Raw genomic sequence first — 56,732 nt, forward strand, 5'->3', positions numbered from 1 at the left:
TATGAGCGACGAAAGCTTGCAGCTAACAGGAAAACTGCTGATCGCAATGCCGGGACTGGGGGACACCCCGTTTGCGCATAGCGTCATCTACATGTGCGCGCATGATGAAGGCGGGGGCATGGGCCTGATTGTCAATAAGCCCCAGCAAGACGTCAAGTTTGCGCAGCTTCTTGATCAGCTTGATATCCCTCGCGCCCCGCATACCCGTGATATCCGTGTCCATTATGGCGGGCCTGTCGATCTGGGGCGCGGCTTTGTTCTGCATTCGCGCGATTACGTATCGCAGGCGGGCACATTGCAGGTCGATGACAGTATCGGCATGACAGCAACCTTGGATGTGCTTGAGGATATGGCGCAAGGGCGCGGACCCAACAGCTCGATGCTGGCACTAGGCTACGCGGGCTGGGGACCCGGTCAACTCGAGCGTGAGATTGGCCGCAATGGATGGCTGACCTGCGAGGCCAGTACAGACATCATTTTCGGCAGCGCCAATGATCAGAAATGGACTGGCGCGCTAAAAATGATGGGGATTGACCCGTTGCTTCTTTCTGAGACGGCAGGGCGGGCTTAAAGGCCAAATATACGCGGTTGCGGCGACAGATTTTAGCTAAAATCTGTCACGACGGTGTGCCGGTCAATGTCTGCAAAATCGCGACTGCGTTCTCACTCGACCAATCAGCGTCTCCTTGCATCCGGGCCACTTCATTCCCAGCAGGATCTAGAATAATCGTGACAGGCAACCCGAGCACGCCAAGGCTGCGCGCCAGTGACTGCCGCGCATCCGTGTGCAGCGGCAGGTTATCGACGCCAATCTCATTGAAAAAGCGTTCCATCCCGGGCCGAGGGTTACGCCCAGTGGCTATCGTAACCACCTCAAGATCGTCACCGCCCAGCATCGTCTGCAATTGCGACAATTGCGGCATTTCGTGGCGACAGGGCGCACACCACGTCGCCCAGAAATTCAAAACGATGTATTTGCCTTGATAATCCGCCAGGGTCATCTCTGCGCCATCTTCACCCAGAAACGCCACGTCCGAGCTGGCCATAGGCGCGCTGTGAAAGATCAATTTGCGCATGTCCCCTTCACGCAGCGCCTCAGCGGCGTTGTTATCGGCAACAGCGAGATTTGCAACAGCTGCGAGGGCCGTATAAAGCAAGGCTAATCGTAACTTCCGCATAGGCGTTTTCCTTCATGACACAATCTGCAAACTCGATGTGGGGCGGCCGCTTTGCCGCCGGCCCAGACGCGATCATGGAGGCAATCAACGCCTCGATCGGGTATGACCAGCGTCTTGCACCACAAGACATCGCAGGTTCGCGCGCCCATGCCGCCATGCTGGCTGCCACAGGCATTATTACGGATAACGATGCTGACGCGATCCGGGAAGGCCTGCTCACCGTTTTGTCAGAGATTGAAACCGGAAGTTTCCCGTTTTCGACCGCGCTGGAAGATATCCACATGAATGTGGAGGCCCGGCTGAAAGAACTGATCGGTGAACCTGCGGGCCGTCTGCATACGGCCCGGTCGCGCAATGATCAGGTTGCGGTCGATTTTCGCCTTTGGGTGCGCGATCAATGTGATCAGGCCGATGAAGCGCTCGCTGCCCTGCAAAAGGCCTTGTTGGGTCAGGCGGAAGCCGGGGCCGATTGGGTTATGCCCGGATTTACCCATCTGCAAACAGCGCAACCCGTCACCTGGGGCCATCACATGATGGCCTATGTGGAAATGTTTGCCCGGGACCGTTCGCGTTTTGCCGATGCGCGCGCGCGAATGAACACGTCGCCCCTTGGGGCGGCAGCTCTTGCCGGGACGACTTTTCCAATTGACCGCGCCATGACCGCCGAAGCGCTGGGGTTTGACCGTCCCATGGCCAATTCTTTGGATGCTGTAGCTGACCGCGATTTCGCGCTCGAATTCCTGGCCAGCGCCAGCATTTGCGCCATGCACCTGTCGCGGCTCGCCGAAGAGCTGGTCATCTGGTCCTCGGCCCAGTTCCGCTTTGTCAAAATGTCCGACAAATGGTCGACAGGCTCGTCCATCATGCCCCAAAAACGCAATCCGGACGCAGCCGAGCTGATCCGCGCCAAGATCGGTCGCATTTTTGGGGCCAATGTCGCGTTGATGACAGTTATGAAAGGTCTGCCACTGACCTATTCCAAGGATATGCAAGAAGACAAAGAGCAAACCTTTGATGCGGCCGACAACCTGATGCTGGCCGTGGCCGCTATGTCGGGCATGGTCGCAGATATGACTGCCAACAAAGACAACCTAAAGACCGCCGCCGCAAGCGGATTTTCGACAGCGACCGATCTTGCCGATTGGCTGGTGCGTGAACTTGGGCTACCCTTTCGCGAGGCGCATCATGTAACCGGCGCCCTTGTGGCCCTGGCCGAAGACAAAGGGTGCGATTTGCCCGACTTGACGCTTGAGGACATGCAGGCCGAACATGCAGGCATTCGGGCGGATGTTTTTGATGTGCTCGGCGTCGATAACTCGGTGGCCTCCCGCACCAGCTTTGGGGGTACGGCACCCGATCAGGTCCGTGCACAGATTGCGCATTGGGCCAAGCTATTAGACTTGTGAGGTGTGAATATGAAAAAGTTCTTTTTGATCATTGCTTTGGGCGCGTTAGCGGCTTGCGGCGCTGACGGTGACCCGCTGCAACCAAATGCGAATGTCGGGCTTAGCATTGGTGCCGGCGGCATCTCCCCAAATGCAAGTGTTGGGGCGAGCAATGGGAATGTCTCGCTCGGCCTGAACTTGTGATGCGCAGCATTTATTTGCTTTTGGCCATCTGGGGCACCCTACACCCGATGTATTATTTCGTGACCTGGTTTCGCGCCGAAGGCTGGGACATCATGAAGATGGTCGATGCATGGCACGCAAACAACGCAACAAGTGGTTTGGTCTGGGATCTGACCATCGCCGCGGTTGCATTAACCTTGTGGATCATTGTCGAGGTTTTCAAAACACGCAATTGGCTGAACCTCATCGCAATCCCTGCCACATTTTGCATCGGCGTCAGCTGCGGGCTACCGCTTTATCTTTACCTACGTGAGCGCGTTGTCATTTATCGCGATCCACACAGAGTACGCGTCTAAAGCGTCGCGCCCAAACCGGGCATTCAAGGGTTGGTCTTCGCCTGTGATCTGATATGTCCAGGGCAATACTTTCACAAGGATCACGGGCTTGGATCATTTTCTTTATCGTAACGGTGTTTTGCATGCTGAGGATGTTCCCATTGCAGATATTGCAGCGACGGTGGGGACGCCGTTTTATGTCTATTCCACGGCCACACTGACCCGTCATTTCACGCTGTTTGATGAGGCATTGAATTTTGCCGATCATCTGGTGTGTTTTGCCATGAAATCCGCATCAAATCAGGCCATCCTAAAGGTACTTGCGAATGCGGGCGCCGGTATGGATGTCGTATCGGGTGGAGAATATTTGCGCGCGAAGGCCGCTGGCGTGCGGGGCGACAAAATCGTTTTCTCGGGCGTTGGCAAAACCGCTGATGAAATGCGTCTGGCCCTTGAAGGTGGGATTCGGCAATTCAATGTCGAAAGCGAGCCTGAGATGATCGTGCTTGATCAGGTGGCCCAATCATTGGGTGTCATCGCCCCGATCACGGTGCGCGTGAACCCCGATGTGGATGCAAAAACCCATGCCAAGATCGCGACCGGCAAATCTGAAAACAAATTTGGCATTCCGATCAGCCGCGCGCGCGAAGTATATGCCATGGCAGCCAGCTTACCCGGGCTGAAGGTCATCGGCATTGATGTCCATATTGGATCGCAATTGACCGATCTTGCCCCGTTTGAGGCAGCCTATCGCAAAGTTGCTGAACTGACCGAGCAGCTGCGCGCAGATGGCCACGAGATCAAACGCCTAGATCTGGGGGGCGGTCTCGGCATTCCTTATGCTCGCTCGAACGAAGCACCGCCGCTGCCGACCGATTATGGCGCATTGATTGAGCGAACCGTCGGCCATTTGGGCTGCGAGATCGAAATTGAACCTGGCCGCTTGATTTCCGGCAATGCCGGGTTGATGGTATCCAAGGTGATCTATGTCAAATCCGGCGAAGATCGCGATTTTCTGATTCTCGATGGCGCTATGAACGACCTGATCAGACCAGCAATGTACGAAGCTTGGCACGACATCGTGCCAGTGGTTGAGCCCGCGCCCGGCGCAGAGCCCGCAAAATATGACATTGTTGGCCCTATTTGTGAGAGCGGTGATACATTTGCTAAGGGTCGCGAAATGCCTGCGGTTGGCCCGGATGATCTGGTCGCATTCCGCTCTGCCGGGGCTTATGGTGCGGTGATGTCATCGGAATATAACTCGCGCCCACTTATCCCCGAGGTGCTTGTGGATGGTGATCAATTTGCAGTTATCCGCCCACGCCCTACCTATGAAGAAATGATTGCGCGCGATACGGTGCCAAAGTGGTTAGACTAATCACACCCACGGGAGAAAGCCGCTGAAAAATCAGCCGGACGAAATGCAACACCTGAAACTGCCTGTTGCGCTGACGCATGCAGGGATGGTGGCTGAGCGCGTCGTTCGGGCTTTCTGGCCGCTTTGGACGGTCATCTTCCTGATTCTCGCCCCGGTGCTGATGGGCTGGCACGATTTGATGCCGCTTGAGCTTTTCTGGGGTGCGGTTGTTGCCTCATTCATTGCGGTTTTGGCCAGCCTGGTCTGGGGCGTTCGCCGTTTTGAAATGCCGCAACGATCTGAGGCCGTCAGCCGCGTTGATGCCGCGCTTCCGGGCAGGCCGATTGCAGCGATTGCAGATAGTCAGGCGATCGGCAGCGGCGATGCCGCCTCTGAGCAGGTCTGGCGTACCCATGTCCAGCGTATGGCCGAGCGCACGAAAGAGGCACGCGCAATCGAGCCCGATTTGCGCATTTCGGACCGTGACCCGTACGGGCTGCGATTCATCGCGCTTCTATTCTTTGTGACTGCCCTACTGTTCGGATCGCTTTTGCGCGTCGGCTCGGTGCCCGACATCACAATGAACGGCGGCCAAAACTTGGCCACCGGTCCTGTTTGGGAAGGTTGGGTTGAACCGCCTGCCTATACTGGCAAACCATCGATCTATCTCAACGATGTGCCCGCCGGTGATCTCAGCGTGCCGATTGGCAGCCAGGTAACTCTGCGACTTTACGGCGAGGTTGGGGCGCTCACCGTCGCTGAAACCGTTTCGGGTCGAACCGCCGAACTTGGTGCTGCATCGGATTCGCAGCAACAATTTGATATCACTCAATCGGGCGAATTGACCGTTGAGGGTAGCAATGGAATGAGCTGGTCCATCACCGCTGTTGCCGATAGTGCGCCCGAGGTTGAGCTGACCGGCGAGATCGAAAGCGACGCGATGGGCGAGATGTCGCAACCCTTCAGCGCTTTTGATGACTACGGCATTGAATTCGGCACAGCAACGATCAGCCTTGATCTGACAGCGGTCGAGCGCCGCCATGGCCTGGTGATTGATCCAGATCCGATCCCACCCTTGGTGCTGGATTTACCGATGCCCTTCACCGGAGATCGCACCGATTTTGAAGAGTTCCTGATCGAGAATCTCAGCGAACACCCGTTGGCAAATCTGCCCGTCACCCTGCAGCTGACGGTCACAGATGCCGCCGGGCAGACCGGCCAGACCCCGCCCGAACCGATGATCCTACCCGGTCGCCGCTTTTTTCAACCCTTTGCCCGCGCAGTGATCGAACAGCGCCGCGATCTGATGTGGTCAAAAGCCAATAGCCGCCGCATCAGCCAGATTTTGCGCGCCGTTTCTCATCGCCCCGAAGGTCTGTTTTCCAACCAATCCACATATTTGCGCCTGCGCACGATCATCCGGCGTCTAGACGATACAGCCGATACCGGCATGAGCGATGAGGTACAGACAGAACTGGTCGAGGCGCTGTGGGATTTGGCGATCCAGTTGGAAGATGGCCGCTTGGCCGACGCCCGCGAACGGTTGCGCCGCGCACAGGAGCGGCTGGAAGAGGCCATGCGTAATGGCGCCTCAGACGAAGAAATTGCCGAATTGATGCGCGAATTGCGCGAGGCGACGAATGACTACATGCGTATGCTTGCCGAAGAAGCCGAACCCAATGATGGGACAGATCAGGCGGATAACAGCGGCAACGCGCAGACCATGACGATGGATGAATTGCAGGCGCTGATGGATCGCATCGAAGAGCTGATGCAAGAAGGTCGCATGGCCGAGGCCCAAGAACTGATGGAACAGCTTAACCAGCTGATGGAAAATATGCGCGTCACCCAAGGCGACGGCAGTGGCGATGGCCCGCAAACGCCCGGTCAGCAATCTATGCAAGACTTGGCTGATACACTCCGCGATCAGGAACAGCTATCGGATGAGGCTTTTCGCGATCTTCAAGAACAGTTCAACCCTGGCCAACAAGGCCAACAGCCACAGGGTCAACAACCTGGGCAGCAGGGACAACAACAAGGTCAGCAGGGCCAGCAAGGTCAAGACGGACAACAGCCCGGTCAGGAAGGGCAGCAACAAGGTCAAGGACAAGATCCTGGGTCAGATGGCCGACCTGGGGGGCAGTCAGATGATGGAAGCGGCGGCCAAGGCAGCCAGCAAAGCCTTGCAGATCGCCAACAGGCCTTGCGCCGCGAATTGGAACGTCAACGCGACGGCCTACCAAACCTTGATGGCGATGCAGGTGAAATTGCGCGCCGCTCGCTGGAACGGGCCGAAGGTGCCATGGAGGGCGCTGAAGATGCCCTGCGCAATGGCGATTTGGCCGAAGCAATTGACCAGCAAGCCGAAGCCATGGATGCCCTGCGCAATGGCATGCGTGAACTGGGCCAGGCCCTGGCCCAAAACCAACAGGATGGCGAACAAGGCGAAGGCACCCAGCAAGGCGACGCGTCCAACCGCCCCGTGCCCGGTCAGCGTGACCCACTTGGACGCGAGATGGGCAATACCGGGCAGCTTGGCACAGATCAGCAGCTTTTGGGGCGCGAAGAAATCAACCGCCGAGCAGAAGAGCTTCTGGATGAAATCCGCCGCCGTTCTGCCGAGCAGGATCGCCCCGAAGTCGAACGGGATTACCTACGCAGATTGCTTGATCAGTTTTAGGGTCTGAAAGAAAAACCGATGCGCCTTTTTTGGCGTATGACAAATCAACCGAGACCTCACATAACTCTGCATGATTTTATGGCTAGATAAAGAGCGCCCTAAACAGACGGACCATCATCCCGAACCGTTTTTAGTATGCATTTCGATGTCGAAGTGGTTGCCTTGAAAACCAACCGCGTTCCACCGCACCACGTCTTGTTGAAGAGATAACACCTGGCACCCCTCCATAAAGGGGTTTGTTGCTGCAGTTACTATGAAATCTGCCGCGTCAATCTGGCAGACCGCGTATAGCCCGTCGAATAGCTCTTTCGCTTCTGTCGGAACCTCGCCGTTGCTAGTGGACGCAAATGCCCATTTGTCAGCCATGTGGTGCAAAAATCGCAGCAGAGCATTCAGATCCCGCAGCGGCGCAATCAAATGGGTGATCCGCATAGAGAACCGGAACAATTGGTCGACATTGGGGGCATGACAAATGTCAACATCCAAGCCAAGAAACTCTTACCGCTCCACCACGTTCCGGCGAAAGATAACCCCACTGAGAACCGGCTTGCAAATTCTCTCAGGATATTTCCTCTGAATACCCTGCCGGTATGGGAATACGACGCTTGCTCTTGGACACAGGCAAAAGTGTTTCGGATGCCTCATTCAGCCAGAAAAATCAGACATATTGACTGCCTATTTTCGGGTCGTGAAACACGCCGAAACACGAAAATGAATAAACCCCGACCTTAGGCCGCCTCGTCCCCCGCCATAAAGCCCTCAATCAAGGTCCGAAGCCGTTGAACCTGCTCGTTCAACATCACACGCATCTGGTCGACGATTTCAACATAGCTTGCCATATAGGGGCGTAGCTGTGGCAGGTTCTCGTTGATCAAATCCTGGAAGAAATAGGGTGTGATCAAAATGGCGATCAAGATCAGCACAAAGAAGAAGCCTCGCCGAAAGCCGCGGCGTTTGATGGCGTCCTGCTTTTCCGCCTCGGTCAGGCCGGATTTGTCACTCGCCTCGGCCCGTGCGCGCAAAGCCGAATTTATTTCGTCAATGCTGGGGACCGTGCGTACATTTGTATCGCTTTCGACAGCGCCCGTAGATGCGGCCGCGACCGATGCTGCTGCAGATGCGGGCGTGCCACCTTCAACCCGGGTAAGCTGCGAAATACGGCGGCGGGTTTCATCCGCATCTACGCGCGGGGGCGGTGCATTTTCCTGCGTTGCGGGCGGTGCGTCAGAATCGGTCGCCCGCGCCCGTCTTTCATGGGCCAGTTCTTCGCGCAATATCGCGCTAATCGACGTATCCAGCGTTTTGCGTTCGGGCGCAGGTACGGGCGGCGGTGTCGGCGTATCCGATGCTGGCGCATTATCTGTCTCAACCGCAGCCAAAGTCTCGCCTGGCGCGCGTCCTTCGACGATCGGTTTGTCGGTTTGAAACCAGGTATGCGCACAGCTTGAACACTGTACGTCGCGCCCCCCTTCAGGGATCGCATCATTTGAGATGTCGTACTGCGCACCGCAGTTTGGGCAAATCAGCCTCATGTCATCTTTTTCCTTCTGCCCGGCGGCACCATGTTTTATTGTTCTTGCCGCGCGTAATTTAGCAAGGCAGACCGCAAACGCAAAGGTTTTGGTGACCAAACCCTGTGCAGATCATTGAAACCTGTTGCAGATTTGGGCAGAACGGCGCTGTCGCGCAAAGGAAGTCAAAGTGATTGAACTCGACCAAGTGTCTTATGGCTATGGCGGCGCAACGCTTTTTTCGCAGCTTTCTTTGTCGTTGCAGCCTGGCTCATTTCACTTTCTGACGGGGCCTTCGGGGGCGGGGAAAACAACGCTGCTTCGGCTTTGCTATGCTGATTTGCGCGCGATGGCGGGCCGCGTGCGTCTTTTTGGCCAAAATGCAGCCCAGCTGGATCGCGACGCGGTTGCCATGGCGCGTCGCCGGATTGGGGTAGTTCATCAGGATTGCCAGTTTTTGGATCATCTATCAGTGGCCGAGAATATCGCACTGCCCTTGACCGTGGCAGATCGCGCCCATGAGGCAGATGGAAACCTGCAGGAATTATTGTCCTGGGTTGGTCTTGGCCAACAGGCCGGGCAATTGCCGCCCGAGCTATCAGGCGGGGAACGGCAACGCGCGGCCCTGGCCCGCGCTGTGATCATGTCACCTGATGTGATCATTGCGGATGAACCGACGGGCAATGTCGACGCCGAGATGTCGCAGCGGCTGCTAACCCTGCTGATCGAGCTGAATAAAATGGGCAAAGCGATCCTGATCGCGACGCATGATCTGGGTATGATCCGATCGATGAAATCAGACGTGAACGCACGGGTACTGCGCCTGAAAGACGGTGCACTGACCCAGGCGGGCGCCGAGCTATGAAAGGCATGCTCGAATTGATTGTGGGCGATCCGCAGGCCGACCGGGCTGTCCCGCCCACCGGGATCACCGCACGTCTGACCGTCTTTGCCGCCGCAGTCATGGCATTTCTCGCCGTGATCGCCATCGCCCTATCTGGCAGTGCTGGGCGTGTGGCCGATCGCTGGGCGGATGAATTGGCGCAGGCGGCGACCTTACGTTTGCCTGCGGACCCAGCAGAGGCAGATGCGCTGCTTCTCACCGCGCTGGAAGTGCTGCAAACCACGCCCGGCATTGCAACCGTCCGCGCCCTCACCCCAGATGAGCAACAAGCCTTGCTTGAGCCGTGGTTTGGCCCGGATCTGCCGCTTGAAAGCCTGCCAATCCCCCAATTGATTGAGGTGGTTGCCGATGATGACGGCTATGATGCCGAAGGGCTGCGGGCGCGGCTCAGCGCTGAAATACCGGGCGCGGTTCTGGATGATCACACCCGTTGGCGGGCACCCTTGCTGGCCGCCGCATCCCGTATTCGGTTGATCGGCTGGTTTGTGATCATCCTGATCGTTGCGGTCGTGGCTGCCGTCATTACGCTGGCCGCGCAGGCTGCACTCGCCGCGAATGCGCAGGTCATCAGGGTACTGCGCCTTGTGGGTGCACGCGATGTTTATATCGCCCGGGCCTTTGTACGCCGCTTTACGCTGCGCGCCGGAATTGGGGCTGCGGGCGGGGTGATCGCCGGGCTGCTGATGCTGCAATTAATGCCGCAAAGCGAGGGAGTTGGTGGGCTGCTGACGAATGTCGGGTTTTCGGGGGCTGGTTGGCTCTGGCCATTGTTGATCCCGCCCCTGTCTGCCATCGTTGCATTCTGGGCGACCCGTTCAGCGGCCTTTGCAAGACTAAAGGAACAAACATGAGTTACGCGATCCAGTGGGTACGCTCGCTTATCTTTAATGCGCAGATGTATGTGGCGATGCCGGTCATTGGGCTGATCTATCTGATCCCGGCCATTATATCGCCCAAGGGCGCGATTGCCGCCTGTCACGCCTATTGCGTTTGGGTGCGTTGGACCGCGTCTTGGATGATCGGATTGCAGGTTGAAATCCGCGGCACCCCCCCAACAGATGAGGTGATGGTCGCCCCGAAACACCAGTCTTTCCTTGACGTACTGATGATTTACGGGGCCATGCCGCGCGGCAAGTTCATTTTCAAAAGCATACTGAAATACGCCCCGGTTATCGGCCAATTTGGGCTGCGGATCGGCTGTATCCCAGTTGATCGGGGCAAGCGCGGGCAGGCCATCAAAAAGATGGTTGCAGATGTGAAAGCCGGACACGCCCTGCCCGGACAATTGATCATATACCCACAAGGGACCCGGATCGCACCTGGGGTGAAGGCCCCTTACAAGATCGGGACCGGCGCACTTTACAAAGAATTGGATCAGCCGGTGGTGCCTGTTGCCACAAATGTTGGGGTCTTTTGGCCAAAACGGGGCGTTTTGCGTAAACCAGGCACAGCCGTTTTTGAATTTCTGCCCCGCATAGAACCGGGGCTAGAGGTCGATGTCTTCATGAAACAACTTGAAGATACGATTGAGACCGCATCCACAAAACTCAACAAAGAGGCAGGGTTCGATGGGTAGTCACATTGTCAAAGATATCGCGGAACTTGAGGCGCTTTATGGCACGCCCGGCAAAGCATCCTTGATCAAGGTCGCCGATCACCTGACCCCGCTTTACACCAAATGGATCATGGCGTCACGCCTTTGTATCGTCTCTACCGTGGGGCCTGAGGGGACAGATGGCAGCCCGCGCGGCGATGATGGCCCCGTGGTACAGATGCAAGATAACAAGACCCTGCTAATGCCCGACTGGCGGGGCAATAACCGTATGGATACCTTGCGCAACATCGTTGCTGACGGTCGGATCAGCCTGATGTTCATAGTCCCCGGCTCCAACAACGTCATCCGCGTGAATGGCACCGCCGAAGTGTCGCTGGATCCCGATCTGCTGGCCCGGTTTGAACAGAAAAACCGGGTACCCCGCAGTGTGGCAGTGATCCATGTGGCCGAGATATATAGCCAATGCGCCCGTGCACTGATGCGTGCCAAAACCTGGACGGCAGGCGATGAAAGCGCAGGCCTGCCAAGCGTGGGTGAATTGCTGGCCGAACAGGAAAAAGGCTTTGATGGCAGTGCTTATGATGCCGATTGGCACGAACGCGCTGCGGCAACAATGTGGACTGCTTAGCGATAACAGTGACATGTCGCTATTATTCAATACGGGCGGTCATTTTGCGTCCATGTTTGGCCGCGTAACTGACAAAAGGCCCAAAAGACATGATCTTTCGCTATACTATTCTTTATGTTGATGACGTACCCGCCACGCTGGATTTCTACGAACAGGCCTTTGGGTTTGCACGCGGCTTCCTGCATGAAGGCAAAGACTATGGCGAGTTGATCACCGGCGAAACGAAGCTGGCATTTTCGTCAACCGCACTGATGCGGCAATTGGATAAAAACCCGGCGGCCCCGGTTGCAGATGCCCCGACCTTTGAAATCGCCTTTGAAACCGATGATGTGTGCGCCGCGCTTGCCAAAGTGATCGATGCCGGGGCAACATGGTTCAGGACGCCCGTGAGGAACCATGGGGCCAGACGACTTCCTATGTCAGTGATCCAAATGGGTACCTGATTGAGATCTGCTCGCCCGTGCAGGCGCCTGCGTAAGTTATCAATTAGATCAGCCCGTGCCCGGTCGCCAATTTCCCAACCCAGGCTGGCTGACTTGTGCGATCAATCCATGATCTCGCCGCAGACGCGCAGGTGATTGCCCAAACCAACGTAGAAAGTCGCGCGTCATGTGGGCCTGATCGCTATAGCCACTGTCATGGGCAATCTCGGCCAATGGTGCCCCGGCAGGCAAAGCCTGCACCGCCCGCCGGGCCCGCCCCAAAAGGCGCCAGTATTCGGGGTTTGGTAAAGATAACTGGCGAAAACGACGTTGTAACGTACGGACAGTCACACCGCCTTGCTTGGCCACTTGCGCTACTGTTGCCTGAGCTTGGGTTAAAGCATCAATCACCTCTGCCATGCCGTAATCATCTGCGGCGCTGTTGATCATATCGCCCAAAATGCCCGGATCTACGGTTGCATCGGCCCAATGCGCACTATCCAGTACCACGCCTGGGCATAGACGATATCCGACCAAGGTCGTGCCTGCCTTCAGACGCTTTTGGCGTGGCTGGTCATCCCACTGGGTCAACCTGATTTGCGTTTGTAAGCCACCCTCAGCAGCCCAGATGATATCCCGGCATCCGCCCGGCAGGATCGTCACCACCTCGTCCGACGCTACGATGTATTCCCACCGACGGTAGATCACGTGGCCATAATCCTTTCGCCTATTGCTGTCTAAAATCCAGATTGCTTGATCGGCCGAGCCCGTAACGCAGGCACCAGCCGATGACGATCACGCTTAACACCAACCACAGCCCGCCCCATAGCGTGGTCGTGCCGCCAAATTCTTCCGCCAACATGCGCGCATCAGACCGCAATTCGGACCGGGCTATCGTATCGCTGAAGATATCGTAGGGAACATAGATCATGCTCGCCAGCCCCATCACACGCAAAGCCATGTCATTGGGCGCATGTCCGAAAAAGCGAGCCATCAAAAGCATCGCCGCACCGGTGCCAACCGTAAAGCCAAGCGCAAAAACATCCCTGATGTAAAACGCTGCAATGGCCAGTGTGATCACACCGCATCCAGCCATAATCGCGCGATCCGCCCGGGTCCGCGTGGCTGCGACCAGTAGACCGACACCGATCAAAAGTGATCCCAAATAACCGGCGGTTAAAGTGATGAAACGGCTGCCACCCCGGCTCCAGACCATACCGCCTTGGTCAGCGGAAACGCTAACGCTGATCACCTCACCGCCAGTCAGAAGGGTCGCGATAGCATGGGATGCTTCGTGAAAGAACACGATCAGGATTTTCAAAGGCACGACGACCGGGGTCTGCCAAAGGGCGAAGACCAGCACAGTCAGCAGCAAAAGCTGCCAATGCCCTTTCAGATGGGCCACCTAGGCAGCAAGTCCCTTTGCGCCAAGCGCCAGATACTTGCTACGGCGATCACTGCGCAGCTTTTCACCCGACAGCTCGCGCAACTCGTTCAGCATCGACACAAGCGCCGCGCCGACTGCGGCAATGGCCGCATCACGATCACGATGCGCGCCGCCCATCGGCTCATCAATGATCCGGTCGCAGACGCCAATTTCGTTCAGGTCTTTGGGTGTCAGACGCAAGGCCTCGGCCGCCTCGCGCATCTTATCAGCATCCTTCCACAAGATAGAAGCACAGCCTTCGGGACTGATCACCGAATAGATGGAATTTTCCAGCATCGCGACGCGGTTCGCCGTGGCAAAGGCCACCGCCCCGCCAGAACCGCCTTCGCCAATCACAACGCTGATCAGCGGTACTTTCAGCTCTAGGCACTTCTCTGTTGAACGGGCAATCGCTTCGGATTGGCCGCGCTCTTCGGCACCTTTGCCAGGATAGGCACCAGGGGTGTCGACCAGCGTGATCACGGGCAGATTGAACCGATTGGCCAGGTCCATCAAACGGATTGCCTTACGATAGCCTTCGGGCCGGGCCATACCGAAATTCCGTTCAATCCGCGACTTGGTATCATTGCCTTTCTCGTGGCCAATCACCATGACAGGCACACCTTCCAGGCGGGCCATACCCCCCATGACGGCGTGATCATCCGCAAAGTTCCGATCCCCAGCAAGCGGCGTATATTCGGTGAACAGCGCGTCGATATAGTCTTGGCAATGCGGACGGTCAGGATGGCGGGCCACCTGGCATTTACGCCAGGGGCTCAGATCTGCATAGAGCGATTTGAGCAAATCCTTGGCCTTTTTGTCCAAGGCTTTCGATTCCTTTTCGATATCCATTTCAGGATTATCGCGGGCCATGGCTCGCAGCTCTTCAGCCTTGCCTTCAATCTCAGCGAGGGGTTTTTCAAAGTCGAGATATTGCGTCATCGGTCAGCTGGCCCTTTACACGAACTATGCGAATATATGGCCCAAGGCAGGTCCGATGGCAACGGCTTGCCGATGTTACATTATTACTTGTTTGCAATGGGTGAGAAAGTAAGAGACACGGGCTTACACTACGTAACGCATGAATAGGAACACAAAATGCGAATTCTCAGCCTTGTCAGTGCTGCAGCACTGTTTGCGGCACAACCGGTTTTAGCGCAATCCATCGATTTTGGCGATGACAGCAGCAGCTGGGCGAATGACGGTGAATGTGATGATCCTCGTTTCGAGGGATCAGCGATGGCGAGCCCGCCCCTGCTAAACGATGACATCCGCGCCGACGCAACCGATTGCAGAAAAGGCTTTGAGGCTGGCCAATTGACATTGCGCGCCGAGGCTGGCGCGCAAGAAATCAACTATGGTGATGACAGCAGCGAATGGGCCAATGACGGCGAATGCGACGACCGCCGCTTCATTGGTAGCACTATGCACTCCATTCTGAACAACGAAGACGTCGGTCGCGATGCGTCTGATTGCCGTGACGGTGTTGAAAGCGGCGCGCTGATTGCATGGTCGATGCAAGACTCTTTGGCAGCAACTCAGTGCTCTGCCATCGATTTCGGCGACGACTCGGGCGACTACGCCAATGATGACGAATGCGATGATGCGCGTTTCGAAGGCCTCGGCATGGCCTCAAGCGTGAGCCCCGATTACATCGGCGCAGACGCATCTGACTGCAGCCGCTTCTGTGACGCGGGCATCGTGTCGCTGCGGGACTACTAAAGCCTTAGCGCCGCTTGTGCGGCGCAAGATGCATCGGGGCCGCGCAGTGGCCCCGATGCAAAATCTCGAATATCGAACCTAGTACGGTCTATTCGGGAATATGTCGCGCTTCGCGTGCGATTGACCATTCAATCAGCTGTCGCCATAGCAGTTCGGCCAGCGCCGGATCTAATCCGGCCGCACTGGCCTCATCTCGGACATTGGCGATCACCTCTTCCACCCGGCTTTCAATGCGGGCGGGCAGGTTTTCTTGTTCCTTCAGCGTGATCGCGCGGTCGATATACCCAGCGCGTTCGGCTAGCCCTGCAATCAGTTCCGCGTCAAGCGCATCAATTTGCACCCGCAGAGATGCCATTGAATTGCACTGCTCAGGCAGAAGGCGCGGCACCCGGTTAGATGCCCGCGCTGACGATAGCTTTTGCAAGAATAGGCACCGTTTCGGCATTCAGACCGGCGATGTTCATCCGGCTGTCACCTACCATGTAAATGCCGTGATCTTCGCGCAGTTTCTCAACCAATTCTGGGGTTGTCCCGAGGCGGCTGAACATGCCCCGATGATCGGCCAGAAAATCAAACCGATCTGAATTTGTCAGCCGCTTCAGCTCGTCAGCCAGTTGCTGGCGCAGAACCAACATGGTCTTGCGCGTTTCTTCCAGTTCGTCCTCCCAATCGGCCCGCAGATCGGGGTCGGTCAGGATAGTTGTTACAACGCGCGCGCCATGGTCGGGCGGAAAAGAATAGTTCTGCCGGTTCAGGAATGCCAGTGTTTGCTGGGTCAGCGCCTGCTGGTCCGGATCTTTAGCAACGGCCATCAGAATGCCAGTCCGTTCTCGGTAGACACCAAAATTCTTTGAGCAGCTTGCCGCAATCAAACAGTTTTCAAAGCTGCGGGCGATCAGACGGGTGATCTGGGCGTCTTTCTCGAGCCCGTCACCAAAGCCTTGATAAGCAATATCGACCAGCGGCACTGCACCTTTTTTCTGCATGATCCCAATAACTTGCGACATCTGATCATAGGTCAGGTTTGCCCCGGTCGGGTTGTGGCAACAGCCATGAAGCAACACCACGTCCCCGGCCGCCACTGTTTCCAGATCGGTCAGCATCCCTGCGAAATCAACGCCCCGCGTGACCTGATCGAAATAGCGATATTCGGCCATCGGCATCCCAAGGTATTTCACGATTGACGGATGATTGGGCCATGTCGGGTTAGACAGCCAGATGGTTGCTTTGGGGGCTGCAAGCTTGATCAGCTCAAGCGCCTGCCGGATCGCCCCGGTGCCGCCAGGGGTCGCAACAGCCGCGACGCGTTCGGTCGGAACACTGTCGGCCAGCACCAGATCGCGCATCGCCGCCCCGAAGGCCGGATCCCCCGCCAGGCCAGTATAGGCCTTGGTCGATTGATCCGCCAGAATGCGTCTTTCGGCCTCTTTCACGGCCCGCATCACCGGCGTGGTCCCACTTGCATCCTTATAGACACCAACGCCCAGATCAATCTTGTCGCTGCGTGGGTCGGTCTTGAATTTTGCCATCAAGGCAAGGATTTTGTCAGCAGGTTGGGCGGTGAGATTTTCCAGCATCAGGTGGCTCCGGTCGCGATAGGTAGGTCGGCATACATGCCCCACTCGGACCATGAGCCGTCATAGAGCGCATGATCGGTTTTTCCGATCCTTTCAAGGGCTAATGACAGGATTGCCGCCGTCACACCGGACCCGCAGGTTGTGATGGCCGGTTTGCTCAGATCAACGCCCGCCTCCTTGAAGATGGTGCGCAACACAGTTGTCGCCTTCATCGTGCCGTCCGCGTTCAGAAGGGTTTGGTAAAAGACGTTTTTGGAACCCGGGATATGACCCGCGCGCAGCCCTTCGCGCGGCTCGTCCGTTTCGCCTTTGAAACGCGCGGGTGCGCGGGCATCGATGATGCTGTGGTCGCCCAGTTTCGCAGCCCGCGCGACCTGCGTGACATCACGCACTCGGAAAGGCTCGGGCTGCGGGGTCATATGCTTGTCACGGATCAGCGCCGGATTGGTTTTGGTCTTATGCCCATCCGCGACCCATTTGGGCAGCCCGCCATCCAGCACCGCGACACTGTGATGGCCCATCAGTTTGAACAACCACCAAACACGTGCTGCCGAAAACAGCCCAGACCCGTCATAGACAATCACCTGATGCCCGTCGCCAACGCCCATGGCCCGCATCCGTGACGCAAATTTTTCGGGCGGGGGGGCCATATGCGGAAGGTCGGACCGGCCGTCGCTAATTTCATCAATATCAAAGAAACGGGCGCCGGGGATGTGGCTTTGTTCGAATTCGGATTTTGCATCACGATCGGTGCCTGGCAGATACCATGACGCGTCCAAAATGCGCAGATCTGCATCATTCAGATGGCTTGCAAGCCATGCGGTGCTGACCAGTGTGTGCGGGTCATCCGTATTGGGAGGTGTCATCACGCGCCCCTTTTTCAAAATCGCTATAGAGCTAACTTGTGTGCCGTTTCCAGACAAGGGAAGAGGTGGCGCTGAGTGGGCCAACCGCAAATTTAGCTAAATTTGCGCCCACCGTTGCGTCATTGTTTGGCACCGTACAGACAGCGTACATAGGTTGTACAGAACCTGTATGTACACAGATGGTGGAATGCCCCCGGAACCGGAGGCATTCCAATATGCTTATTTCGACATCATGTTCTTGATGACCCCGACAATCGCGAGCCCGACACCGCCGCCGACGCCGCCGCCTGCGACCTGTGTTAGGATACTGCCAATATCAAGCCCACCGCCGGTGGCCACATCAGCCCCTGCGACCGCCCCGCCCGTCAGCATCCCCAGGATCTGTCCGCCGACGCCCCCGCCGACAATCCCGGCAAGCGAATTGCCCAATGTGCCCAGCGATAGGTTTTTCAAAACACCGCCCGCGATATTCCCCCCAACAGCACCTGATACTAGCTGGATGATAAGTTGTTCCATGGGTTGTCCCTCCCGTTTGTTGGATCTTGTTTTTGTCCGCGTCAGTGCGATCCGAAACTGCGCTTAACAAAATTTGTAGAGCGCCTAATATTTAATCACAAGTATTTGTTCGAAAGGCACGGCTCTGTCACGGTAGTTCGCGCACCAATATCGTTTTGGGAACGCGTACGGCTTGCTCTCAGACGCTGCAGTATGCGAGCGGCGCATCGATTGCAGCGGCGACCTCTACGCCAGAGACATTTGCCGCATCGGCCTTTTGCTTTTATCCAGAAAGGATACGCCCACGAAGGAAAGTCACAAAAATCTAGGGCTGGGGCGATCCAGGGCCACGGACCTGGCTGTGCGCTTTCACCGCCAACTATACCGCGAACGACTTGACCCGACAAGACAATCGCCACAACCGTCGTACTAGCAGGTTTTGAGCGCTCTTGCACCACCACACCGGTAAGGGCGGATCGCATTTACATCATGGAACCAGCGCACAGACCCCGAATAGCCGGCCTTTGTCTGTATGGAAGCTATCCAATTGCCATCCGGCCTTCGCTGCCATCGCCCGAAAGCTGTCCGCCGTATATTTGCGGCAGTTTTCAGTGTGGATGCTTTCCCCTTCGGCAAAGCGGATCTGCTGGCCGCCGATCATCACAGTTTGCGCGATTTTGCTCACAAGATGCATTTCGATCCGGCTTTCGGCCGCGTTCCAACGCGCGGCATGCACAAATTGCGCGAGATCAAAATCGGCCCCGATATCCCGGTTCAGCCGTTTGAGGATGTTGAGGTTGAACGCCGCTGTCACCCCGGCGGCATCATCATATGCCGCGATCAGCATATCGGTGTCTTTGACCAGATCGATCCCAATGATAAACGCGCTGATCGTATCCCACCGCCGCACCCGCGCCAGCAGGTCAGTCGCCGCGTCCGGATCGAGATTGCCCAAGGTTGATCCGGGGAAAAACGCAAGTTTCGGAACGCCGCCCAGCGCGGCGGGCAAGCTGACCTCGCCCATGAAGTCACCCTCAACCGGGATGATCTGAAATTGCGGATAATCGCGCGCCAGGCCTTGCGCTGTTTGCTGTAGGAAATCGCCTGAGATATCGACCGGCACATAGGCGGACAGCCGATCAAAATGATCCAGGAGAATCCGCGTTTTGGTACTAGCACCCGAGCCCAGTTCAACCAGTGCGGCGCCAGGTTGCACATAGGCTGCCAAGGCCCCTGCCTGTTCGCGCAATATCGCGGTTTCGGTCCGTGTGGGGTAATATTCAGGCAGTGTCGTGATCTGCTCAAACAGATCGCTGCCCGTCCGGTCATAGAACCATTTGCTTTGCAATGTCTTGGGGCTGCCTTGCAGCCCGGCAAGCGCTTCGCGATAGAGCGTTTTATCTTCGATAACGGGCTTGTCCATATCAGTGATCCCTGGCCAGACGCAGGCCCAGCATTTGCCAGCGCTGATGCGGGTAAAAGAAGGTCCGGTAGCTTTCGCGCATCTGCGCAAGCGGTGTCGCACAAGAGCCCCCGCGCAGCACCATCTGATTGATCATGAACTTGCCATTATATTCGCCGAGCGCCCCCTCGGGCGCCCGAAACCCCGGATAGGGGGTGAACGGGCTTTGCGTCCATTCCCAGACATCCCCCCAAAAATTCCCCAGGTCGGCCCGTGGCAATGGCCGCAAAGCCCCATCATCCAGAAAATTCCCGGTAATCTCATGAGGCCTTGCTGCGCATTCCCATTCCGCCTCGGTTGGGAGCCGCGCCCCCGCCCAGCGCGCGAAAGCCTCTGCCTCATAATAGCTGACATGCACGACTGGCGCGTCCAGATTGACGGGCTGCGGGCCGCGTAAGGTGAAGGTCCACCAATCGCCATCCTGCTGCCACCAATATAGCGGGGCATCCCAGCCTTCTTGCTGGCGCCGTGCCCAGCCGTCCATCAGCCACAACGTCGGCGTTTCATAGCCGCCGTCCTCAATAAAATCGATCCAATCGCGGCTTGTCACGGGCCGGTTCGCGATCTGGTAAGGCGCCAGATAGGTCTGATGTCGCGGTTGTTCACAATCATAGGCGAAACCGTCCCCGTCATGCCCGATCTGGACCAGCCCGCCTGCATGCGCGTTGAATTGCAGCGGAATTTCCCGGGCCACTGGCATGGGTTCGGGATCACGATAGACCGGCATCAGCGGGTTGTAGGACAATCCATGCAACAGGTCGGTCACCAGAAGTTCCTGATGCTGCATTTCGTGGTGGCAGCCCAGTTCCACAAGCCCATGCAGATCGTCCCGATCCCGATCCAACAGATCGGTCAGCGCATTGTCCACATGTGCCCGGTAGGCCATGACATCATCCACGCCCGGCCGCGAGACCATCCCCCGTTTATCCCGTGCGTGCCGCGGCCCTGCTTGCACGTAGTAAGAGTTGAACAAAAAGGCGAACCGATCATCGGGCGATGTGTAGGACGGCGCGTGCAGTTTGAGGATGAATTCCTCAAAAAACCAGGTCGTATGGGCCAGATGCCATTTTGCCGGGCTGGCGTCTTCCATTGATTGCAGCATCATGTCCGCCTCGGATAGCGGGCTGACAAGCGCGGTTGTTCTGTCCCGCACGTCGCGGAAAAGCCTCAGGATATCAGGCTGTGTTGCGAGATGGGCCGAAGGGGCAGTCATGCAGGTCTTCCTTGCGCGATGTGGCCAGATGCCAGGTTGCCGCAAGGGTATGGCCCGCCAGGCAAAGAAGTAAATTCACGACCTTGGCATCACGTTTGTGAGGCAGGCTTTCGCCGCGTGCCTAATCCCCGTGCCGCAGCAGCCGTTGCTTTTGCCGGCCCCAGTCACGCTTGGCTTCGGTCTGCCGTTTGTCGTGGTTTTTCTTACCCTTGGCGGTGGCGATTTTTAGTTTCACTAGACCCCGGTCGTTGAAATACATCACCAAAGGCACAAGGGTCATCCCCTCGCGTTTGGTGGCGTTCCACAGCTTGGCCACTTCGCGTTTTGAGCAGAGCAGCTTGCGCTTGCGCCGCTCTTCATGTGTGAACATCGCCCGGTCATAGGGCGCAATATAGGCATTGGTCAGCCAGAGTTCCCCATCATCGACACTGGCATAGCTATCGGCGATATTTGACTGGCCAACGCGCAGGGATTTCACCTCGGAGCCCATCAGGACGATCCCGACCTCCAGATCATCCTCGATCGCGTAGTCATAGCGCGCGCGCCGGTTTTCGGCGACGACCTTGTAATTTGTCTTTTCGGGTTTCTTGGCCATAATGCGCCGGAGATAGTCGGTCGCAGGCGTCCAGACAAGGACCTTGGCGCGATATCACCGATACCCGTCAAATTCCCAAGCCAACTTTGAGATAAGATAGGCCAGCGGATCATCAAGTTTGTTCGCATGTGCGACCAATGCATCGACAAATGTGTAGACCGCTTTGGGAGCAATGACTGGCATCGCGATTAACGGGCCGCCCTGACGTTGGACACTGGTTGCCTTATCATGAGAGCAGACAACAATTTCGAACACATCTGCAGCGTCCTTGCCGACCTCGCCAATACAAAATTGGAATGATGCCGCGAAACTGGCTGGGTCATCCCTGACGCCTATTTCTAGGTCTGCAACGTCGGATGAATCGTAACCTTTGATTTCGAACTGGGGTTTGTTGGGAATAATCCTTTTTTTCATAACGTTAACTGTCCTCCCGTCTGATCATAGATCGGGTGGAACATGCGGGCAACCGGGCCTAAGCTGACTACCACAACAAATGGGGTTATTTATGTTCATCCAAATCGCTATTGGCACGGGGCTTTTGCTGGCCTCTATCGTGATTGCCGGGGTGAGCCTTTGGTGGCTGGAGGTCGCCTTTGTTCGCGCTCGCCCGTGGCTTGCCCGTCCGCCCCACCGCCCAAAGCTGATTGTCGTGCTTTGCGCTGTCGCCCTTTGGATCATCATGCAAATGACCATTGCTGTATGGCTGTGGGCACTGACCATGCGCGGGCTCGGTCTGTTTGAGACCATGGAAGCCTCGGTTTACTTCGCGCTTGTCGCCTTTACCACGCTGGGTTTTGGCGATGTGCTGTTGCCGCAGGAATGGCGGCTGCTGAGCGGGATGGCTTCGGTCAACGGGTTGCTGAATATCGGCTTGGTCACCGCCCTGTTGGTGGAGGCACTGCGTCAGGTCCGATTGCATCAAATCGCATCGGCCGAGGAAGACACATGAATGTTCCCGTCCTTTCGAATGCCCAGGCCCGCCATGTGTTTTTGGCCCGCCATAGCTTAGCAGATCGCCCGTCCGGCCCTGGCAAAGGCGCCGATCTGAAAGCGGTTATCGATCATCTGGGCTTTGTTCAGCTCGATAGCGTGAACACCTTTGCCCGCGCCCATGATCTGATCTTATGGTCCCGCCGCGAGCAATATCGCCCCAAAGCATTACAGCATTTGCTGCATCGCGACCGGCGCTTGTTTGAGCATTGGACCCATGACGCCGCCACAATCCCGATAGAGAGTTTTCCCCATTGGCGCCTGCGTTTTGAGCGCGATGCGGTCCGCATGGAGCAACGTTGGAAGGAATGGCGTCGCGGCGATTTCACCGCCAAGATTGATGCCGTTCTACGCCGTATTTCCGATGAGGGCGCGTGCACTTCGGGCGATGTGGGCGCAGATGAGACCCGCGGTAAGGGCGGTTGGTGGGACTGGCATCCGTCGAAAACGGCCCTGGAATATTTGTGGCGCTCTGGTCAGGTGTCGGTCGTCCGCCGCGAAGGCTTTACCAAAGTTTATGACCTGACCGAACGGGTGATCCCGCCCGAATATCTGAATGCCCGCCATCATCCAGCAGAGACGATCGACTGGTGTTGTGCGGGTGCGCTGGACCGATTGGGGTTTGCCACCAGCGGTGAGCTTGCCGTGTTTTGGGATCATGTTACCCCTGCTGAGGCGAAGGAGTGGTGCGCCAAGGCCCAAGCGGAGGGCCGGATCATGGCGGTCGATGTCGAAGGCGTCGACGGCAAGCTGCGCCGCTCTTTTGCCTGGCCCGACCTAATGGATAACCCCGTTCCAGAGGTGGCAGGCCGTTTGCGCCTGCTATCCCCTTTTGATCCTGCGCTACGTGATCGCAAACGCGCTGAGCGTCTGTTTGGGTTTCACTACCGGATCGAGATTTTTGTACCCGCCCCGAAACGCAAATATGGCTATTATGTTTTTCCGGTCATCGAAGGTGCGCGCATGATCGGCCGGATCGATATGAAACGTGAAGACGGACGGTTAGAGGTTCGCGCCTTTTGGCCAGAACCGGGCGTCCGCATGGGAACGGGCCGCCAGCGCGCATTGGAAACAGAGCTAGACCGCGCCGCCCATTTTGGCGGCTGCGATGAGGTCATTTATGCAGCGGATTGGCTTCGCAGTAATTAGATATTGAACATTGTTCATGTTCTTGCTATTGGTCTTCCCATCGTTTGAGGAGACCCCGATGTATTATGTCGCAGAAACCGAAAGCCTGATTGCTGATGGTGTGATCACCGACGCGCAAGCCGATGAAATCAAATCCCGCGCAAGAGGGGCGATGGTTGCCCTTTGTGTCAACACATTGCTGATTGTTGGCATTTTGGCTGCCTCACTGGGGCTGGTCTTTTATCTGGGATCCGCGCTGAGCGTTGCTGTTTGCGGCGGTCTGTTTCTGGTCGGCGGTCTGTTGATCCTGCGCCATGCCGCCCCGCTTTATCGCATGTTTGGCAATGCTGGCGCCATGATCGGGGCAGGCATGTTGATCGCTGGAACCGGCCTTGAACTGGTCGACAAATACCCTGATATCGCTGGTTGGTCTATGACCGGGGTCGGTGCTGCCATTGCCGCCTTCTGTATCTGGCGTTTCCACACAGCCTTGCCTCATCTGCGCTTTGCCTATGGTGCTGTGTTGCTGATGGCTGCGGCTCTTCATGTCTGCGGGGTCTATTTTGTCGTTGGTCACACCGGTGTCAGCGGTTGGCCCCTGCCTTTGGTCCATTTCTATGTCTTTGCTGCGATTGTCGCCTGCGGTGTGTTCCTGGACATTCGTCTGGTCACGGCCCTCGCCATCGTCCCCTTTGCCCAGATGCTGGATACCGGAACCTATTATTTCACCGCCGCATATGTGTTCTATTCGCCTGAGTCGACATTCAGCATCTTGCAGATGTCTGCCCTGATTGGCGTCTGCCTATGGGCTGCAAGCCGGTGGACTGGCCCCGCCGCCCGGCAGGCCGGTATCTTGATGATCATGGCCTTTATCATTGCAAATCTGTGTTTTCTGGTTGGTAGTATCTGGGGTGATATGCCCGGTTATAGCTGGTTCGCCCCGCGTTCCGCCGATTTTGATGGCGACTACACCGCCTACAGCGAAGCCCGCGATGCCTATCGCGCCGCTGCTTTCGAGATCAGCGAGCATGTCTATGCCGTCATCTGGGCCGTGCTGCTTGCCGCCTTGGCGATCTGGTCAGCCATGACAAACCGCCGCGGTCTATTCAATACCGCCATGACCTTTGGCGGCATTCATGCCTATACCCAGATGTTTGAAAGCTTTTATGACCAGCCGCTGGCTTATGTCATTGGCGGGCTGGCCGCGATCCCATTGGCCTTTGGCCTATGGCGTCTGAACAATACCTGGTTCAAGCAAATGGATCTGGCAGGGGCCCGCTAACGCTCACATCATCGTGTGATACCCTGGGAACCGTTGGCAATCACCTGCGGTTAGCGCAGAATGGCAGTTCTTCTGCGCTAACCGAAAAAGTACCCTGCCATGTCCCAAGAGCCGCTTCGTATCGATATTATCTCAGACGTGATGTGCCCCTGGTGCATTATCGGCTATCGCCAACTGGCCCGCGCCCTGGCCGAGACCGACACCCCACATGAAATCTACTGGCACCCGTTTGAGCTGAACCCCGAAATGCCCGTAGAGGGACAGAACATGCGCGAACATGTGGCCGAGAAATATGGCTCCACCCCGGAGCAATCTGATCAGGCCCGCGCCCAGATGACGGCCCTGGGCGATGATCTGGGCTTTAGCTTTGAATTTGCCGATGACATGCGCATGCACAACACCTTTGCCACGCATCAATTGCTGCATTGGGCGGGTGAGCAGGACCGCAAACATGATCTGAAGATGGCCTTGTTCACCGCCCATTTCACCCATCGCCGCGATCTATCTGATGTGCAGGTGCTGGCTGATATCGCCGCTGAGACCGGGTTTGACCGTGACGAGGCCCTTACCGTTCTGGCAGATGGCCGCTTTGCCGAGACTGTCCGCGCACAGGAACGGTTTTGGATGCAGCAGGGCATTCGCGGCGTCCCAGCGGCTGTTTTTGACCGCCAGCATCTGGTGACAGGTGCGCAAGGTGTTGAGAATTACACGCAGATATTGGGACAATTGCAAAGTAGTAATTAAAGAGCGCGCTGACGCGCGCTCATTTTATCGCATAACCTTACCCCGGAAGGTCGGGTGATCGGGTCTTAGAATTTATATGCTGCTTGAAAATAGGGCCCAGCGATCGTTACATCAACGTCTTCGGGGTCAATTTCATCGTCCACATTACCGCTAAGACTCAGATGCGTTCTACTTTCGATGCCGAAACCAACATCAATAGCGCCACTGTTCGACAGAGCATAGGAATAATCCATCCCCATCCGTAGATCAAATGTTGGCACCATAACATTATCTGCGATACCATCATCAGCTAAGGCTTCAATCTGCCCAAAAAGTGCTGAGTAGCGACCGCTCATTGAGAACCCAAAATTCTGACCGAAGCTTTGGCTAAACTCTGTACCGAATGTCGGCCCGACGCCCGCAAACTCAAAGCCTATGTCCTGATTCTCGTCCGACCACTCCAACTCTGCTGCCCGAAGACCACCGAAGAACTCTAGACTAGCTGACCCAAGTTGTTGTTCGAAAATGGCTTCGACATCGAAAGACGCAGTGTCAAAGATGTCGCCTTCGGTTTCAAAATCGCCTTCAAATTCAAAGTATGTACTTCTGACGCCGACACCGTTTGCAAAACCATACTCGCCCGTGATCCGAAATGCCGCTGCGGAATTCGGGTCATCAAAAAACGCATTACCGCCATCGATTTCGCCCGCGCCGTGATTGGCAAAAACAGACAGGTAGGGCATTTCGATGCCAAGCTCTACACCTTGTGCATGCAGCGCCGTTCCACCAACCAAACCTGCAAAAACGCCAGCACCAACAGTCAAGAACTTCATATTAATTTCCTTTTTAACAACGACACGCCAAATTACGAAGGTCACCGGTAACAGTCCGGCTCGAACGTGTCAAATTTTCGACTATTTCCGACCTATTGCACGATGGCTAGGATTCTCGTTTTACCATTTACCCGGGCATCTATCGCGCTTCAGTTCAAAAGACCGGCATGGACCATGGCCGCGCGGATTTTATCCTTGGTGCTGTCCATCAATCCGGTCAGAGGCGAGCGGACTTCTGCGCTGCAGAGCCCTAATAGCGACATGCCGTATTTGGCCCCGACCAACCCAGGTTCGGTAAAGACGGCCTCATGCAGCGGCATCAACCGGTCAAGTTGCGTGAGTGCGGTTGCGTAATCGCCCGCCAAGGTGCTGGCCTGAAATTCGGCGATCAGTTTCGGCGCGATATTGGCTGAGACCGAAATGCAGCCCACCCCGCCATGCGCGTTGAACCCCAGCGCGGTGGCATCTTCGCCGGACAATTGCACGAAATCCGCCCCGCATCGCATCCGCGTCGCAGGCACACGCGACAGATCGGCGGTGGCATCTTTGACCCCGACGATCATCTCATGCTGCGCCAGTTCTGCCATTGTATCAGGCGTCATATCGATGACTGAGCGTGGCGGGATATTGTAGATGATGATCGGCAGACCGCAATCAGCAGCCGCCGTAAAATGCGCGATCAGCCCACGCTGCGTTGGCTTATTATAATAAGGCGTGACAACAAGCGCCCCATCCGCCCCCGCGGCCTTGGCCGCTTGCACAAGCCGCACGGTTTCGGCTGTGTTATTCGAACCTGCCCCTGCGATCACCGGAATGCGCCCGGCGGCTTCGCTGACCACAGTTTCGACAACCAGATCATGTTCTTCATGGCTCAGCGTCGGGCTTTCGCCCGTTGTGCCCACAGGAACCAACCCGTTTGAGCCTTGCGCGATATGCCAGTTCACAAGTTTCTTCAGCGCAGCCACATCAACCTGGCCGTTCTCAAACGGCGTGATGAGGGCGGGGAGAGATCCCTTGAACATGGCACGCTTCCTTCTTGGATGGGGGCTTGAATCGCCCCTGTCAAAATCGCGCGGACCCTAGACGCCTTTCTGCCGATTGCCAAGTTTGTGAGTTGTGATTGTCCGCCTGCGGGTTATCTTATTTTGTGAACCGACGGTATTGAAACCTTGATGAAAACCCTTTCCCCGATTTTCGCCGCTATTTTGCTGGCCGCCCCTGCGTGGTCGCAGACGGTCAATCCGGCCAGTATCGCCGCGATCGATTCTGCCGAAGAAGGCTGGACGCAGGCCTATGAACTGGCCCCCGGTCCGGTCACGGCAGATGTGCTGACCTGGCTTCGTCTGCGCGATGGCGAAGCGTCTTTTACCGAATATCAGGCCTTTATTGGCAGCAACCCCGATTGGCCCGGGCTTGACCGGCTGCGCGCCGCTGCCGAACGTACCATCGAAAAAGGCCATGATCCGCAGGCCGTGATCACCTGGTTTGCAGAGCATCCGCCCCAGACCGGCGAAGGGGCCGTGCGGCTCGCCGAGACATTGATGACGACAGGTCAGGTCGAAGAGGCCCGCGCCGCCTTGCGCAGTGCCTGGATTGATTTGCGCCTGACAAAATCGGGCCATGATGCCATGCTCGCCGCATTTTCCGATGTGTTAGAGCCCTTTCACGAGGCCCGCACCGATGCGCTGCTTTGGCGTCACCGCCGGACAGAGGCCACCCGCATGCTGCCATTGCTAACGCCCGGTCAACGGGCGCTGGCCGAGGCGCGCATGGGCTATCTTGCGGGCACCCGGAATATGCTGCCCCTTTACAACGCTGTCCCTTCTGCCCTGCGCGAGGATGCCGGGCTGATCTATTCCCGCTACACATGGCTGGCCAATCGCGGCAGTCGCGAGGAAGCGGTCGAGGTTTTGCTGGAACGCTCAACCTCGCGTGCGGCTTTGGGCGAGCCGTTTCGCTGGTCAGGTTGGCGCCGATCATTGGCCCGCTGGGAAATGCGCGCGGGCCGCGCCGATCAGGCCTATGCGTTGGCGTCACGGCATTTTCTGACAGAGGGTGCCGCCTATGCCGATCTGGAATGGCTGTCGGGCTATATTGCGCTGACTTATCTGGGAAATCCCGACTTGGCGCTATCCCATTTTGAGAACGCGTCAAAGGTTGTCAGCAGCCCGATTTCCATTGGCCGGATGCAATATTGGATTGGCCGCACCCATGAGGTGACAGGTCAGGCCGATCTGGCCGCGACCGCTTATGCCGCTGCTGCCGTCCATCAGACCGGTTTTTATGGCTTGCTGGCCTCTGAAAAGATCGGGCGACCGCTTGACCCAAGTTTGGCCAGCGCCGATGCAGCCTGGGCCGGTGCCCCTGTCTTTGATCAACCGGTTGTGCAGGCCGCGATGATGTTGCTAGCCGCCGGTGAGCGCGGTCATGCGGTTACGTTTTTTGCCCATCTGGGACGCATGCTTGACCCCGAGCCGCTTGCCCAATTGGGCGCTTATTTGAATCAGATTGATGAGCAATATTATACGCTGCTGCTTGGCAAAACGGCTGTGACCCGCGATGTATTGATCCCGTCGATCTATTTTCCCCGCCACGATCTGGCTGATATGGACCTGCCCGCCGATCCCGCCTTGTCACTGTCCATCGCCCGCCGCGAAAGCGAGTTCAATATAGGGATTGGCAGCCCCGTCGGCGCACTTGGCCTGATGCAACTGATGCCTGCCACGGCAGAAGAGGTCGCAGGCTTTCTGGATTTGCCCTATTCCCGCGGCCGGCTGACCACTGACTGGCAATATAACGCACAGTTGGGCACCAAATATCTGTCAATTCTGCAAGAGGACTTTGGCCCAACGCCTGTGATGATTGCCGCCGGCTATAATGCCGGTCCCAGCCGCCCCAAAACCTGGATGGATGAGCGCGGCGACCCGCGCCTGCGCGAGATGGATGTGGTTGACTGGATCGAACATATCCCCTTTCGCGAGACCCGAAACTACGTGATGCGTGTCACTGAGAGCATTCCAATTTATGAGGCCCGTTTGACCGGCCAAGTGGGCCCTGTCGCCTTTACCACCTTGCTGATTGGGGAAAAGCCCCTACTGCGCCCCCGTGCCCGCCCTGATCCGCAAGCAGCTGAGGCCGAGCCTGTCCCGGCGCTGCGCCCCATTGCGCGGCCAGATCGGGGGTAAGACAGGTTTATGACCTGCGCTCTCTCCACAAGGTGAAAAGCCCTGCGGCAACCACAACGGCAGCCCCGATTGCCACATTCGGCCGCAGCGTTTCACCCATGATAAAGAGGCCAATCGCGCTGGCAAACACCAGTTGCAGATAGGCGAAGGGTTGCACTGCGCTCGCCTCGGCCACCTCGTAGGTTTTGATCAAGAGCCAATGCCCACCCGCCCCGGTCAGGCAAAGGATGCTCATCCACATCCAGCCGTCCGATGTCATCGGCTCCCAATACCAGATGCCTGCGATGCTCATTACCACTGCGCCTGATGTGCCCGTCCAAAAGAAGGACGTCGCCGCGCTGTCCTGACGCGCCGCATAGCGGGTCAGAAGCCCGTAAAGTGCGAACATCAAGGCCGACAAAAGCGGCACCGCAGCTTCGGGCGCAAAGACCGTGTATCCTGGCTGCAAGATCACCAGCACCCCAATGAAACCCACCCCAATCGCCGCCCAGCGCCGCCAACCGACCTGTTCACCCAATACCGGCCCCGACAGCGCCGCGATAAGCAAGGGATAACAGGCAAAGATCGCATGGCTTTCTACCAGCCCCAAAAGAACAAAAGCGGCCACCATCACGCAAATCTCAAGCGACAACAGCACCCCCCGAAAGATCTGTAATGCCGGTTGATTTGTTGCGGCAGCCGCCCGGATTGACCCTTCTTTGCGCGCCGCCACAGCGATCACGAACGCCGCAAAGAACCAATAACGGATCATCACGATCATCATGACGTTATACTGCCCGGCCAAATGCCGCGATATGCCGTCTTGCACGGCAAAGACGAAGGTCGTCAGGATCATCAACATGACCCCAAGTCGAGGGTTATTTTGCATTCCGCAGCCTCGCCATGCTCATATGCCGTTTGCGCCCGAAACCGGGCACGCGCATTACGTCAAAACCCGCATTTTCGAGGCTCTTCCTGACATGCCCTGCCGCGCTATAGGTCGCAGCGGTTCCGTTTGGGCGGGTATGTTGCGCGACCGCCTGCAAAAGCGATGGTTCCCATAATTGCGGGTTCTTGGCTGGCGAAAACCCGTCAAGATACCATGCATCCGCCATCCCATCCCATGTCGGAACTGTCTGTCGTGCATCCCCCACAATCACATGTAGCTTTGGCCCGTCCGTCAATTGCACAGGCCTGGCACCGGGCGTCCATTCCTGCAGCAATTGCCCGGCATAATCTGCAAGAGCAGGAAAATGCGCGAGCGCTTGCTGCATGTCGTCGCACGCCATGGGATAGGCTTCGAAGGATGTAAATTGCAGCCTGCCCCGCCGACCGTTTGCCGCCCAAGCCGCCCAGGTCACCAACAGATTGAGCCCGGTTCCAAAACCCAATTCGGCAATTGCGATATCATCATCAAACCGGGCCGGTAGATTGTTCCCCGCCAAAAACACATGCTCGGTTTCGGCCAATCCATTATCGAGCGAATAATACGGATCATCGAAAGCGCTTGCGATCGGCACCCCGTCCCGCCAATCGAGTTTTGCTGTCTGGTCTGTCATGCCCGCCCGCCTTACAATTGCGCCCATCTTTGGGCGGAAGGACGCAGAATGGCAACGGCTGATGTGACAGTGATGGGGGCAGGTATCTTTGGACTATCGGTCGCTTATGCCTGCGCCCGTCGCGGCGCCTGTGTTCGGGTCATCGACCCCAACGGTGTCGCTGCCGGATCAAGCGGCGGGATCGTCGGTGCATTGGCCCCCCATGTCCCGGAGAATTGGAATGAAAAGAAAGCCTTTCAGTTTGATAGCCTGATCAGTGCCACTGATTTTTGGCGCGATATCGCGACATTGACCAATGCGGATGTCGGCTATGCCCGGACAGGCCGTCTACAGCCTTTGGCTGATGACCGGGCTGTGCAATTGGCCCGCGCCCGGGCCGAAAGCGCCGCTGCTTTGTGGCAATCCCATGCCATGTGGGAGGTCATTCCGGTGCCTGACACCGCTTGGGTTCCCCCTTCGCCAACCGGGTTGGTGATCCGCGACACGCTGTCGGCCCTGATCCATCCAAGGCTGGCAACACATGCCTTGGCCAAGGCCGTAAGCGCGTTGGGCGGCGAGGTTTGCGCGGATGGCCCGCATGAAGGCGCAGTAGTTTGGGCCACCGGCTGGCCCGGTGTGCAGGAGGTTGGTGGAACGGGTGTGAAGGGCCAAGCCGTCTTGCTAGATTACCATGCCGCAGGGCAGCCCCAGCTTTTTGCCGATAGTCTTCATATTATTCCCCACCGGAATGGCACTGTTGCGATTGGATCAACCTCTGAACGGGAATTTGATGATCCGGCCAAAACTGACACGGCTTTGGATGATGTGCTGGTGCGTGCAATCAAGGCCTGCCCGATGCTCGCCGATGCGCCGGTGATCGAACGGTGGGCCGGGGTGCGTCCCCGCTCAAAAAGCCGCGCGCCAATCTTGGGGCTACATCCCACAAGGCCCGGTCAGTTCATTGCCAATGGCGGCTTCAAAATCGGTTTTGGCATGGCTCCGAAAGTGGGGCATGTCATGGCTGATCTGATATTGGATGGTCAGGACGCTATCCCGATGGGTTTTCGGGCGTAGCTTTCAATCGGAGTTATCATTACGCAGTTTGGCCGCGGATTTACGGTAAAGCGTTTTGTTCAAAGTCACAAATTGACTGATCAACCGGTTGAAAATACCGCCATTCTGACCCGTCAAATAAAGATAGCCGGCAAATGAACCAAGCGTGGCGCCGACCCCGTTGATCATGATGTCATGCATCGTGTCGACTAAACCGGATTTCTGCATATTCAGCCCGAACCAGCTGTCCATCAAAAATTCAAAGACCTCCCAGACTGGGCCGACGGTCATGCCCACGCAGAAGGCGATAAAGGCCAAGGCAAAAGGCGGTGCGGCGTAGCGATCACCATCGAAGAGCATGAAGATAAACAAAAATCCGATCAGCCCAAAGCTTATGGATGACGCCCCGTGCAAGGCGATGTCCCACCACCAGACCCTTTCATAAAAATCAAAGGCTTCGCCCATGAAAACACTGGCGAAAATGAAGACTGTTGTCGCTACAAGGAAGGGCACCGGAAGCGTGACATGAAGCCGTGATGCTAGGATCGCCGGAGTGATCGCAAGTGTGAAAGTGGCGAAGGCCACAAAGCTGAGCTCCCATAATCCAAAGACCAGCGCCGTCAGCGAAGTGCCCAGAAGAAGCCCCCACAGGGATATCACAATCCAGCTCTGTCCAAAGACCCGCACCATGCCTGCCCCCTTTTGCGATATGCCTGACATACCTATATCTGACGCATGACTGCTTTAGATAAAGGGTTTCGGATCGCCAGTTACAACATCCGAAAGGCCAAAGGGTTGGATCGCAAACGTGATCAATTGCGGATTTTGCAGGTGATCAATGGGTTGGATGCGGATGTCATCGCCCTGCAAGAGGCCGATCACCGTTTGGGGCAGCGGCCATCTGCGCTTTGCCCGTCGCTGATCGCTGCAGAAACCGATTTCGCCGTTGTACCCGCGGCCCGTAATGAGGTGAGTTTGGGCTGGCATGGCAATGCAGTCTTGATCCGCAACGACCTGCATCATGGTTCCATCACACATATCGCGCTGCCGGGGCTCGAGCCCCGCGGCGCCTTGCGTGTCGAACTGGGCGGTATCAGCCTGATCGCGACCCATTTGGGCCTGATGCGCCGCCACCGTATCCATCAATTACGCGCGATTGCCAAACAATTGACGGGTGCAAAGCGCAGTATTGTCGCTGGTGATTTTAATGAGTGGTCACCCAAGAAGGGGTTGGATGCATTGCAGGGCTTCGAAATCCATGCCCCCGGCCACAGCTTTCATGCCGCCCGCCCAATTGCAGCGCTGGACCGGATCGCGGTATCGGACGGGTTGACCGTGACAGCCGCAGGCGTGGTCAAGGACGGCCCCGCCAAACGTGCATCAGATCATTTACCCATCTGGGCCGATATCGCGCCCGCATGAAAATTCTAGAATTTTCATCTGGCTGGCGTTGCGTGTTTGCGCGATGGTTTTGTTGAAGGGAAAACGCAATGCCACAGGTTTCTGCTTTGGATCATTTGGTACTGACCGTCGCCGATATGGATCGCAGCATTGCGTTTTACGTTGATATCTTGGGAATGACGGTTGAGCAGTTCCACCCGGCCGACGGCTCAATCCGCTGGGCGCTGAAATTTGGTGCCCAAAAGATCAATTTGCACCCAGCAAAGACCCCGTTTCAGCCGCATGCCATGCGCCCCGCCCCGGGTTCCGCCGATTTGTGTTTTCTGTCAGACGAACCGCTCGCGGCATGGGCCGCACATTTTGAGGCCCGTGAAGTGACAATCGAAGAAGGTCCGATCAAAAGAACAGGCGCGACCGGCCCGATCCTGTCCCTTTATCTGCGCGACCCGGATGGTAATTTGGTCGAGATTTCAACCCCCATCACCGATCAAGACGCATGTGCCGATTGACGTCCTTATAGAGTAGATAGCGGAACGGTTGTGGTCCGCCTGCATAGCAAGCCTGCGGGCAAAAAGCGCGCAGCCACATAAAATCGCCTGCTTCGACCTCAACCCAATCCTGGTTCAGCCGATAGACCCCTTTGCCTTGAAGCACGTAAAGCCCGTGTTCCATCACATGAGTTTCGGCAAAGGGAATTGTTGCCCCCGGCTGCAGCGTCACGATATTCACATGCATGTCGTGGCGCATATCGGCCGGGTCTACGAAACGCGCGGTGGTCCAGGCCCCGTTGGTATCGGGCATTGGCACAACATCCGCCTGACCTTCGTCTGAGACGAAAGCGATCGGGCTGTCGATCCCATCGATGGCCTCATAGGCTTTGCGGATCCAATGGAAACTTGTGCTATGATCGCTCTTGTTTTGCACCGTCCAATCGCATGCCGGTGGCAGATAAGCATAGCTGCCTGCCCGCATTTTATGGCTTTGCCCATCGATAATCAGATCAAACCCGCCATCCACCACAAAAAGCACCCCTTGGGCCCGTGGGTCCGTTTCGGGTTTTGTGCTGCCACCGCCGGGTGCGACCTCAACAATGTATTGGCTAAAGGTCTCTGCGAAGCCTGACAGCGGCCGCGCCAGCACCCAGGCGCGTGTTTTGTCCCAAAATGGCAGCTGGCTGGTGACGATATCTGTCATCGTCCCTTTTGGGATCACCGCATAGGCATCTGTGAAAACAGCCCGCCCCGTCAGCAATTCTGTCTGTGATGGTAGCCCGCCTTGGGGCTTGTAGTATGAACGGATGGTCATCGCGCAGTCCTTTACCCGCCACTAAACGCCATTCCCTGCCTCAGTGACAGCGCTATGCCGTGATAGGTTCTTTCGGCTTTGTTTGAAAGTTCAGCGCGTCTGGGCCGGACCCGCTAACGGGGCGAGTGTAATCCCGGCCTCGCTCAGGTGGTCCCGAATGCCCCGCGCCATTGCCACCGCCCCGGGTGTATCCCCGTGCAGGCAGATCGTATCGATCTGGCAGGGGATGTACTTGCCAGACTCGGCAATGATCGCCCCTGCCTTTAGCATGTCCAGGATACGCGGCGCAGCAACCTTAGCGTCATGAAGCACCGCGCCGGGCAGGCTGCGATCCACCAATGTTGCATCGTTATTATAGGCACGGTCCGAAAAAATCTCACCAGCCCAGTGACAGCCCAGCGCGCGCGCCGCTTCTTCCTGGGCAGTTGCAGCCAGCACCATGATGATAATGTCCGGGTCGATATCGAGCGCAGCCTGATAGCAGGTCTTTGCCAGTTGATGATCAACCGAGGCCATATTCGCCAGCGCCCCATGCAATTTCAGATGTCTGACCTGCCCCCCGGCGCGTCTTGCCATCGCTTGCGCCGCCCCAAGCTGATAGGCGACCGCATTGGCGATCTCGTCCTGCCCAAGTGGCAATTGCCGCCTGCCAAATCCTTTGAGGTCTGCGAACCCCGGATGCGCGCCGATCCCAACCTCATTTTGGGCCGCCATACGCATGGTTTGCGCCATCACATCCGGATCACCCGCGTGAAAACCACAAGCCACATTGGCTGAGGTCACGATATCCAAAAGCGCCCCATCATCTCCCATGCTCCATGGCCCAAAACCTTCGCCCATATCCGCGTTCAGATCGACGTTACGTATCATTCAGGGCCTTTCGAGATCATCGCCAGAGGTCACACCGCTGATCAGTTGATAGCTGAGCAGGTCGCCGATGTCATGCGGGTCGCGGATCATTGGCACACAGTTTGATCGAAGCTGCGCCAGCAAAACATGGTCTGATTGGGCAGTCACATCGGCCTCTTCCACGCTGAGGAACGTGAATTGTAGCGCCGCCCCCGGCCCCGCCTGCGCGATTGTAGGCAGATCAGCCGGGATCACGCTGCCAATCCTGGGATAGCCACCGATTGTTTGGCACTCTGCCAACAGAACATAGGGTATCCCATCGCCGGTCATCTGGATATCCCCCGGCACGATCAGGTCTGAAACGATGCTCAGCCCCCCTGAGATAGGAAAACCATTCCCATCGTAATCCAGCCGGATACCCTGCCGATTGCCCCGCGCGCTGCGGGTGAAGTCCGTTTGTGTGAAATCGGCCAGCGTATCAGTTGCGAAGAACCCGGTTTGGGGGCCGGGCATCACCCGGATCTGGCCGCCACCAAACCTGTCTTGCGGTGTCAATTTGCATGGCGGGCTCAGCAGATCGGGGTCTGTTGCAAAAGGCAGCCGGTCGCCGCTTTCCAACCGCTTGCCGATCCCGGCGGTCAGATGCGTCGCCCGGCTTTGCAGGATTGGCGGCGTTGTGATCCCCCCCGCCAAAGCAAGATAGCCATAAACCCCTGATTTAGCCCCGCCGATGGTGAGCTTTTCCCCCGGTCGCAAAATCTGGGTTTTGTAGGGCGTCAGCCGCACACCATCGATATCGGCCTGCATCTGCGCGCCCGTTAGGGTAAACCGCGTCGGAGCATCGCAGCTAAAACTGCCCCCAAACCCCATCATTTCGATCACCGCCTGATCGGGCGCGCCGCCTAAAATTGCGCTGGCCTCAAAAAGTGCAAGCCGGTCAGCCGCACCCCCGGTCGAGAGCCCCTGTGCCTTCCAGCCCGGCCGCCCCAAGTCCTGTACCGTCAGCCCCGGCCCTGCGCTATGGATGTTCAGAAACGGCATCAGCGCAGCACCTCGCATCGCGCACCGCCATTTGTGCTGGAATCCGCTTTGATCGCCTGAAACGCGCTATCTGAAACGGGCGTAAATTGCACTGCATCGCCGGGCTCAAAGGCGAATGGGGTCCCGGTTTCCGGCAAATAGACACGAAAGGCGGTTTGCCCGATATGCCGCCACCCTGTTGGCGCATCCGCGCCCCAGATAATCAATTGCCGCACCGCACAAATCAAAGCGCCACGCGGCAAGTGATCTGTTAAGTTGCTTTGCCTGGGAATGTCCCAATGATCCGGCAACATTCCAAGATAAGGCTGCCCCGGCGCAAAGCCGATGGCAATAACGCGTGTGATTTGGCCGGTTATCTCGGCAATAGCCCGATCCCGGCTGATCCCGGCCAATGTGGCCGCTTCGGCCAATTGCGGTGCGTAATCGGGCCCAAACGCAGCAGGGATGCGCCAAATCCGTCGCGGGCCGTCCGTTGATGCCCCAGCCGAACCCAATTGGCCCCTGATCGCCTGCATCACAGCTGCCCGGGTCGTTTGCGCGGGATCAAAGCCTATACGGACCGAGGTGAGCGATGATGCAACCTCGGTCACACCGTCGATCTGTACGTTTTGCATCTGATCTTTAAACGCCAGCGCCTGCGCATTGGCCGCTTCACTAAGGACCTGCGCAAAACGCACCAGGATCCCATCGATCCCCAGCGGCAACAGTTCAGGATCTGTTGGCATTGTCAGTTCCTAAGGTGTTTCGTCCGCCGTTTGCATGGGACCATTCTGGCGTACCCAATCACTAAACCCATCTTTGAGATGCACGCAGGCAAAGCCCATATCGTTCAGCGTCGCAACTGTCAGCGCCGACCGCCAACCGATTGCACAATGAAAAATGAAGGTCCGGTCTTCGCCAAAAATCTCTTTGTAATAGTCGCCATCAGGGTCAATCCAAAACTCGGCCAGGCCGCGAGGGCAATGGAAACTGCCGGGGATGAACCCACTGCGCTGCCGCTCCCGGATGTCGCGTATATCCACGAAGGTCACATTCGGATCGTCCAGCATCGCGATGGCATCCTGCGTATCGACTTCTTCGATCCGGGCGCGCGCCCTTTGCACCAACTCAGCAGAAGAGATTTTCAGCTTTGACAAGGCTTTGTCCTTTTATTTGGCGTAATGGTATCCAAGGTTTTGCAACAATTGAAGGCACTGTTTTAATACCTTCTTATCCCATGTCCCGGAAGAGCGGTCGGTACAAACTTGCCAAATTTACCCTAGGTCATCTGGTATCTTGCCCACGGCACCCTTAACTATTCCGTGATTACGCAAGTCCAGTCGCGCATTTTCGACGTCTTTTTGAGGGAACATTTTCATGGGCCAAAATACGGAGTCAGCACAGCCTGAGCGCTTGACCTTTCAAAGCGACAAAGGTGCGAACCGCTCAAAATGGGTGGCCATTTTGCTTGCCATTATGTTGGTCGTCTGGATGGGCAGCGGGTTTGTTATTCCTTCCGAGGCTTCAGAAGAGGTTGTCGAAGAAACTGCCCCGCGCGCAATCACTGTGGCCGTTTTGCCTTCGGTTGCTGAAGAGGTACAGTTGGTCCTGACCGCCGAAGGCCAGTCTATCCCGGATCGTGCCACATCGATTAGCGCCAAGGCCGCCGGTCAAGTCGAAACCGTGCTGGTATCCCGTGGCGATCTGGTTGTCGCGGGCCAAGAGCTTGGCCGTATCGACGCCGAAACCGCCGAGGCCCAGCTGACCCAAGCGCAGGCACAATTGGATCAGGCCGCACGTGATCTGGATAATGCGCTGGCCCTGCAACAACGCGGCGTAGCCACCGAAGATCGTGTAACGCAGGCCCGCGCGACCAAAGCCGCTGCCGAGGCATCGGTCACGGCCGCCCAGGAACAACGCGACAATACCATCATCCGCGCCCCGTTCGCGGGCCGTTTGAATGAGCTGACCTTGGACGAGGGCGAATTTGTTGCAAATGGCGATGTCGTTGCCGAAGTGCTTGATAACGATCCGCTGACCGTGGTCATTCAGGTGCCTCAGATCGCATTGTCCCGTCTGGAAAAAGGCCAAGCAGCCGAGGTCCAATTCATCACCGGTGAAACCCGTACCGGGACGGTGGGCTTTATTGGAAGCAACGCCGATCAACAGACCCGAACGTTCCGGGTTGAGATTCAGGTAGATAACCCCGAAAGCGTCATGCCCGCGGGCCTAAGCGCGCGCGTTGCCATTCCGACCGGTCAGGCCCGCGGCCATTTTATATCCCCCGCTATCCTGTCCCTAAGCGTGAATGGCGAATTGGGCGTAAAGACGGTTGATGAAAGCAACGTCGTCCAATTCCAAGAGGTCGCAATTGTGCGCGCCCAAACCGATGGAATTTGGGTTACCGGACTGCCTGAGAGCGCCGATATCATCACGGTCGGCCAAGGCTTTGTGAATGCCGGCGATGTCGTTGACCCCCGCGCAGAAACCGCATTGCAGGCGACAGAGGTATCACAATGAATGCCCTGATCGACGCCGCCTTCAATCGCAGCAAGGTTGCGCAGCTGATCCTGGCATTTTTGCTGATCGTCGGTTCATTTGCCTATATCGGCATCCCCAAAGAGAGTAACCCGGAAATCCCAATTCCTGTGGTCTATGTCTCAACCTCGGTTGACGGTATTTCGCCCGAGGATTCAGAAGACGTGCTGGTCGGCCCGATGGAGGCTGAATTTGCCTCGCTCACCGGGTTGAAATCCATGACCGCAACGGCGGGCGAAGGTTATGCCAGTGTGCAGCTAGAGTTTGAGCCCGGTTTTGATGCCGATGCCGCGCTTGATAATGTGCGCGAGGCGGCGGACAAGGCGGAGAATGAACTGCCCCAAGATGCTGATCTGACCGTGACTGAGATCAACACAGCCCTGTTCCCCATCCTTACTGTTATCCTGTCCGGCCCCGTTCCCGAACGCACCCTCAATACCCTGGCCGAAGACCTGCGTGACGATATCGAATCCCTTGGCGGCGTCCTTGAAGTTGACGTGGGGGGCAAACGCTCAGAACTTCTGGAAGTGCTCATCGATCCGACAGTTTTCGAGACGTATAACATCTCATTTGATGAGCTGATCGGATCGATCACCCGCAACAACCAATTGATCGCGGCTGGCGCGATTGAGAACGAAGCTGGCCGTCTGGTTTTGAAAGTTCCCGGATTGATCGAGAACCTCGAAGACGTGATGGAACTGCCCATCCTGGTTCGTGATCAGACGGTTGTGACCTTTGCCGATGTCGCCACCATACGGCGCACATTTGAAGACCCCACAGGCTTTGCCCGGATCGACGGGCAGCCCGCCCTCGCGCTGGAGATCAAGAAACGTGTCGGCGCCAATATCATCGAGACCGTCGCCGAAGTGCGTGAAGTGATTGAAAACGCGCAAGCTGATTGGCCTGAAAGCGTGCAGATCCGCTTTACCTTGGATGAAAGCGAACAGGTCAAATCCATGCTATCCGATCTTGAGGCCAATGTGATCGCCGCGATCATCCTGGTGATGATCGTGGTGGTCTATGCGCTTGGTTTACGGTCTTCTTTGCTGGTGGGTTTGGCTATTCCCGGCGCGTTCCTAACTGGTGTGGCGGGCCTTTATTTCATGGGCTTTACGATGAATATCGTGGTGCTGTTTTCGTTGATCCTAGTTGTTGGGATGCTGGTGGACGGCGCGATTGTGACCGTTGAGCTGGCCGACCGCTATCTGCATGAAGGCCATAGCCCGAAGGAGGCTTATGCCAGCGCCGCCAAGCGGATGGCTTGGCCAATCATCGCATCTACAGCCACGACGCTTTGCGTCTTTTTCCCACTGCTCTTTTGGAAGGACGTGGTGGGCCAATTTATGAAGTTCCTGCCCATCACCGTGATTTTCACCTTAGGCGCTTCACTGTTCATGGCCCTTGTGTTTATCCCCGTCATGGGCGGCCTGATCGGCAAAAGGCGTGGACAGACGGCGCGGGCCAAGGCCCAGCTATATGCCGCAGAACACGGCGATCCGCGCAAAGCAACCGGCTTCACCGGCGGGTATGTCAGGCTGCTCGAATGGTCGATCTTGCGCCCATGGACGACGCTGTCTTTTGCCCTGATCGCGCTTGTGACCTCTTTCATGGCTTACGGCATTTTTGGCAATGGCCTGACCTTCTTTCCCGAGGTTGAACCCGATTACGCGCAGGTTGAAGTCCGCGCAAAGGATAATTTTTCGGTCTACGAACAAGATGCGCTGGTGCGTCAGGTCGAGGCGAAACTCGCCAATTATGACGAGATTGCAAGCGTCTATGCGCGCTCGGGCAGTTCGAATGAAAGTGGCGATGTTATCGGATCTTTGCAGCTTGAGCTGGCTGAGTGGAACACGCGTCGCACAGTTTCGTTGATCGCCGATGATATCCGGGCCGATATGTCCGAAATTCCTGGCATTGAGGTCCAGGTACAGACCGATTCAGGCGGCCCAGGGGGCGGCAAGCCGATCAATCTTGAGGTTTTGGGGCGGGTCCAGTCCGAACAGGAAGCTGCCGTACAAACCATTATCGCGGCGATGGAACGTATGGGCGGGTTCATTGATGTCGTTGAAACGCGCCCCAATCCGGGCGTTGAATGGCAGATTACGGTTGACCGGTCTGAGGCAGCGCGTAGCGGTGCGGATGTCGCGCTTTTGGGGCAAGCTGTACAATTGCTGACGCGTGGCATCACGGTCGCCGATTATCGCCCCGATGATACCAATGACGAAGTTGATATCGTCGTGCGTTTCCCCGCTGTTGACCGGACATTGGCCGAACTTGAGGCGTTGCGTGTGCCAACCAATGCCGGTTTGGTGCCAATTTCAAACTTTGTATCGTTCAACCCTGCCCCTCGCAGCGGGATTATCACCCGGATTGATCAGGCCCGGGTCATTACAATTTCGGCGGACGTAGCGGCAGGCGTTTTACCGAATGACCAGACCGTCGCATTGCAAGAGGTGATCACGACCCTTGATCTGCCCGCGAGTGTGGATGTGGAATTCGGCGGCGAGGCCGAAGAGCAGGAAGACGCGATGATCTTTCTGATGGGCGCGTTTTTATCCGCCATCGGGCTGATGTTCCTGATCCTGCTGACGCAGTTCAACAGCTATTGGCAGGCCTTTGTCGTGATGTCTGCGATCGTCTTTTCTGTCGCAGGTGTTTTGCTTGGCCTGATGATTACAGGCCGTCCTTTTGGGGTTGTGATGGGCGGCATCGGCGTGATCGCGTTGGCCGGTATTGTCGTGAACAACAACATTGTTCTGATCGATACTTTCAATCAATTGAAAGCGACGGGTATGTCATCTCTGGAGGCCGCACTGCGCACGGGCGCGCAGCGTTTGCGCCCTGTTGTGCTGACCTCGGTTACAACCGCATTGGGTTTGATGCCGATGGTGATCGGGTTGAATATTAACTTTTTCACCCGCGAAATTATCTATGGCGCACCTTCAACGCAGTGGTGGACCGAACTATCAAGCGCGATTGCAGGCGGTCTGGTCTTTGCGACGATCCTGACCTTGTTGGTGACGCCTGCCATGCTGATGTTGGGCGAAAGACGGGCCAAGCGTTTCAAAACAGGCCCTGCTTTGGCCCCCGCTGAATAAAAAGAGGCGCAGCCCGTTACCAGACTGCGCCTTATCGCCGTGAGTGGCGTTTTTCTTACTTCAGATCGAAGCGGTCAAGCTCCATCACTTTGGTCCAAGCCGCAACGAAGTCTGCCGCGAATTTCGCTTTGGCATCGTCTTGTGCATAGACTTCGGCCAATGCGCGCAGTTGCGAGTTTGATCCAAACACCAGATCGACCCGGGTCCCGGTCCACTTGACGTCTCCCGTCGCGCGATCCTTGGCCTCGAACAGATCTTCCGCATCAGAGATGGCTTTCCACTCGACACCCATGTCGACCAGATTGACAAAGAAGTCGTTGGTCAGCGTACCGGGCGTGTCGGTGAAGACACCATGTTCGGTTCCACCAACATTGGCCCCGAGCACCCGCAACCCGCCGATCAGCACAGTCATTTCTGGTGCCGACAGGGTTAGAAGCTGTGCGCGGTCCACCAGCATTTTCTCAGCCGGTACGGTGTAAGCCGCCTTGAGGTAGTTGCGGAAACCGTCTGCAACGGGTTCGAGCGGCTCAAAGCTTTCAGCGTCAGTCATGTCTTCGCTGGCATCCATCCGGCCGGGTGTGAACGGTACCGTGATGTCGTGACCCCCGGCTTTGGCCGCCTGTTCCACCGCAGCGCAGCCGCCCAGAACGATCAAATCGGCCAGTGATACGGTCTTGCCGAAACCGCTTTGAATTTTCTCAAGCGCTGCCAAGACAGTACTAAGCGTTTCGGGCTGATTCACTTCCCATCCATTTTGCGGTGCAAACCGGATGCGCGCGCCATTGGCACCACCGCGTTTGTCGGACCCGCGGAACGTTGACGCCGAGGCCCAAGCCACAGAGATCAGATCAGCCTGCGCCACGCCGGAGCCGAGGATTTCAGCCTTGAGCGCGGCGATATCCGCATCATCGATCAGATCATGATCAACAGCCGGGATCGGATCCTGCCAGATCAGATCTTCTTCGGGCACTTCTTCACCCAGATACAGGATCTTTGGCCCCATGTCGCGGTGAGTCAGTTTGAACCATGCGCGGGCATAGGCGTCAGCGAATACATCCGGGTTTTCCAGATAATGCTGCGAAATACGCGCATAATCGGGGTCCAGTTTCAGCGCCATGTCAGCCGTCGTCATCATTGGCGCATGTTTACGTGATGCGTCATGCGCGTCTGGCACCGCATCAGACAGCGCGCCGTCTTTTGGATGCCATTGATGTGCACCGGCAGGGCTTTTGCCCAGTTCCCATTCGTAGCCCAGAAGCGTTTCCAGATAGCTCATGTCCCATTGGGTTGGGGTCGCGTTCCAGGCGCCTTCGATGCCGCTGGTTGTCGTATGCACACCCTTGCCGCTTTCAAAGCCGTTTTTCCAGCCAAGGCCCATCATCTCAAGCGGGGCAGCTTCTGGTTCTGGCCCCATCAGGCCTGCATCACCCGCACCATGTGCCTTGCCGAATGTGTGCCCACCAGCCACGAGGGCCACGGTTTCTTCGTCATTCATCGCCATCCGGGCGAAAGTATCACGAATATCATAGGCAGAGGCCAGTGGATCAGGGTTTCCGTCCGGGCCTTCAGGGTTCACATAGATCAAGCCCATTTGCACGGCGGCAAGTGGGTTTTCCATTTCGCGGTCGCCCGAATAGCGGCTGTTTGGATTGTCCGATGTGGCCAGCCATTCGTCTTCGCGGCCCCAATAGACGTCTTCTTCAGGCTCCCATACATCGGCCCGGCCACCACCAAAACCAAAGGTTTTAAAGCCCATCGACTCCATGGCGCAGTTCCCTGCCAGGATCATCAGATCGGCCCAAGAGATCTGGTTGCCGAATTTCTGTTTGATCGGCCACAGCAAACGGCGCGCCTTGTCCAGGTTGCCGTTATCTGGCCAGCTGTTTAGCGGCGCAAAACGCTGTTGCCCCGCACCACCGCCACCGCGGCCGTCGGCCGTCCGATATGTCCCCGCGCTGTGCCAAGCCATACGGACAAAGAAGGGGCCGTAATGCCCATAATCGGCAGGCCACCAATCCTGGCTGTCGGTCATCAAGGCATAAAGATCTTCTTTCAACGCCTTCAGGTCGAGCTTTTTGAATTCTGTCGCATAATCAAAGTCCAGCCCCATCGGATCAGAAGCAGGGGCATTCTGGTGCAGGATTTTCAGGTTCAACTGGTTTGGCCACCAGTCCTTGTTACCTTGCACCTTATGTGTCGTATGCAATGTCGCCCCGTGCATGACTGGGCATTTTCCGACGTCATTACCGTCCATTTTTATCTCCGATGTTGGTTCTGGTTGCGAGTGCTGCGAAGCTTTGCGCTGCCGCTGCCTTACCAATGTGGTCGTTACGTAACAGATTCTTTCTATTAGATTAAGTTGCAAATAGTCATTTCTTTGATAACTTTTAATTATGGACAATGTGACACTCAAACAGCTACGGTATTTTGAGGCCCTGGCCCGCCATCAGCATTTTGGCCGGGCGGCAGATGCTTGCGCGATTTCGCAACCGGCCCTTTCGGTGCAAATCAAGGAACTCGAACAAAACCTGGGCACGCCGCTTTTTGAACGTACGGCCCGCCAAGTGCGGCTGACCGCATTTGGGGCGGAATGCGTTGATCGGATTCGGTCAGTTTTGCAGGGCGTAGATGAACTGAGCGAGATGGCCCGCGCATCAGGCACGGGATTATCGGGTCGGCTACGTATCGGCGTCATCCCGACGATCGCCCCCTATTTGTTGCCCGCCCTGATCAGCCGCCTGAATTCCGAGCATCCCGAAATTGACGTGCAGATCCGCGAAACTGTCACGCCCCGTTTGGTCGAAGAATTGGCAGATGGGCATATCGATACAGCGATCGTCGCTTTGCCGATTGACGTACCTGCCTTTGAAGAAACCGCGCTGTTTGAAGAAACCATGGTTCTGGTCCGCCAGGCCAAAGACGCCGAAGCCCCAGCCCCGACCGCTGATGCGCTGCGTGATATGCGGCTGCTGCTGCTTGAAGAGGGACATTGTTTTCGCGACCAAGCCTTGTCCTTTTGCAACCTACAATCCACCACAACCCGCGAGGGTTTGGACGGCAGTTCGCTGTCGACACTTGTGCAGATGGTAGGCGCGGGTATTGGCGTGACCTTAATCCCCGAAATGGCGGTCGAGGTCGAGGCACGGTCCGCCCCGGTAAGCATTAGCCGCTTTGAAGGGCCGCAGCCCACCCGCACTGTCGGCATGATCTGGCGGCGGACCAATCCGCTAGCCGCTCGCCTGGTGCAGATAAGCGAAATCGTACGGTCCGCGAGCCAACAAGTTCAACGAGACTTCCCCTGAAATAAACCTAGGGTTGATAAAGCGAACAAAGCGTTTATGGTGCTCTCTAAATTTTATTTCGGAAGTTATTTTTGTCGGACGCGCCACACTCTCTTGAGATGCGGCAACCAGACAGCACCTATCGCGACTTTATTGCTTGGAGCCTCGTCGGACTGCTGCCATGGCTGCTGTATGTGCAACTTGATCAAAGCCTGCCTTTTGATCAGCTGATATTCCTATGCCTGGCCCTGGCCGCCATTGTCATGTGGATTTTTCGCCTGACACCTGACTTTGTACCCGGCCTCGCATTGATCCTTGTTGTGACCCTGCTTGATCTGGTTCCGCGAGATATCGCCTTTAGCGGCTTTTATTCACAGGTCTTTTTCCTGGTTTTCGGCATTTTCGTACTGGCCGCGTTGCTGGCAGAAACATCATGGCTGGCCCGGCTTGAACGCGTGCTGGTACGCAAACAGGCCTCGTTTCCGACACGCCTATGTGCGGTCGTCTGCGCTGGCATATTGCTGACCTTGGTCGTTCCGTCCCCGCTGGGCCGTGCCAGTATGGTGCAACCGCTGGTTCACCGCTTTTTCCGCAACGGGCGGCCCCGCAACAATGCCTTTCTGGCCCTTGCGCATATGCATGGCACGACATTGCTGTCGACGATTATTCTGACCGGCAACCCCTTAAATTTCGTACTGCTTGGCATGCTTGACGATCAGACATCAGGGCGGTTCGAATGGATGGGCTGGCTGAAGGCAACCAGCGCCGCCGGATTGGTCATTGCCATTGGTTTTGTTGCCGTGCTGGCCGTCTTGTCGATCGCCTCGCGCCGGAAATCAACGCCAGATGATACAGATGCGGCGCTGCCCCGGATCGATGCCGACCCGCTACGTGATTGGGCAACCTTGGGCCTATATGCTATTCTGTTGGCGGCGATCCTTAGTCGTTCAATCCACCAGATTCCACTGGAATGGATCGTGTTGTCCCTGGCGATGTCCGTCTTCTTTTTCTCAGGACTGACCCTTGCCACCCTGCGCCAGCGTTTTGACTGGCCCACCCTGATATTTGTGGCAACTGTCGTGGCCTGGGGCCCAATGTTGGACCACCTAGGGCTTAGCCAGTGGCTAGCCGATCAATTGCCCGTCTTAGTCCCGCTTTTTGCACAAAGCCTGCATTTGGGCTTTGCGGTTTTGATGATCGGCGTCTTTGTTATCCGGCTTGCCGTACCCGGCGCCCCTGCCTTCATCATTCTGGCCAGTACCCTGCTGCCATTTGCAGAAGTGATCGGCATTTCGCCCTGGGTTCTCGGCTTTGTTATTTTGACTGTCTCCGAAGGGTTTATTTGGCCCTACCAACACGGCGTTTTTTCCCAAACCGTCACTGCGCTTGATGCGGAGCGGACGGAGTATTCCATGCCATCCCTGATCATTTTCAACATCGTATTTTTCCTTTTGCGCTGCCTTGCAGTGTTTGTGAGCATTCCCTTTTGGAAGGCGCTTCATCTTATCTAGAGGGCAAAATGAAATCATTTTTTGCTGCTGCCAAATACGTTGTGATCGCTGGTCTTTTGCTGGTCGTGGCCCGACTGGTCATGTCGCAAAATAGCGAACAAACCAAAATCCTGATCGTTCATTCCTACAATGTTGATCTGGCCTGGGTGAACGATATCGATGGCGGCATCCGCCGCGCGCTGGAAGACGCCCCCATCAAGATCGCAGCCCGCACCCACTATATGAACCTGCGCAATCATCCCGATTGCAATTACTACAAAAACGCAGCTGCTGATGTCCGCTTTACCATTGACGATTGGCAACCCGAAGCCGTCATCCTGGTCGATGATCTGGCCCAAGCCCTGGTTGGTTTTGACCAGTTACGTCTGCGTCCCGAAACGGACCGTAATGCCATTGCAATTGCTTTGAATGAATGGCTTGCCGGTGATCGTTGCGAAACGCCCGATCTGTCCTTCTTTCATCTTGATGATCCGCAGGCCGGCCACATCCCTGAGGTGATCTTTGCCGGGGTCAATGGCGGTGTTGCGCGCTATGGATATGAAGATGCCGATAATGTTTCCGGCATTTTCGAGCGTAAGAACTACGCTGCTTTGATCGAAACGCTGCAGTCGCTCAGCACCGCTTATGCCGGTGATGTGGCGGGCATTATGATGCTCAATGATGCCTCGCCCACCGGGCAGACCGAAAATGCCAATTACGTCGCCCAAGACTGGGCCCCTTTTGAAGCCGCATCGCCCGTCGCCGCATCAACCCTTGTTCGTTGGAAAGAGTCAGTGGCCGAGGCGAACGCCCGCGACCTGATGCTGTTGATCGCCAATTATCAGAATGTCCGCGACACGGATGGCCAATTGGTCCCACCGGATTTTCTGATCCAATGGACCGAGGCAAACGCAAAACTGCCTGTTCTTGGCGTGAACACCCGCTTTGTCGCGGATGGCGGCATGATGACCGTCGCTATTGCCGGGTCGGAGCAGGGTAGTGTTGCCATGGAACTGGCTATCGCCGCCCTGACAGGGGGCACAGCCCGCCCGCAACGCGATGCCCAGCAATTCCTGATCGGGATGAACCAAAGCCTTGTCCGCAAGAGAAACCTGGCCCTCCCCGCAATTTACGAAGCCTTCAGCCGCGAGATCGGCACATTTGTTGATGTGCTTGAACAGCTTTACGTCGTGCAGGGGGAGACAGGTCAATGATACCCCAAGATGTCCCGCGACCCGCTGCCTTGTTGTTCGACTTTGACGGCGTATTGATCAACAGCCTGCCGGTGATGCAGCTAGCATTCTCAGCCGCTCTGCAAGAGGTTTATCCGAGCAAACGCATGCCTCACACCGCCCTGTTCAAGGCTTACCGCACACATCTGGGCATGGGCTTTCCGCAGATCATGCGCAATCTTGACCTCAGCCCCGACATGTTTGCCCCGTTTCGCAAACATAGCCGTATCTTGGCCCCATATGTGCGCCTTTACGATGACGCGATTGATCTGCTGGATTGGGCCCAAAGCCAAGGCTTACCGATAGGGATTGCGACGGGCAAGGATTATGAACGCACGATCGAACTGCTCGATCAATTGGGCATCCGTCATTACTTTGCGGCGGTCTATTCCAGCGACAACGTCCCTCGCCCGAAACCTGCCCCTGATATGGTGCAGCGCTTTGCGTCCGAAACGGGCATCGCAATTTCGCGTATCCTGATGATCGGGGATGCCGCCGCCGACATTCACTGCGGACAGGCTGCGGGATGTCCCACCGCCGCCGCCGCATGGGGATATACCGAACGCGCAACACTGACAGCGCTGCGCCCGACGCTGATCTTTGACACCCCGCAAGATGCGCAAACCCAACTGCAAAACCTTCTGTTGCCTGAGATGCTTTCAAAATGATGTCTTTTCTTCGTGTCGCCCTCACTATCCTCTGCCTCGGTTTGACCGCATCGCAAGGGGCCGCGCAGCAGCATTGCCCGGACACGCCGCTTGATGTCCCACAAGGCGGTCTGGTGATCGGCACCAAGTTTTCACCCCCCTTTGTGATGGGCCCCAAGGAGGCACCCGAAGGCCTGGGGATTGATTTTTGGGAGTTGATCGCCGATTGCCTGGATCTGAACCCGGACGATTACAGTTTTGTTGAATACGGCACCGATGCCGACCTGATTGCCGCTGCGCGTGATGGCCAGGTTGATTTGGCCATCTCGGCCCTGCCAGTGACTGCAGGCAATGAGACATGGGTCGATTTCAGTTATCCGTTTTTTGATGCATCACTGGGTGTGATCGTGCCTGATCGCAGCCGCGGGGCCAATTTTGCGCTTTTGATATCGCGCATCCTGCACTCAAACATCCTGTCGATTGTCGCTGGGCTGCTTGGCTTCATGATCTTTGTTGGGCTGATCTATTGGTGGATGGAGCGGCGTAGCGGGAACGAGTTTTTTCGGCAAGGCCCACTGTCCGGCCTTTATCGCTCGATGATCTGGTCCGCCCTCTTGGTCTTTCAAGGACAGGGCAACCCGTTCGAATTGAAGTCCCGCTTTGGCCAGCTTTTTGTGCTGCTTTTGATGTTTGTCGGGGTGACGATTATCTCAAGTTTCACGGCGATCATCACCTCTAGCCTGACCCTGCAGGCGCTCGAGCCTGAAGTGAACACCGTCGGCGACTTAGAAGGCCGCGCGGTTGCCGTGATGAACCAAAGCGATAGTGCCGATTGGGCAGCAGACACCAATGTGCCTGTTTTGTCGATGCAGGCCTTTTCGCAAGTCCAACGTTATTTCGATGAGGGGCGCATCGATGCCTTTATCCATGAGCGCGAGGTGCTTGAATATCTCATCAATCGGCGCAATCTGACGGGCGTCAAGATGGCCCCGTTACAGGTAGAGCCCAAACGCTATGCGATTGCTTTGCCGCCCGGTAGCCCGCTGCGTGAGCCGATCAATCTGACCGTATTGACGGGAATCGACGATCCGATCTGGCAAACCACCCTGCAAGGATATTTTGGAAGCCGCTAATCTGCGTTACCGAAAATACATCGACCGGCCATCGTGGAAGACCTGCACTTTGGCCGGATCTGCGGTCAATGCCATATCCTGCCCCCGGACATTTGCATGCACCCCAGGCAATTTGGCGATGACTGTGTTTTGATCGGGTGCTGTCCCTTCAAAATAGACCAATGTGACTTCGCCGAGAGCTTCTGAAAAGCTAACCGTTCCGGAAAAGAGCGGCGTATCCTGTGCCGGCACCATGTCTTCGGGGCGAACCCCGACATTGACACGCAAGCCCATGTCAGCCTCTTGGGTCGGTACATTTGAGACGGCTGTTCCGCCAGCATCCAATGCTATGGTGGTTTGTTGACCCGTTCCGGTGATTTCGCCCGGCAAAAGATTCATTGAAGGTGAGCCGATGAATTGCGCCACAAATTCATTTTCGGGGCGTTCATATAGTTCAAGCGGCGTGCCCACCTGAGCAATCCCCTTATTGGCCAGCACCACAATGCGACTGGCCAACGTCATGGCCTCAACCTGATCATGCGTGACATAGATCATCGTGCTGTCCGGCATGCTTTCCTTTAGCTGTGCAATCTCGATCCGCGTCGCAACGCGCAGCCCCGCATCAAGATTGGAAAGCGGTTCATCAAACAAATAGACTTTGGGGTCGCGCACGATTGAGCGCCCGATCGCGACGCGTTGTCGTTGCCCACCTGATAGCGCTTTTGGCAGCCGATCGAGATATTCGGTCAACTGCAACATACGCGCGGCTTTTTCGATAGCCGCATCGATGTCTGCCTGCGGTTTTTTGGCGATCTTCAGCGCAAAGGCCATATTTTCACGCACCGTCATGTGCGGATAAAGCGCGTAGGACTGGAACACCATCGCGATCCCACGCTGCGCTGGTGGCATTTCATTGACCATCTCACCATCAATTTCGAGCATGCCGCTCGTGATGCTTTCAAGCCCCGCAATCATCCGTAGCAAGGTCGACTTCCCACAGCCCGAGGGACCGACAAAAACGATCAACTCGCCCTTTTTGACGTCCAGATTGACATCCCTAAGCACATCAACAGCGCCGCCATAGGTCTTGCCAACATTTGTGAGCTTCAGATCAGCCATTGCAGTCTCCTACGCTTGTTTCGCGGCAATGCAGACTTGCCATGGGCCGAGCGTTATTTTGCCCCCAATTGGCGCAACGCCGCCAATGGTGTTACCTGCATTGTCCCACTGACCGGTTGGCAATGACAAATCTGCAGCACTATCGGACATGTTAAAGGCGCAAAAAATCGTTTGCTGGTCGTCGTGGCGCACGAAGCTGACCAAGTCACCCTCATGTCGCAAATCGCGATGATGTCCTTTGGCCAGGACCGGATATTTGTGGCGCAGCGCGATCGCCGCTTTGTAAAAGGCCAGCATCCCGTCTGGGTCGTCTATCTGCATTGTCGGTGCCTGGCGCAAATGGTCTGGCGACACAGGCAGCCAAGGTCGCCCCGTCGTAAAGCCGCCGTTTTGGTTATTGTTTTCCCAAACCATCGGCGTCCGGCACCCGTCACGCCCCTTATATTCGGGCCAGAATTCAATGCCATATGGGTCTTGCAGGTCTTCGAAGGCGACATCGGCCTGTTCCAAACCCAGCTCTTCCCCCTGATAGATGCACGCGCTACCCCGCCACGCCATCATCAATGTCGTCACCAGTTTCAATGCTGGGGTATCGAAATTCCATCGCGACGCATGGCGCGGTACATCGTGATTTGAAAAGGCCCAGCATGGCCAGCCTTCTGATGCGACGCGGTCGACCTTGTCCAGCACAGCGACCACATCTGCAGCGGATGGGGCATCATTGGCAAGAAATTCAAACGCATAGCACATTTGCATCAGATCATTGCCGGCCGTGTATTGACCCAAAAGTTCCAGCCCGAGCTGCGCGTCGCCAACCTCGCCTACGGCCGCAGCACCATAAGGCTGCATGACCGCGCGTAGCTTACGAAGAAAGTCGAGGTTCTCGGGCTGGTTCTTGTCGTACAGATGTTCCTGATGATTGTAGGGGTTTACTGTTGGCGCAATGGTCGCATTCCGCCGTTCTGGCGCAAGCGGTGGATTATCTCGCAGCTGTTTGTCATGCATATAGAAATTGATCGTATCCAGCCGGAACCCATCGACACCGCGATCCAGCCAAAAGCGCGCAACGTCCAATAATGCTTCTTGCACGGCTGGCGTATGGAAATTCAGATCGGGTTGTGATGTCAAAAAATTATGCAGGTAGTACTGTTCGCGCCGTGGGTCCCATTGCCATGCGGTGCCCCCGAAGATGGACAGCCAATTAGTTGGCGGTGTCCCGTCCGGTTTTGGATCAGCCCAGACATACCAATCGGATTTCGCATTCTCGCGGCTCTGCCTGCTTTCCTGAAACCAAGCGTGTTGGTCGCTGGTGTGACTGAGCACCAAATCAATCATGACCCGCAAGCCAAGTCCGTGGGCGGTCGCAACAAGTTGATCGAAGTCGGCGAGGGTGCCGAACATCGGGTCAACATCCCGATAGTCGCTGACATCGTAGCCAAAGTCTTTCATCGGCGATGTGAAAAAGGGTGATATCCAAATCGCATCAACACCCAGATCTGCGATATAAGGCAATCGCTGCACGATGCCGCCCAGATCACCGATCCCGTCCCCATCGCTGTCCTGATACGAGCGCGGGTAAATTTGATAGATGACAGCACCACGCCACCAATCTTGATCGACGGTGTTGTCAAAGCTCCGATTTGGGGACTCTGCGTTCATTATTGACTACTTTCTATTTCACCGAGCCGGCCAACAGGCCGCGCACCAGGTAACGTTGCATCGAGAAGAAAACAAAGAGCGGCACCGCGATGGACACAAAGGCCGCCGTTGATAGGATTTCCCAGTTTCCGCCGCGTGTGCCCAAAAGCTCGACGATTTGTTGGGTCATGACTGTGGTGTCGCCTGTGGCATCGATCAGGAAGACGCGCGCGACCAGCAGGTCATTCCAAACCCAGAGGAATTGGAAGATCGCAAAGGAAGCCAGCGCCGGAAAAGACAGCGGCAGGACGATTTTCAGGAATATCTGGAAATCCGTTGCCCCATCGACCTTGGCATTTTCGATGATATCGCGGGGCAGCCCCACCATGTAATTGCGTAGCAAATAGATGGCGAGCGGCAAACCAAAGCCCGTATGCGCCAGCCAGACACCCAGATACCCTTTGCCAATCCCAATTCCAAGATGCAGCTTCAACAGCGGAATCAGGGCGAGTTGTAATGGCACAACCAGAAGCCCGACAACGATTGCCACGAGCGATGCACGCCCCGGAAACTGCATCCACGCCAACGCATAGGCCGCGAATGCCGCAACAACCACGGGAATGATCGTGGCCGGGATCGTCACTGTCAGTGTGTTGAAAAAGGCCTGCGCCATACTGTCAGTGGCGTTACCACTGAAGAGAACCTGGTCATAATTGTCCAGCGTGAACTCTGGCGGAGACGTTGCCGTTGCAAAGACACGCTGCGCCCGCCCGGAAATTTGTTCGTCAGTGCCCGACCAAACATAGTCACCATTCGCCTGAAGAATAAGCGTCTCACCATCGCCCAGATCTGCTGTCTCGCCCACGACATAGGCATCAATCGCCCGGGATGACGTACCCCAAACCGAGATATTGGCGTCGCCTGCTTCACCAAAAAGATTGCCCGTCACCACGAACCTGTCGCCATCCTGGACCCGATATTCATCGGGATCAGCGACCCGGATAACGACGTTTTGTTCTGACTCAGAAAGCGCGCTCCACCAGCCAGAACCTGCGATTTGATCCGCTGTCCGGAAGGATGAAACAAGTAGTCCCAGCGTCGGGAAAAGCCATAGGATGACCAGCAGAACGGTTGATAACTGAACGGCCCAGGACAGGGTGGATTTGCGACCAACAACCATGCCTACCTCATGCCCTTCATTTCCTGACGGGCGTTGTGCACGTTCCAAATCAGGATTGGTGACACCAGTAACATGATCACAATAGCTGCCGCAGAGCCGACACCCCAATCATTGGCCCGGAACAGTTTGTCGATCATGTAATTGGCCAAAACTTGCGTGTCCCATTGTCCATTTGTCATGGCAAACACGATGTCAAAGACCTTCAACACGACAAGCGTAATAGTCGTCCACACAACGACAATGGTCCCGCTGATCTGCGGAACCTTGATCCGAAAAAAGACCTGGAAAGGGTTGGCCCCGTCGACGATTGCAGCCTCAACCGTCTCTTGCGGGACGCCGCGCAAGGCCGCCGACAGGATCACCATTGCAAAACCTGTCTGAATCCAGATCAACACCACCATCAAGAAAAAGGAATTCCAGAACGGTATGGTCAGCCATGTTTGCGGGGCCCCATATGTATATTCCGCGCTAAATATCTGAACGACCGACCACAGTGATTGTACAACCAGCCCTGCCGCGATCAGGACGCTGCCACCACGTAACGCAACGACAAGGATCGCTTTCTTTTTGTGGCGGTCCCACAGCGGGGCCGCGATGATTTTGGCCGCATAAGCAACCATTGCTGCAAACGCCAAGACCAAGATCGCGGGCGCTAGACGTAAAACGATAAATGACCCTGCACCGCCATCAAAATTCAACCAAATAGCATTTAGAACACCAATCTGATCCTGGTTCTCGGGCCGGGCATCATAGATCAGCCGAAAGATCACCGCCGCGCCGACAAAAGAGATCGCCATCGGCATGAAAATAATAGACTTTGCGATATTTCCCCATGAGATACGGTCGGTCAGTTGCGCCGCAAGCAGTCCAAACGCGGTGGATGCCGCCGGCACAATAATGAGCCACAACATATTGTTGCGCATGGCTTCCCAAAATTTGTCTTCCGACGCCATATTTTTAAAATTCGCAAGACCAACAAACGCCCCACCGGCGTCCCTGTCCGTCAGCGATAGGCGCAATGTTTCCATGACCGGGTAGCCAAGATACAGCCCCAAGGCCGCAATCGCAGGAAACAAAAACAGCCAGGGGCGCACCGCATTTGCCCGGTTGATATTCCGCCCACCATCGCCCGATTTTGGTGGAAAAATCAGCGTGTCCAACACCAGATTGGACACCGAAAAATAGGCCAAGCAGCCACCAACACCAATCAGAATTGTCACTATGCCCAGTAAGGCAGGATGCATCAAACTATCCTTTCGAAAGGTCGCGTGATCGGGGCAGTTGCCGGCGTCAACTTAGCGGCTCAAGCCCGGCCAAGGGCAAGGCTTGAGCATTGTTTGGTTTCGGTCTTACTCAGGCCAGGATGCCTGAATTTCGGCTGCGACTTCTGCGGCATCTTTGCCGCCAGCATAGTCCACCATACCGGTCCAGAATGTTCCGGCACCGACGGCACCTGGCATCAAATCAGACGCATCAAAACGGAACGTTGTCGCAGCAAGCAAGATGTCATTCATCTTGGCCGTTGCCGCATCCGCAAATTTAGACGAATCCACGCCTGTATGTGGTGTAAGGAAACCACCACGCGCCATCCATGTCTCATGGGCTTCGACGGTTTGCAGATACGCGATCAACTCATGCGCCGCATCGTTTTCATTGGTGATCGCCCAAAGCGTTCCCGCACCCAGAACGGGTGAACCAAGATCCTTTTCCGCATAGGCAGGGAAGTAGAAGAAGTCGGCATCTTCACCGACAACCGTTCCTTCAGGGAAGAACGCCGGAATGAACGACGCCTGACGATGCATGTAACACTGCGGCGGGCTGTCAAACAGGCCCTTTGGGCTATCGCGGAAATCGGTGGATGCCACAGTACCAGCCCCGCCTGCAACGTAATCGTCATTGCGGGCGAATGCACCAAATTCCTCAATCGCGGCGACAACTTCTGGGGCGTCAAATGGCATCTCGTTCGACACCCAAGCATCATAGACAGATGGCGACTGCGTACGCAGCATCATGTCTTCTACCCAGTCTGTCGCAGGCCAACCCGTTGCACCGCCAGACCCCAAACCGATGCACCATGGCGTGCCGCCATCCGCAACAATCTGATCGGACAATGCCTTGAGTTCTTCCATTGACGTCGGCACATCATAGCCTGCGTCTTCAAAATTCTCTGGCGAATACCAGACCAATGATTTCACATCGACCTTGTAGAAGAAGCCATAAAGATTATCTGCCCCGGCTTCGTCAGCATAGGTGCCTAAGTCAACCCATGACTGCCCTGCCGCATAGTTATCAACGATCCACGACCCTGTTCCGTCTTTGAGTGGCGTCAAGAAACCGCGAGACGCCATGTCTGCTGCCAGACCCGGCTGCGGAAAGACCGCAATATTGGGCGCTGATCCCGCCTCTGCATCGACAAGGATTTGCTGCTCAAAGCTGTCAGATCCGGTGTAACGCACGTCATGCCCAGATTGCTCGGCAAATTTGCCAAGCACTTCTTCTACGAATTCCTGGTCCGGCCCAAGCCACGGCCCAAAGACTGTCAGTTGCTCTGCAACAGCGGACGACGACAGAAGCGCAAGCGCAGCGGCGCTTGCAAGATAAGTGGATTTCATTATTT

Annotated in this window: 57 protein-coding genes; 27 read left to right on the forward strand and 30 right to left on the reverse strand. The window is 56.5% G+C overall.

The window, feature by feature from the left end:
- Position 1 precedes the first annotated feature (1 nt).
- On the forward strand, positions 2-571 hold the full coding sequence (locus AABB29_RS04085) for a YqgE/AlgH family protein (protein ID WP_341368160.1): 570 nt from the start codon (positions 2-4) through the stop codon (positions 569-571).
- 46 nt (positions 572-617) lie between these two features.
- Here AABB29_RS04085 and AABB29_RS04090 read toward each other — a convergent pair whose 3' ends face one another.
- A complete protein-coding gene (locus tag AABB29_RS04090; protein WP_341368159.1) occupies positions 618-1,178 on the reverse strand; it encodes a TlpA disulfide reductase family protein in 561 nt (186 codons plus the stop codon).
- 14 nt (positions 1,179-1,192) lie between these two features.
- On the opposite strand from AABB29_RS04090, the gene argH reads away from it, so the two are divergent.
- The 5 genes from argH (at position 1,193) to AABB29_RS04115 (ending at position 7,118) form a co-directional block, all read left to right on the forward strand.
- Positions 1,193-2,584: an argininosuccinate lyase gene (argH, locus tag AABB29_RS04095; protein WP_341368158.1), complete on the forward strand. Its 1,392-nt coding sequence runs from the start codon at positions 1,193-1,195 to the stop codon at positions 2,582-2,584.
- 9 nt (positions 2,585-2,593) lie between these two features.
- On the forward strand, positions 2,594-2,767 hold the full coding sequence (locus AABB29_RS04100) for a hypothetical protein (protein ID WP_341368157.1): 174 nt from the start codon (positions 2,594-2,596) through the stop codon (positions 2,765-2,767).
- Positions 2,767-3,102: a DUF2834 domain-containing protein gene (locus AABB29_RS04105; protein ID WP_341368156.1), complete on the forward strand. Its 336-nt coding sequence runs from the start codon at positions 2,767-2,769 to the stop codon at positions 3,100-3,102. The genes AABB29_RS04100 and AABB29_RS04105 overlap by 1 nt, the downstream gene beginning before the upstream one ends.
- Positions 3,103-3,190: 88 nt before the next feature.
- Positions 3,191-4,459 carry a diaminopimelate decarboxylase gene (gene lysA, locus AABB29_RS04110; protein WP_341368155.1) on the forward strand — a complete coding sequence of 423 codons (1,269 nt, stop codon included), beginning with the start codon at positions 3,191-3,193 and terminating at the stop codon, positions 4,457-4,459.
- 43 nt (positions 4,460-4,502) lie between these two features.
- A complete protein-coding gene (locus AABB29_RS04115; RefSeq protein ID WP_341368154.1) occupies positions 4,503-7,118 on the forward strand; it encodes a TIGR02302 family protein in 2,616 nt (871 codons plus the stop codon).
- A gap of 114 nt (positions 7,119-7,232) precedes the next feature.
- Here AABB29_RS04115 and AABB29_RS04120 read toward each other — a convergent pair whose 3' ends face one another.
- Together AABB29_RS04120 and AABB29_RS04125 are read right to left on the reverse strand one after the other, a co-directional pair.
- Positions 7,233-7,604: a hypothetical protein gene (locus AABB29_RS04120; RefSeq protein ID WP_341368153.1), complete on the reverse strand. Its 372-nt coding sequence runs from the start codon at positions 7,602-7,604 to the stop codon at positions 7,233-7,235.
- 242 nt (positions 7,605-7,846) lie between these two features.
- Entirely contained in the window at positions 7,847-8,650 is an 804-nt protein-coding gene (locus AABB29_RS04125; RefSeq protein ID WP_373636787.1) for a zinc-ribbon domain-containing protein, read from the reverse strand.
- Positions 8,651-8,819: 169 nt separating this feature from the next.
- On the opposite strand from AABB29_RS04125, the gene AABB29_RS04130 reads away from it, so the two are divergent.
- The 5 genes from AABB29_RS04130 (at position 8,820) to AABB29_RS04150 (ending at position 12,159) form a co-directional block, all read left to right on the forward strand.
- Complete coding sequence (locus AABB29_RS04130) at positions 8,820-9,494, forward strand: ATP-binding cassette domain-containing protein (RefSeq protein ID WP_341368151.1); 675 nt, start codon at positions 8,820-8,822, stop codon at positions 9,492-9,494.
- Entirely contained in the window at positions 9,491-10,384 is an 894-nt protein-coding gene (locus AABB29_RS04135) for an FtsX-like permease family protein (protein ID WP_341368150.1), read from the forward strand. The genes AABB29_RS04130 and AABB29_RS04135 overlap by 4 nt, the downstream gene beginning before the upstream one ends.
- Complete coding sequence (locus AABB29_RS04140; RefSeq protein ID WP_373636788.1) at positions 10,381-11,109, forward strand: lysophospholipid acyltransferase family protein; 729 nt, start codon at positions 10,381-10,383, stop codon at positions 11,107-11,109. Before AABB29_RS04135 ends, AABB29_RS04140 begins: the two co-directional genes overlap by 4 nt.
- Positions 11,102-11,716, forward strand: coding sequence for a pyridoxamine 5'-phosphate oxidase family protein (locus AABB29_RS04145; protein ID WP_341368149.1), 615 nt, complete (start codon positions 11,102-11,104; stop codon positions 11,714-11,716). The genes AABB29_RS04140 and AABB29_RS04145 overlap by 8 nt, the downstream gene beginning before the upstream one ends.
- Before the next feature lie 89 nt (positions 11,717-11,805).
- Positions 11,806-12,159 carry a VOC family protein gene (locus AABB29_RS04150; protein WP_341368148.1) on the forward strand — a complete coding sequence of 118 codons (354 nt, stop codon included), beginning with the start codon at positions 11,806-11,808 and terminating at the stop codon, positions 12,157-12,159.
- A 48-nt stretch (positions 12,160-12,207) separates the two neighbouring features.
- Here AABB29_RS04150 and AABB29_RS04155 read toward each other — a convergent pair whose 3' ends face one another.
- From AABB29_RS04155 to AABB29_RS04165, 3 genes are read right to left on the reverse strand one after another with little or no spacing between them, the layout of a single operon-like run.
- The gene (locus tag AABB29_RS04155) at positions 12,208-12,846 is read right to left on the reverse strand and encodes a helix-turn-helix domain-containing protein (protein WP_341368147.1); all 639 of its coding nucleotides are present in this window, start codon (positions 12,844-12,846) and stop codon (positions 12,208-12,210) included.
- A 19-nt stretch (positions 12,847-12,865) separates the two neighbouring features.
- Positions 12,866-13,543, reverse strand: coding sequence for a M50 family metallopeptidase (locus tag AABB29_RS04160; RefSeq protein WP_341368146.1), 678 nt, complete (start codon positions 13,541-13,543; stop codon positions 12,866-12,868).
- The gene (locus tag AABB29_RS04165; RefSeq protein WP_341368145.1) at positions 13,544-14,506 is read right to left on the reverse strand and encodes an acetyl-CoA carboxylase carboxyltransferase subunit alpha; all 963 of its coding nucleotides are present in this window, start codon (positions 14,504-14,506) and stop codon (positions 13,544-13,546) included. It lies immediately after the preceding gene.
- A 156-nt stretch (positions 14,507-14,662) separates the two neighbouring features.
- Between AABB29_RS04165 and AABB29_RS04170 the strand changes: the two genes are divergently transcribed.
- A complete protein-coding gene (locus AABB29_RS04170; RefSeq protein WP_341368144.1) occupies positions 14,663-15,286 on the forward strand; it encodes a hypothetical protein in 624 nt (207 codons plus the stop codon).
- Between the two features lie 88 nt (positions 15,287-15,374).
- Here the strand turns inward: AABB29_RS04170 and AABB29_RS04175 are convergent, their stop codons facing one another.
- The 8 genes from AABB29_RS04175 to AABB29_RS04210 all read right to left on the reverse strand — a co-directional run bounded on the left by AABB29_RS04175 (position 15,375) and on the right by AABB29_RS04210 (position 21,908).
- The gene (locus tag AABB29_RS04175; protein ID WP_341368143.1) at positions 15,375-15,641 is read right to left on the reverse strand and encodes a chorismate mutase; all 267 of its coding nucleotides are present in this window, start codon (positions 15,639-15,641) and stop codon (positions 15,375-15,377) included.
- Between the two features lie 37 nt (positions 15,642-15,678).
- Complete coding sequence (locus tag AABB29_RS04180; RefSeq protein ID WP_373636789.1) at positions 15,679-16,863, reverse strand: aromatic amino acid transaminase; 1,185 nt, start codon at positions 16,861-16,863, stop codon at positions 15,679-15,681.
- Positions 16,863-17,729, reverse strand: coding sequence for a 3-mercaptopyruvate sulfurtransferase (gene sseA, locus AABB29_RS04185; RefSeq protein WP_341368142.1), 867 nt, complete (start codon positions 17,727-17,729; stop codon positions 16,863-16,865). Before sseA ends, AABB29_RS04180 begins: the two co-directional genes overlap by 1 nt.
- Before the next feature lie 219 nt (positions 17,730-17,948).
- On the reverse strand, positions 17,949-18,245 hold the full coding sequence (locus AABB29_RS04190) for a hypothetical protein (protein ID WP_341368141.1): 297 nt from the start codon (positions 18,243-18,245) through the stop codon (positions 17,949-17,951).
- A 466-nt stretch (positions 18,246-18,711) separates the two neighbouring features.
- Positions 18,712-19,647 (reverse strand): L-histidine N(alpha)-methyltransferase, encoded by a 936-nt coding sequence (gene egtD, locus AABB29_RS04195; RefSeq protein WP_341368140.1) that lies wholly within the window; start codon positions 19,645-19,647, stop codon positions 18,712-18,714.
- A 1-nt stretch (position 19,648) separates the two neighbouring features.
- A complete protein-coding gene (egtB, locus tag AABB29_RS04200; protein ID WP_341368139.1) occupies positions 19,649-20,899 on the reverse strand; it encodes an ergothioneine biosynthesis protein EgtB in 1,251 nt (416 codons plus the stop codon).
- Between the two features lie 121 nt (positions 20,900-21,020).
- Positions 21,021-21,494 carry an SsrA-binding protein SmpB gene (gene smpB / locus AABB29_RS04205; protein WP_341368138.1) on the reverse strand — a complete coding sequence of 158 codons (474 nt, stop codon included), beginning with the start codon at positions 21,492-21,494 and terminating at the stop codon, positions 21,021-21,023.
- 54 nt (positions 21,495-21,548) lie between these two features.
- Positions 21,549-21,908, reverse strand: coding sequence for an Imm8 family immunity protein (locus tag AABB29_RS04210; RefSeq protein WP_341368137.1), 360 nt, complete (start codon positions 21,906-21,908; stop codon positions 21,549-21,551).
- A 91-nt stretch (positions 21,909-21,999) separates the two neighbouring features.
- Here AABB29_RS04210 and AABB29_RS04215 point away from each other — a divergent pair, with 91 nt between their 5' ends.
- The 4 genes from AABB29_RS04215 (at position 22,000) to AABB29_RS04230 (ending at position 25,638) form a co-directional block, all read left to right on the forward strand.
- Complete coding sequence (locus AABB29_RS04215; protein WP_341368136.1) at positions 22,000-22,443, forward strand: ion channel; 444 nt, start codon at positions 22,000-22,002, stop codon at positions 22,441-22,443.
- Positions 22,440-23,633, forward strand: coding sequence for a winged helix-turn-helix domain-containing protein (locus AABB29_RS04220; protein ID WP_373636790.1), 1,194 nt, complete (start codon positions 22,440-22,442; stop codon positions 23,631-23,633). Before AABB29_RS04215 ends, AABB29_RS04220 begins: the two co-directional genes overlap by 4 nt.
- A 58-nt stretch (positions 23,634-23,691) precedes the next feature.
- Positions 23,692-24,894, forward strand: coding sequence for a hypothetical protein (locus tag AABB29_RS04225; protein WP_341368135.1), 1,203 nt, complete (start codon positions 23,692-23,694; stop codon positions 24,892-24,894).
- A gap of 99 nt (positions 24,895-24,993) precedes the next feature.
- Positions 24,994-25,638: a DsbA family oxidoreductase gene (locus AABB29_RS04230; protein ID WP_341368134.1), complete on the forward strand. Its 645-nt coding sequence runs from the start codon at positions 24,994-24,996 to the stop codon at positions 25,636-25,638.
- 65 nt (positions 25,639-25,703) lie between these two features.
- Here the strand turns inward: AABB29_RS04230 and AABB29_RS04235 are convergent, their stop codons facing one another.
- Both AABB29_RS04235 and dapA read right to left on the reverse strand, forming a co-directional pair.
- Positions 25,704-26,450, reverse strand: coding sequence for an Lpg1974 family pore-forming outer membrane protein (locus tag AABB29_RS04235; RefSeq protein ID WP_341368133.1), 747 nt, complete (start codon positions 26,448-26,450; stop codon positions 25,704-25,706).
- A gap of 149 nt (positions 26,451-26,599) precedes the next feature.
- Positions 26,600-27,472, reverse strand: coding sequence for a 4-hydroxy-tetrahydrodipicolinate synthase (dapA, locus tag AABB29_RS04240; RefSeq protein ID WP_341368132.1), 873 nt, complete (start codon positions 27,470-27,472; stop codon positions 26,600-26,602).
- A gap of 150 nt (positions 27,473-27,622) precedes the next feature.
- On the opposite strand from dapA, the gene AABB29_RS04245 reads away from it, so the two are divergent.
- Complete coding sequence (locus tag AABB29_RS04245; protein WP_341368131.1) at positions 27,623-29,635, forward strand: lytic transglycosylase domain-containing protein; 2,013 nt, start codon at positions 27,623-27,625, stop codon at positions 29,633-29,635.
- Positions 29,636-29,642: 7 nt separating this feature from the next.
- Here AABB29_RS04245 and AABB29_RS04250 read toward each other — a convergent pair whose 3' ends face one another.
- Both AABB29_RS04250 and mnmD read right to left on the reverse strand, forming a co-directional pair.
- Entirely contained in the window at positions 29,643-30,503 is an 861-nt protein-coding gene (locus AABB29_RS04250) for a DMT family transporter (RefSeq protein WP_341368130.1), read from the reverse strand.
- The gene (gene mnmD, locus AABB29_RS04255) at positions 30,493-31,173 is read right to left on the reverse strand and encodes a tRNA (5-methylaminomethyl-2-thiouridine)(34)-methyltransferase MnmD (RefSeq protein WP_341368129.1); all 681 of its coding nucleotides are present in this window, start codon (positions 31,171-31,173) and stop codon (positions 30,493-30,495) included. The genes AABB29_RS04250 and mnmD overlap by 11 nt, the downstream gene beginning before the upstream one ends.
- 48 nt (positions 31,174-31,221) lie before the next feature.
- On the opposite strand from mnmD, the gene AABB29_RS04260 reads away from it, so the two are divergent.
- Positions 31,222-32,226, forward strand: coding sequence for an FAD-binding oxidoreductase (locus AABB29_RS04260; RefSeq protein WP_341368128.1), 1,005 nt, complete (start codon positions 31,222-31,224; stop codon positions 32,224-32,226).
- Positions 32,227-32,229: 3 nt separating this feature from the next.
- Here AABB29_RS04260 and AABB29_RS04265 read toward each other — a convergent pair whose 3' ends face one another.
- A complete protein-coding gene (locus AABB29_RS04265; protein ID WP_341368127.1) occupies positions 32,230-32,895 on the reverse strand; it encodes a hypothetical protein in 666 nt (221 codons plus the stop codon).
- 45 nt (positions 32,896-32,940) lie between these two features.
- Here AABB29_RS04265 and AABB29_RS04270 point away from each other — a divergent pair, with 45 nt between their 5' ends.
- Together AABB29_RS04270 and AABB29_RS04275 are read left to right on the forward strand one after the other, a co-directional pair.
- Positions 32,941-33,627: an endonuclease/exonuclease/phosphatase family protein gene (locus tag AABB29_RS04270; protein ID WP_341368126.1), complete on the forward strand. Its 687-nt coding sequence runs from the start codon at positions 32,941-32,943 to the stop codon at positions 33,625-33,627.
- A gap of 68 nt (positions 33,628-33,695) precedes the next feature.
- The gene (locus tag AABB29_RS04275) at positions 33,696-34,115 is read left to right on the forward strand and encodes a VOC family protein (RefSeq protein WP_341368125.1); all 420 of its coding nucleotides are present in this window, start codon (positions 33,696-33,698) and stop codon (positions 34,113-34,115) included.
- Here the strand turns inward: AABB29_RS04275 and AABB29_RS04280 are convergent.
- The 5 genes from AABB29_RS04280 to AABB29_RS04300 all read right to left on the reverse strand — a co-directional run bounded on the left by AABB29_RS04280 (position 34,087) and on the right by AABB29_RS04300 (position 37,937).
- Positions 34,087-34,911, reverse strand: coding sequence for a bifunctional allantoicase/(S)-ureidoglycine aminohydrolase (locus AABB29_RS04280; RefSeq protein WP_341368124.1), 825 nt, complete (start codon positions 34,909-34,911; stop codon positions 34,087-34,089). The genes AABB29_RS04275 and AABB29_RS04280 overlap by 29 nt on opposite strands.
- Before the next feature lie 90 nt (positions 34,912-35,001).
- Positions 35,002-35,781 carry a 5-oxoprolinase subunit PxpA gene (locus AABB29_RS04285; protein WP_341368123.1) on the reverse strand — a complete coding sequence of 260 codons (780 nt, stop codon included), beginning with the start codon at positions 35,779-35,781 and terminating at the stop codon, positions 35,002-35,004.
- Entirely contained in the window at positions 35,782-36,801 is a 1,020-nt protein-coding gene (locus AABB29_RS04290) for a biotin-dependent carboxyltransferase family protein (protein ID WP_373636791.1), read from the reverse strand.
- Positions 36,801-37,526 (reverse strand): carboxyltransferase domain-containing protein, encoded by a 726-nt coding sequence (locus tag AABB29_RS04295; protein WP_341368121.1) that lies wholly within the window; start codon positions 37,524-37,526, stop codon positions 36,801-36,803. The genes AABB29_RS04290 and AABB29_RS04295 overlap by 1 nt, the downstream gene beginning before the upstream one ends.
- Before the next feature lie 9 nt (positions 37,527-37,535).
- A complete protein-coding gene (locus AABB29_RS04300) occupies positions 37,536-37,937 on the reverse strand; it encodes a rhodanese-like domain-containing protein (protein ID WP_341368120.1) in 402 nt (133 codons plus the stop codon).
- 220 nt (positions 37,938-38,157) lie between these two features.
- Here AABB29_RS04300 and AABB29_RS04305 point away from each other — a divergent pair, with 220 nt between their 5' ends.
- Together AABB29_RS04305 and AABB29_RS04310 are read left to right on the forward strand one after the other, a co-directional pair.
- Positions 38,158-39,300: an efflux RND transporter periplasmic adaptor subunit gene (locus AABB29_RS04305; RefSeq protein WP_341368119.1), complete on the forward strand. Its 1,143-nt coding sequence runs from the start codon at positions 38,158-38,160 to the stop codon at positions 39,298-39,300.
- A complete protein-coding gene (locus AABB29_RS04310) occupies positions 39,297-42,416 on the forward strand; it encodes an efflux RND transporter permease subunit (protein WP_341368118.1) in 3,120 nt (1,039 codons plus the stop codon). Before AABB29_RS04305 ends, AABB29_RS04310 begins: the two co-directional genes overlap by 4 nt.
- A 55-nt stretch (positions 42,417-42,471) precedes the next feature.
- Here the strand turns inward: AABB29_RS04310 and katG are convergent, their stop codons facing one another.
- Positions 42,472-44,670, reverse strand: a complete 2,199-nt coding sequence (gene katG / locus AABB29_RS04315) for a catalase/peroxidase HPI (protein WP_373636792.1) — start codon at positions 44,668-44,670, stop codon at positions 42,472-42,474.
- A 139-nt stretch (positions 44,671-44,809) separates the two neighbouring features.
- On the opposite strand from katG, the gene AABB29_RS04320 reads away from it, so the two are divergent.
- From AABB29_RS04320 to AABB29_RS04340, 5 genes are all read left to right on the forward strand, one after another.
- Positions 44,810-45,718: a LysR substrate-binding domain-containing protein gene (locus AABB29_RS04320; RefSeq protein WP_341368116.1), complete on the forward strand. Its 909-nt coding sequence runs from the start codon at positions 44,810-44,812 to the stop codon at positions 45,716-45,718.
- A gap of 71 nt (positions 45,719-45,789) precedes the next feature.
- A complete protein-coding gene (locus tag AABB29_RS04325) occupies positions 45,790-47,208 on the forward strand; it encodes an SLC13 family permease (RefSeq protein WP_341368115.1) in 1,419 nt (472 codons plus the stop codon).
- Positions 47,209-47,216: 8 nt separating this feature from the next.
- The gene (locus AABB29_RS04330; RefSeq protein ID WP_341368114.1) at positions 47,217-48,401 is read left to right on the forward strand and encodes a hypothetical protein; all 1,185 of its coding nucleotides are present in this window, start codon (positions 47,217-47,219) and stop codon (positions 48,399-48,401) included.
- Complete coding sequence (locus tag AABB29_RS04335) at positions 48,398-49,087, forward strand: HAD-IA family hydrolase (RefSeq protein ID WP_341368113.1); 690 nt, start codon at positions 48,398-48,400, stop codon at positions 49,085-49,087. The genes AABB29_RS04330 and AABB29_RS04335 overlap by 4 nt, the downstream gene beginning before the upstream one ends.
- Positions 49,084-50,199 (forward strand): transporter substrate-binding domain-containing protein, encoded by a 1,116-nt coding sequence (locus AABB29_RS04340; RefSeq protein ID WP_373636793.1) that lies wholly within the window; start codon positions 49,084-49,086, stop codon positions 50,197-50,199. The genes AABB29_RS04335 and AABB29_RS04340 overlap by 4 nt, the downstream gene beginning before the upstream one ends.
- Before the next feature lie 6 nt (positions 50,200-50,205).
- Here AABB29_RS04340 and AABB29_RS04345 read toward each other — a convergent pair whose 3' ends face one another.
- The 5 genes from AABB29_RS04345 to AABB29_RS04365 form a co-directional block, all read right to left on the reverse strand.
- Positions 50,206-51,297, reverse strand: a complete 1,092-nt coding sequence (locus AABB29_RS04345; protein WP_341368111.1) for a sn-glycerol-3-phosphate ABC transporter ATP-binding protein UgpC — start codon at positions 51,295-51,297, stop codon at positions 50,206-50,208.
- A gap of 9 nt (positions 51,298-51,306) precedes the next feature.
- Positions 51,307-52,956 carry an alpha-amylase family glycosyl hydrolase gene (locus AABB29_RS04350; RefSeq protein WP_341368110.1) on the reverse strand — a complete coding sequence of 550 codons (1,650 nt, stop codon included), beginning with the start codon at positions 52,954-52,956 and terminating at the stop codon, positions 51,307-51,309.
- A gap of 13 nt (positions 52,957-52,969) precedes the next feature.
- On the reverse strand, positions 52,970-54,115 hold the full coding sequence (locus tag AABB29_RS04355; RefSeq protein WP_341368109.1) for a carbohydrate ABC transporter permease: 1,146 nt from the start codon (positions 54,113-54,115) through the stop codon (positions 52,970-52,972).
- A gap of 2 nt (positions 54,116-54,117) precedes the next feature.
- Positions 54,118-55,359, reverse strand: coding sequence for a sugar ABC transporter permease (locus tag AABB29_RS04360; RefSeq protein WP_341368108.1), 1,242 nt, complete (start codon positions 55,357-55,359; stop codon positions 54,118-54,120).
- A gap of 105 nt (positions 55,360-55,464) precedes the next feature.
- Positions 55,465-56,727 (reverse strand): ABC transporter substrate-binding protein, encoded by a 1,263-nt coding sequence (locus AABB29_RS04365; protein WP_341368107.1) that lies wholly within the window; start codon positions 56,725-56,727, stop codon positions 55,465-55,467.
- Positions 56,728-56,732 lie beyond the last annotated feature (5 nt).

It is taken from the genome of Yoonia sp. BS5-3, from assembly GCF_038069655.2.
In the GTDB taxonomy this organism is placed as follows: Bacteria; Pseudomonadota; Alphaproteobacteria; order Rhodobacterales; family Rhodobacteraceae; genus Yoonia; species Yoonia phaeophyticola.

Coding starts and splice junctions, on each gene's coding strand:
- AABB29_RS04125 (WP_373636787.1), bottom strand. CDS start 8,650: ATGAGGCTGATTTGCCCAAACTGCGGTGCGCAGTACGACATCTCAAAT.
- AABB29_RS04360 (WP_341368108.1), bottom strand. CDS start 55,359: ATGCATCCTGCCTTACTGGGCATAGTGACAATTCTGATTGGTGTTGGT.
- AABB29_RS04225 (WP_341368135.1), top strand. CDS start 23,692: ATGTATTATGTCGCAGAAACCGAAAGCCTGATTGCTGATGGTGTGATC.
- AABB29_RS04305 (WP_341368119.1), top strand. CDS start 38,158: ATGGGCCAAAATACGGAGTCAGCACAGCCTGAGCGCTTGACCTTTCAA.
- AABB29_RS04290 (WP_373636791.1), bottom strand. CDS start 36,801: ATGCCGTTTCTGAACATCCATAGCGCAGGGCCGGGGCTGACGGTACAG.
- AABB29_RS04180 (WP_373636789.1), bottom strand. CDS start 16,863: ATGCTGGAAAATCTCACCGCCCAACCTGCTGACAAAATCCTTGCCTTG.
- AABB29_RS04145 (WP_341368149.1), top strand. CDS start 11,102: ATGGGTAGTCACATTGTCAAAGATATCGCGGAACTTGAGGCGCTTTAT.
- AABB29_RS04265 (WP_341368127.1), bottom strand. CDS start 32,895: ATGGTGCGGGTCTTTGGACAGAGCTGGATTGTGATATCCCTGTGGGGG.
- egtD (WP_341368140.1), bottom strand. CDS start 19,647: ATGGACAAGCCCGTTATCGAAGATAAAACGCTCTATCGCGAAGCGCTT.
- AABB29_RS04285 (WP_341368123.1), bottom strand. CDS start 35,781: ATGATACGTAACGTCGATCTGAACGCGGATATGGGCGAAGGTTTTGGG.
- mnmD (WP_341368129.1), bottom strand. CDS start 31,173: ATGACAGACCAGACAGCAAAACTCGATTGGCGGGACGGGGTGCCGATC.
- AABB29_RS04215 (WP_341368136.1), top strand. CDS start 22,000: ATGTTCATCCAAATCGCTATTGGCACGGGGCTTTTGCTGGCCTCTATC.
- AABB29_RS04245 (WP_341368131.1), top strand. CDS start 27,623: ATGAAAACCCTTTCCCCGATTTTCGCCGCTATTTTGCTGGCCGCCCCT.
- AABB29_RS04270 (WP_341368126.1), top strand. CDS start 32,941: ATGACTGCTTTAGATAAAGGGTTTCGGATCGCCAGTTACAACATCCGA.
- AABB29_RS04150 (WP_341368148.1), top strand. CDS start 11,806: ATGATCTTTCGCTATACTATTCTTTATGTTGATGACGTACCCGCCACG.
- AABB29_RS04345 (WP_341368111.1), bottom strand. CDS start 51,297: ATGGCTGATCTGAAGCTCACAAATGTTGGCAAGACCTATGGCGGCGCT.
- AABB29_RS04355 (WP_341368109.1), bottom strand. CDS start 54,115: ATGGTTGTTGGTCGCAAATCCACCCTGTCCTGGGCCGTTCAGTTATCA.
- AABB29_RS04335 (WP_341368113.1), top strand. CDS start 48,398: ATGATACCCCAAGATGTCCCGCGACCCGCTGCCTTGTTGTTCGACTTT.
- AABB29_RS04295 (WP_341368121.1), bottom strand. CDS start 37,526: ATGCCAACAGATCCTGAACTGTTGCCGCTGGGGATCGATGGGATCCTG.
- AABB29_RS04100 (WP_341368157.1), top strand. CDS start 2,594: ATGAAAAAGTTCTTTTTGATCATTGCTTTGGGCGCGTTAGCGGCTTGC.
- AABB29_RS04170 (WP_341368144.1), top strand. CDS start 14,663: ATGCGAATTCTCAGCCTTGTCAGTGCTGCAGCACTGTTTGCGGCACAA.
- AABB29_RS04365 (WP_341368107.1), bottom strand. CDS start 56,727: ATGAAATCCACTTATCTTGCAAGCGCCGCTGCGCTTGCGCTTCTGTCG.
- AABB29_RS04090 (WP_341368159.1), bottom strand. CDS start 1,178: ATGCGGAAGTTACGATTAGCCTTGCTTTATACGGCCCTCGCAGCTGTT.
- AABB29_RS04280 (WP_341368124.1), bottom strand. CDS start 34,911: ATGACCATCCGTTCATACTACAAGCCCCAAGGCGGGCTACCATCACAG.
- argH (WP_341368158.1), top strand. CDS start 1,193: ATGACACAATCTGCAAACTCGATGTGGGGCGGCCGCTTTGCCGCCGGC.
- AABB29_RS04175 (WP_341368143.1), bottom strand. CDS start 15,641: ATGGCATCTCTGCGGGTGCAAATTGATGCGCTTGACGCGGAACTGATT.
- smpB (WP_341368138.1), bottom strand. CDS start 21,494: ATGGCCAAGAAACCCGAAAAGACAAATTACAAGGTCGTCGCCGAAAAC.
- AABB29_RS04320 (WP_341368116.1), top strand. CDS start 44,810: ATGGACAATGTGACACTCAAACAGCTACGGTATTTTGAGGCCCTGGCC.
- AABB29_RS04330 (WP_341368114.1), top strand. CDS start 47,217: ATGAAATCATTTTTTGCTGCTGCCAAATACGTTGTGATCGCTGGTCTT.
- AABB29_RS04250 (WP_341368130.1), bottom strand. CDS start 30,503: ATGCAAAATAACCCTCGACTTGGGGTCATGTTGATGATCCTGACGACC.
- AABB29_RS04135 (WP_341368150.1), top strand. CDS start 9,491: ATGAAAGGCATGCTCGAATTGATTGTGGGCGATCCGCAGGCCGACCGG.
- AABB29_RS04275 (WP_341368125.1), top strand. CDS start 33,696: ATGCCACAGGTTTCTGCTTTGGATCATTTGGTACTGACCGTCGCCGAT.
- katG (WP_373636792.1), bottom strand. CDS start 44,670: ATGGACGGTAATGACGTCGGAAAATGCCCAGTCATGCACGGGGCGACA.
- AABB29_RS04165 (WP_341368145.1), bottom strand. CDS start 14,506: ATGACGCAATATCTCGACTTTGAAAAACCCCTCGCTGAGATTGAAGGC.
- AABB29_RS04350 (WP_341368110.1), bottom strand. CDS start 52,956: ATGAACGCAGAGTCCCCAAATCGGAGCTTTGACAACACCGTCGATCAA.
- AABB29_RS04140 (WP_373636788.1), top strand. CDS start 10,381: ATGAGTTACGCGATCCAGTGGGTACGCTCGCTTATCTTTAATGCGCAG.
- AABB29_RS04260 (WP_341368128.1), top strand. CDS start 31,222: ATGGCAACGGCTGATGTGACAGTGATGGGGGCAGGTATCTTTGGACTA.
- egtB (WP_341368139.1), bottom strand. CDS start 20,899: ATGACTGCCCCTTCGGCCCATCTCGCAACACAGCCTGATATCCTGAGG.
- AABB29_RS04310 (WP_341368118.1), top strand. CDS start 39,297: ATGAATGCCCTGATCGACGCCGCCTTCAATCGCAGCAAGGTTGCGCAG.
- AABB29_RS04085 (WP_341368160.1), top strand. CDS start 2: ATGAGCGACGAAAGCTTGCAGCTAACAGGAAAACTGCTGATCGCAATG.
- dapA (WP_341368132.1), bottom strand. CDS start 27,472: ATGTTCAAGGGATCTCTCCCCGCCCTCATCACGCCGTTTGAGAACGGC.
- AABB29_RS04105 (WP_341368156.1), top strand. CDS start 2,767: ATGCGCAGCATTTATTTGCTTTTGGCCATCTGGGGCACCCTACACCCG.
- sseA (WP_341368142.1), bottom strand. CDS start 17,729: ATGACACCTCCCAATACGGATGACCCGCACACACTGGTCAGCACCGCA.
- AABB29_RS04340 (WP_373636793.1), top strand. CDS start 49,084: ATGATGTCTTTTCTTCGTGTCGCCCTCACTATCCTCTGCCTCGGTTTG.
- AABB29_RS04220 (WP_373636790.1), top strand. CDS start 22,440: ATGAATGTTCCCGTCCTTTCGAATGCCCAGGCCCGCCATGTGTTTTTG.
- AABB29_RS04235 (WP_341368133.1), bottom strand. CDS start 26,450: ATGAAGTTCTTGACTGTTGGTGCTGGCGTTTTTGCAGGTTTGGTTGGT.
- AABB29_RS04210 (WP_341368137.1), bottom strand. CDS start 21,908: ATGAAAAAAAGGATTATTCCCAACAAACCCCAGTTCGAAATCAAAGGT.
- AABB29_RS04115 (WP_341368154.1), top strand. CDS start 4,503: ATGCAACACCTGAAACTGCCTGTTGCGCTGACGCATGCAGGGATGGTG.
- AABB29_RS04230 (WP_341368134.1), top strand. CDS start 24,994: ATGTCCCAAGAGCCGCTTCGTATCGATATTATCTCAGACGTGATGTGC.
- AABB29_RS04190 (WP_341368141.1), bottom strand. CDS start 18,245: ATGGAACAACTTATCATCCAGCTAGTATCAGGTGCTGTTGGGGGGAAT.